The organism is Williamsia sp. Y712, from assembly GCF_059445525.1.
In genome coordinates this window covers 2,155,789-2,213,459 of record NZ_JCAIUN010000001.1, presented here as the reverse complement: position 1 = coordinate 2,213,459, position 57,671 = coordinate 2,155,789, and the positions used below count along the sequence as shown (strand labels likewise).

General features: G+C 64.9%; 48 protein-coding genes and 2 tRNA genes (2 of these 50 only partly in view). 19 read left to right on the top strand and 31 right to left on the bottom strand.

Features of this window, described 5'->3' with window-relative positions; translation table 11 throughout:
• Positions 1-125 carry the 3' portion of an MBL fold metallo-hydrolase gene (locus tag AC1D75_RS10050; RefSeq protein WP_495515090.1) on the top strand. 538 nt of this gene lie to the left of the window's left edge, so the window shows 125 of its 663 coding nt (coding positions 539-663); its start codon lies off the left edge, out of view; its stop codon occupies positions 123-125.
• 56 nt (positions 126-181) lie between these two features.
• A complete protein-coding gene (locus tag AC1D75_RS10045; RefSeq protein WP_495515089.1) occupies positions 182-841 on the top strand; it encodes an MBL fold metallo-hydrolase in 660 nt (219 codons plus the stop codon).
• Between the two features lie 10 nt (positions 842-851).
• Here the strand turns inward: AC1D75_RS10045 and AC1D75_RS10040 are convergent, their stop codons facing one another.
• From AC1D75_RS10040 to AC1D75_RS10030, 3 genes are all read right to left on the bottom strand, one after another.
• Positions 852-1,298 carry a DUF2752 domain-containing protein gene (locus AC1D75_RS10040; protein ID WP_495515088.1) on the bottom strand — a complete coding sequence of 149 codons (447 nt, stop codon included), beginning with the start codon at positions 1,296-1,298 and terminating at the stop codon, positions 852-854.
• A complete protein-coding gene (locus tag AC1D75_RS10035) occupies positions 1,295-1,714 on the bottom strand; it encodes an NINE protein (protein WP_495515087.1) in 420 nt (139 codons plus the stop codon). Before AC1D75_RS10035 ends, AC1D75_RS10040 begins: the two co-directional genes overlap by 4 nt.
• Positions 1,715-1,860: 146 nt before the next feature.
• Entirely contained in the window at positions 1,861-2,280 is a 420-nt protein-coding gene (locus AC1D75_RS10030; protein ID WP_495515086.1) for a nuclear transport factor 2 family protein, read from the bottom strand.
• Positions 2,281-2,544: 264 nt separating this feature from the next.
• Here AC1D75_RS10030 and AC1D75_RS10025 point away from each other — a divergent pair, with 264 nt between their 5' ends.
• From AC1D75_RS10025 to AC1D75_RS10010, 4 genes are all read left to right on the top strand, one after another.
• Entirely contained in the window at positions 2,545-3,912 is a 1,368-nt protein-coding gene (locus AC1D75_RS10025; protein WP_495515085.1) for an acyl-CoA dehydrogenase family protein, read from the top strand.
• 62 nt (positions 3,913-3,974) lie between these two features.
• On the top strand, positions 3,975-5,198 hold the full coding sequence (locus AC1D75_RS10020) for an acyl-CoA dehydrogenase family protein (RefSeq protein WP_495515084.1): 1,224 nt from the start codon (positions 3,975-3,977) through the stop codon (positions 5,196-5,198).
• A gap of 190 nt (positions 5,199-5,388) precedes the next feature.
• Positions 5,389-6,522 carry a lipid II:glycine glycyltransferase FemX gene (locus AC1D75_RS10015; RefSeq protein WP_495515083.1) on the top strand — a complete coding sequence of 378 codons (1,134 nt, stop codon included), beginning with the start codon at positions 5,389-5,391 and terminating at the stop codon, positions 6,520-6,522.
• Between the two features lie 337 nt (positions 6,523-6,859).
• On the top strand, positions 6,860-7,192 hold the full coding sequence (locus AC1D75_RS10010) for a transglycosylase family protein (RefSeq protein ID WP_495515082.1): 333 nt from the start codon (positions 6,860-6,862) through the stop codon (positions 7,190-7,192).
• Here the strand turns inward: AC1D75_RS10010 and AC1D75_RS10005 are convergent.
• The 5 genes from AC1D75_RS10005 to AC1D75_RS09985 form a co-directional block, all read right to left on the bottom strand.
• Positions 7,183-8,262, bottom strand: coding sequence for a zinc-binding metallopeptidase family protein (locus AC1D75_RS10005; RefSeq protein WP_495515081.1), 1,080 nt, complete (start codon positions 8,260-8,262; stop codon positions 7,183-7,185). The genes AC1D75_RS10010 and AC1D75_RS10005 overlap by 10 nt on opposite strands.
• A gap of 306 nt (positions 8,263-8,568) precedes the next feature.
• Positions 8,569-9,048 carry a DUF5709 domain-containing protein gene (locus tag AC1D75_RS10000; RefSeq protein WP_495515080.1) on the bottom strand — a complete coding sequence of 160 codons (480 nt, stop codon included), beginning with the start codon at positions 9,046-9,048 and terminating at the stop codon, positions 8,569-8,571.
• Positions 9,049-9,195: 147 nt separating this feature from the next.
• Positions 9,196-9,269: transfer RNA gene (locus tag AC1D75_RS09995), tRNA-Met, on the bottom strand.
• A gap of 218 nt (positions 9,270-9,487) precedes the next feature.
• Positions 9,488-9,561, bottom strand: a tRNA-Met gene (locus tag AC1D75_RS09990).
• 86 nt (positions 9,562-9,647) lie between these two features.
• Positions 9,648-12,635 (bottom strand): UPF0182 family protein, encoded by a 2,988-nt coding sequence (locus tag AC1D75_RS09985; RefSeq protein ID WP_495515079.1) that lies wholly within the window; start codon positions 12,633-12,635, stop codon positions 9,648-9,650.
• 284 nt (positions 12,636-12,919) lie between these two features.
• Between AC1D75_RS09985 and AC1D75_RS09980 the strand changes: the two genes are divergently transcribed.
• Positions 12,920-13,525 carry a PPA1309 family protein gene (locus AC1D75_RS09980; RefSeq protein WP_495515078.1) on the top strand — a complete coding sequence of 202 codons (606 nt, stop codon included), beginning with the start codon at positions 12,920-12,922 and terminating at the stop codon, positions 13,523-13,525.
• Positions 13,526-13,529: 4 nt separating this feature from the next.
• Here AC1D75_RS09980 and AC1D75_RS09975 read toward each other — a convergent pair whose 3' ends face one another.
• Positions 13,530-14,585, bottom strand: coding sequence for a YlbL family protein (locus AC1D75_RS09975; protein ID WP_495515077.1), 1,056 nt, complete (start codon positions 14,583-14,585; stop codon positions 13,530-13,532).
• A gap of 132 nt (positions 14,586-14,717) precedes the next feature.
• Between AC1D75_RS09975 and AC1D75_RS09970 the strand changes: the two genes are divergently transcribed.
• The 3 genes from AC1D75_RS09970 to AC1D75_RS09960 all read left to right on the top strand — a co-directional run bounded on the left by AC1D75_RS09970 (position 14,718) and on the right by AC1D75_RS09960 (position 18,467).
• On the top strand, positions 14,718-16,079 hold the full coding sequence (locus tag AC1D75_RS09970; RefSeq protein WP_495515076.1) for a zinc-dependent metalloprotease: 1,362 nt from the start codon (positions 14,718-14,720) through the stop codon (positions 16,077-16,079).
• Positions 16,080-16,202: 123 nt separating this feature from the next.
• Positions 16,203-17,102, top strand: coding sequence for a hypothetical protein (locus AC1D75_RS09965; RefSeq protein WP_495515075.1), 900 nt, complete (start codon positions 16,203-16,205; stop codon positions 17,100-17,102).
• Between the two features lie 48 nt (positions 17,103-17,150).
• Positions 17,151-18,467, top strand: a complete 1,317-nt coding sequence (locus AC1D75_RS09960; protein ID WP_495515074.1) for an ABC1 kinase family protein — start codon at positions 17,151-17,153, stop codon at positions 18,465-18,467.
• A 73-nt stretch (positions 18,468-18,540) separates the two neighbouring features.
• Here AC1D75_RS09960 and AC1D75_RS09955 read toward each other — a convergent pair whose 3' ends face one another.
• Together AC1D75_RS09955 and AC1D75_RS09950 are read right to left on the bottom strand one after the other, a co-directional pair.
• Positions 18,541-18,864 carry a WhiB family transcriptional regulator gene (locus AC1D75_RS09955; RefSeq protein ID WP_495515073.1) on the bottom strand — a complete coding sequence of 108 codons (324 nt, stop codon included), beginning with the start codon at positions 18,862-18,864 and terminating at the stop codon, positions 18,541-18,543.
• 498 nt (positions 18,865-19,362) lie between these two features.
• Positions 19,363-21,447 carry an ATP-dependent DNA helicase UvrD2 gene (locus AC1D75_RS09950; protein WP_495515072.1) on the bottom strand — a complete coding sequence of 695 codons (2,085 nt, stop codon included), beginning with the start codon at positions 21,445-21,447 and terminating at the stop codon, positions 19,363-19,365.
• 154 nt (positions 21,448-21,601) lie between these two features.
• Between AC1D75_RS09950 and AC1D75_RS09945 the strand changes: the two genes are divergently transcribed.
• On the top strand, positions 21,602-21,826 hold the full coding sequence (locus AC1D75_RS09945; RefSeq protein WP_495516034.1) for a mycoredoxin: 225 nt from the start codon (positions 21,602-21,604) through the stop codon (positions 21,824-21,826).
• A gap of 19 nt (positions 21,827-21,845) precedes the next feature.
• Here the strand turns inward: AC1D75_RS09945 and nudC are convergent, their stop codons facing one another.
• Together nudC and AC1D75_RS09935 are read right to left on the bottom strand one after the other, a co-directional pair.
• Positions 21,846-22,790, bottom strand: coding sequence for an NAD(+) diphosphatase (nudC, locus tag AC1D75_RS09940; protein ID WP_495515071.1), 945 nt, complete (start codon positions 22,788-22,790; stop codon positions 21,846-21,848).
• Positions 22,791-23,070: 280 nt separating this feature from the next.
• The gene (locus AC1D75_RS09935; protein ID WP_495515070.1) at positions 23,071-24,306 is read right to left on the bottom strand and encodes an amidohydrolase family protein; all 1,236 of its coding nucleotides are present in this window, start codon (positions 24,304-24,306) and stop codon (positions 23,071-23,073) included.
• A 223-nt stretch (positions 24,307-24,529) separates the two neighbouring features.
• Here AC1D75_RS09935 and AC1D75_RS09930 point away from each other — a divergent pair, with 223 nt between their 5' ends.
• Entirely contained in the window at positions 24,530-25,222 is a 693-nt protein-coding gene (locus AC1D75_RS09930; RefSeq protein ID WP_495515069.1) for a TetR/AcrR family transcriptional regulator, read from the top strand.
• Positions 25,223-25,334: 112 nt separating this feature from the next.
• Here the strand turns inward: AC1D75_RS09930 and AC1D75_RS09925 are convergent, their stop codons facing one another.
• Both AC1D75_RS09925 and AC1D75_RS09920 read right to left on the bottom strand, forming a co-directional pair.
• Complete coding sequence (locus tag AC1D75_RS09925; RefSeq protein WP_495515068.1) at positions 25,335-27,344, bottom strand: aconitate hydratase; 2,010 nt, start codon at positions 27,342-27,344, stop codon at positions 25,335-25,337.
• A gap of 244 nt (positions 27,345-27,588) precedes the next feature.
• A complete protein-coding gene (locus AC1D75_RS09920; protein ID WP_495515067.1) occupies positions 27,589-28,659 on the bottom strand; it encodes a potassium channel family protein in 1,071 nt (356 codons plus the stop codon).
• A gap of 158 nt (positions 28,660-28,817) precedes the next feature.
• Here AC1D75_RS09920 and AC1D75_RS09915 point away from each other — a divergent pair, with 158 nt between their 5' ends.
• Positions 28,818-29,231 carry a DoxX family protein gene (locus tag AC1D75_RS09915; RefSeq protein WP_495515066.1) on the top strand — a complete coding sequence of 138 codons (414 nt, stop codon included), beginning with the start codon at positions 28,818-28,820 and terminating at the stop codon, positions 29,229-29,231.
• A gap of 41 nt (positions 29,232-29,272) precedes the next feature.
• Here the strand turns inward: AC1D75_RS09915 and AC1D75_RS09910 are convergent, their stop codons facing one another.
• Complete coding sequence (locus tag AC1D75_RS09910) at positions 29,273-32,653, bottom strand: ATP-dependent helicase (protein WP_495515065.1); 3,381 nt, start codon at positions 32,651-32,653, stop codon at positions 29,273-29,275.
• Entirely contained in the window at positions 32,646-36,014 is a 3,369-nt protein-coding gene (locus AC1D75_RS09905; protein ID WP_495515064.1) for an ATP-dependent helicase, read from the bottom strand. Before AC1D75_RS09905 ends, AC1D75_RS09910 begins: the two co-directional genes overlap by 8 nt.
• 129 nt (positions 36,015-36,143) lie before the next feature.
• On the opposite strand from AC1D75_RS09905, the gene AC1D75_RS09900 reads away from it, so the two are divergent.
• Positions 36,144-36,923 carry an alpha/beta fold hydrolase gene (locus AC1D75_RS09900; RefSeq protein WP_495515063.1) on the top strand — a complete coding sequence of 260 codons (780 nt, stop codon included), beginning with the start codon at positions 36,144-36,146 and terminating at the stop codon, positions 36,921-36,923.
• Between the two features lies 1 nt (position 36,924).
• Positions 36,925-37,215 carry an MGMT family protein gene (locus AC1D75_RS09895; protein WP_495515062.1) on the top strand — a complete coding sequence of 97 codons (291 nt, stop codon included), beginning with the start codon at positions 36,925-36,927 and terminating at the stop codon, positions 37,213-37,215.
• A gap of 70 nt (positions 37,216-37,285) precedes the next feature.
• On the opposite strand, the gene AC1D75_RS09890 is transcribed toward AC1D75_RS09895, so the two are convergent.
• From AC1D75_RS09890 to AC1D75_RS09845, 10 genes are all read right to left on the bottom strand, one after another.
• Positions 37,286-37,984: a sirohydrochlorin chelatase gene (locus AC1D75_RS09890; protein ID WP_495515061.1), complete on the bottom strand. Its 699-nt coding sequence runs from the start codon at positions 37,982-37,984 to the stop codon at positions 37,286-37,288.
• Complete coding sequence (locus AC1D75_RS09885) at positions 37,981-39,147, bottom strand: uroporphyrinogen-III synthase (RefSeq protein WP_495515060.1); 1,167 nt, start codon at positions 39,145-39,147, stop codon at positions 37,981-37,983. Before AC1D75_RS09885 ends, AC1D75_RS09890 begins: the two co-directional genes overlap by 4 nt.
• 19 nt (positions 39,148-39,166) lie before the next feature.
• On the bottom strand, positions 39,167-39,532 hold the full coding sequence (gene nirD / locus AC1D75_RS09880; RefSeq protein ID WP_495515059.1) for a nitrite reductase small subunit NirD: 366 nt from the start codon (positions 39,530-39,532) through the stop codon (positions 39,167-39,169).
• Positions 39,516-42,101 (bottom strand): nitrite reductase large subunit NirB, encoded by a 2,586-nt coding sequence (nirB, locus tag AC1D75_RS09875; protein WP_495515058.1) that lies wholly within the window; start codon positions 42,099-42,101, stop codon positions 39,516-39,518. The genes nirD and nirB overlap by 17 nt, the downstream gene beginning before the upstream one ends.
• Complete coding sequence (locus AC1D75_RS09870; protein ID WP_495515057.1) at positions 42,098-43,564, bottom strand: FAD-dependent oxidoreductase; 1,467 nt, start codon at positions 43,562-43,564, stop codon at positions 42,098-42,100. The genes nirB and AC1D75_RS09870 overlap by 4 nt, the downstream gene beginning before the upstream one ends.
• Positions 43,561-45,699 carry a molybdopterin oxidoreductase family protein gene (locus AC1D75_RS09865; RefSeq protein WP_495515056.1) on the bottom strand — a complete coding sequence of 713 codons (2,139 nt, stop codon included), beginning with the start codon at positions 45,697-45,699 and terminating at the stop codon, positions 43,561-43,563. Before AC1D75_RS09865 ends, AC1D75_RS09870 begins: the two co-directional genes overlap by 4 nt.
• Positions 45,696-47,180: a nitrate/nitrite transporter gene (locus AC1D75_RS09860; RefSeq protein WP_495515055.1), complete on the bottom strand. Its 1,485-nt coding sequence runs from the start codon at positions 47,178-47,180 to the stop codon at positions 45,696-45,698. The genes AC1D75_RS09865 and AC1D75_RS09860 overlap by 4 nt, the downstream gene beginning before the upstream one ends.
• 199 nt (positions 47,181-47,379) lie before the next feature.
• Entirely contained in the window at positions 47,380-48,234 is an 855-nt protein-coding gene (locus AC1D75_RS09855; RefSeq protein WP_495516033.1) for a TIGR02569 family protein, read from the bottom strand.
• Positions 48,235-48,363: 129 nt separating this feature from the next.
• Positions 48,364-49,530 (bottom strand): adenylyltransferase/sulfurtransferase MoeZ, encoded by a 1,167-nt coding sequence (gene moeZ / locus AC1D75_RS09850; protein WP_495516032.1) that lies wholly within the window; start codon positions 49,528-49,530, stop codon positions 48,364-48,366.
• A 136-nt stretch (positions 49,531-49,666) separates the two neighbouring features.
• A complete protein-coding gene (locus AC1D75_RS09845) occupies positions 49,667-50,668 on the bottom strand; it encodes a DUF3152 domain-containing protein (RefSeq protein ID WP_495516031.1) in 1,002 nt (333 codons plus the stop codon).
• Positions 50,669-50,965: 297 nt separating this feature from the next.
• Here AC1D75_RS09845 and fasR point away from each other — a divergent pair, with 297 nt between their 5' ends.
• On the top strand, positions 50,966-51,646 hold the full coding sequence (gene fasR / locus AC1D75_RS09840; protein WP_482135332.1) for an HTH-type transcriptional activator FasR: 681 nt from the start codon (positions 50,966-50,968) through the stop codon (positions 51,644-51,646).
• An 11-nt stretch (positions 51,647-51,657) separates the two neighbouring features.
• Here fasR and AC1D75_RS09835 read toward each other — a convergent pair whose 3' ends face one another.
• Positions 51,658-51,891: a DUF3107 domain-containing protein gene (locus tag AC1D75_RS09835; RefSeq protein WP_495515054.1), complete on the bottom strand. Its 234-nt coding sequence runs from the start codon at positions 51,889-51,891 to the stop codon at positions 51,658-51,660.
• A 147-nt stretch (positions 51,892-52,038) separates the two neighbouring features.
• Complete coding sequence (locus AC1D75_RS09830; RefSeq protein ID WP_495515053.1) at positions 52,039-52,734, bottom strand: ferritin-like fold-containing protein; 696 nt, start codon at positions 52,732-52,734, stop codon at positions 52,039-52,041.
• A gap of 221 nt (positions 52,735-52,955) precedes the next feature.
• Here AC1D75_RS09830 and AC1D75_RS09825 point away from each other — a divergent pair, with 221 nt between their 5' ends.
• Together AC1D75_RS09825 and AC1D75_RS09820 are read left to right on the top strand one after the other, a co-directional pair.
• A complete protein-coding gene (locus tag AC1D75_RS09825) occupies positions 52,956-54,704 on the top strand; it encodes a DEAD/DEAH box helicase (protein ID WP_495516030.1) in 1,749 nt (582 codons plus the stop codon).
• A gap of 6 nt (positions 54,705-54,710) precedes the next feature.
• The gene (locus AC1D75_RS09820) at positions 54,711-55,937 is read left to right on the top strand and encodes an Rv3212 family protein (RefSeq protein ID WP_495515052.1); all 1,227 of its coding nucleotides are present in this window, start codon (positions 54,711-54,713) and stop codon (positions 55,935-55,937) included.
• Between the two features lie 41 nt (positions 55,938-55,978).
• Here the strand turns inward: AC1D75_RS09820 and AC1D75_RS09815 are convergent, their stop codons facing one another.
• A complete protein-coding gene (locus AC1D75_RS09815; RefSeq protein WP_495515051.1) occupies positions 55,979-56,770 on the bottom strand; it encodes a ParA family protein in 792 nt (263 codons plus the stop codon).
• A gap of 89 nt (positions 56,771-56,859) precedes the next feature.
• On the opposite strand from AC1D75_RS09815, the gene AC1D75_RS09810 reads away from it, so the two are divergent.
• A complete protein-coding gene (locus AC1D75_RS09810) occupies positions 56,860-57,513 on the top strand; it encodes an acid phosphatase (RefSeq protein ID WP_495515050.1) in 654 nt (217 codons plus the stop codon).
• A gap of 26 nt (positions 57,514-57,539) precedes the next feature.
• Here the strand turns inward: AC1D75_RS09810 and AC1D75_RS09805 are convergent, their stop codons facing one another.
• Positions 57,540-57,671, bottom strand: the end of a protein-coding gene (locus tag AC1D75_RS09805) for an imine reductase family protein (RefSeq protein WP_495515049.1). The gene runs 771 nt beyond the window's last position; 132 of the gene's 903 nt are visible here — the last part of the coding sequence; its start codon lies off the right edge, out of view — the gene reads right to left on this strand; the stop codon is at positions 57,540-57,542.

Here is a 57,671-nt window from a genome sequence, read left to right as displayed (position 1 = left end):
CGATCCACCAGGGCCTGCTGTCGAATGCCGGACTGAAGTTGCACTATGCACGACTGTCCGAAATGAGCGATCCGGCAACGGAATTCATCGTCCTCCCCGATGAGGACGCGCTCACACTCACCTGATCGATGTCGGCGATGAGGGCGCTGCCCACTCGATCCATCGGCGTACCCGTCATGAGATGCAGATCACACATTTTGGGCATTCCTGCATCGTCGCCGAGCTCGCCGGAAGCAAGGTTCTCTTCGATCCCGGCATCTACTCACACGGGTACACCGGCGTCACCGGTCTCGACGCCATCCTGATCACCCACCAGCACACCGATCATGTCGACGTCGATGCCCTGCCAGATCTGGTGGCGGGCAATCCCGACGCGGCCTTGTACGCCGACCCGCAGACGACAGCACAACTCAACCGCGACGACGTCGCGGGCACCTGGACCGCCGCCCACCCGGGTGACGAGGTCAGCATCGAAGCGCTCACCGCGCGTGTCGGCGGCGGCACCCATGCAGTGATCCATCCGGACATGCCCACCATCGACAACGTCGCATACCTGCTCGGCGACAGCAGCAATCCGGGGCAGCTCATGCACCCGGGTGATTCCCTGTTCGTCCCGGACGAGAAGGTCGACGTGCTGGCCGTGCCGCTGGCATTGTGGGCGAAGATCAGCGAGGTCGTGGACTACGTCCGCGCAGTGAACCCACGTCTGAGCTTTCCGATCCACCAGGGCATGCTGAACGACGCGGGAATGGGCCTGTACCGGAAACGGCTGACCGATCTGAAATATCCCACAACAGAATTCACCGTTCTACCGGACGAGGATGCACTGACGGTCACATAGGGACGCTCAGCTAAACCACATCAGGGAAGATGCCACTACCGGCGAGTTGATCGACCACGCGGGCGATTCCGTAGAGCACCCAGAGTGCTACGACGGCGATGAGGATGGGATTGCGCAGCACCCGAACGACCTGTGTCATCGGGCGCTTTCGCACTTGCAACACGGCAACCGCGATCACAAACGCGGCGACGGCGATCAAGCTGATCGGGCCGAAGAGGTTGTACGAGAAGGCGTCGGCGAAATGTCCGTGTGCCGCAGCGGTCCAGCTGCGGGTCAGACCACAACCGGGACAGGGCAGACCGGTCACCAGCCGCATCGGGCACATCGTGGGGCCGGAGGCACTCAGCGCCGGGGTGACGGCGAATGCCGTGACGATCGCCGCGGCACCGACGCCGGCCGCGACCCGAACAGCTCGTTCGGGTCGCCGTCGGGTCGGCAACGTCGGCAAGGCCGTCACTTCAGCGGCAGGCCGTCCGAGTCGGGAACCTTGCGCATCGCGATGAGCACGATGTCGATGAGCGTCCATATGCCCAGCCCACCACAGGTGAGGAGCTTGGCAACTCCCAGGCCGGTGTATCCGAGGTAGAAGCGGTCGATACCGAAACCACCCACGAATACCGAGATCAGCAGGGCGGTCAGCCACTCCTTCGAGGAGAACAGACCGGGTACCTGCGATACCGGGAACCAGCTGCTGTTCTGGGTACGAATCTGGGTCTCGGGCTTGACCTGACCGGACCGGACCAACCCGGCCAGATCCTGGTAGCCCATCGGGCCCTGTTCCTGACCGAACAGCGAAACGATGAATGTGTCGTTCTGAGGACCGCCCACTGGCTGGGGCGGGGGCGGCGGAAAGCCGGGAGGAGGTTGCGTCATGGGGGAACACTAAGCCACGGAAGGTGCAGTTGGACACCCTGAAACGAAAAATGTCATTGATTGAATGACGCCGTAGGATCACTAGCCTGACCAGCGACGATAGGAAGAACACTTCATTCTTGCGACGAGCCCTCCGGCCGCGGGACTCAGCGGGGCGCGATGACGCCCCGGTCGCCGATCTCGGCACGGACATCGATGACTCTCCCGGACAGCAACCAGCCGGACGGTCCGCGTCGCCACTCGTCCCGGTACTCGCCGAGACATTCGTACGTCACCCCGGCAAGATCTCCGAGGCCGCAGTGAAAGGCCCGAAAGTACGATCGCGTACTTGCCGCGTCACCGTCGATCTCGACCTCGATGTTGCCGAGCAGATGTTGAGTGGCACCGCAGACGTCGAGATGGGAGCGAACGCGGGCGACCACCTCGGTCGCCCCGGTCCGGCCGTAAGCCATGGCGTCCTCCGCGAGCGCCGCGGCGAACCCCGGCCAGTCTTTGCTGTCGAGCAAGGTGGCCACGTGGTGCAGACTGTCGATGATCTCGAAGCGATCGCGAAGAAAGTCGGGCATGGCTTCATCTTCCTCGGCGAGCCGGTGACGTCGGCCCTGCTGTCCCGCTCATCGAGACATTTCGGGAGCATCTGACGAGGTGGGCCCCTGCGCGTGCCGCAGCACCGCCGTCACCAGTGCCGGCGAACCAGGCGAAAACCGGGGGCGTGACAAACCTCCTTACTCCAGAGTAAGGTTGTTCTTACTGTTGAGTAAGATCAACTGTGTCCGGGCACCGTCCGGACAGCAGTCACGCCCACACACGCACGAGACAAGCTGGTGAGAATGAGCACTCATACCGAGCCCCGCGACACGTCCGCTGTTGGCAAGAACCCCCGTCGACGCTCCGCAATCGGTACCGCCATGCGCGTGCTGACCACGGTGACGGGCTCTGAGTTCGCCGACAAGTACAAGATTCGCGAGCCACTCAACCGAATTGCGTACGAGGGCACCAAGACCGGGTTCAAGACGATCGGCGCCGCGAACCGCGCGTTTGCGGCAGCCCAGGGTGGCGGCAAGGCCAAACGCCTGACCACCACCCCCAAGGATTACTTCAACCTGTATCCCGATGACGAACAGAAGATGATCGCGGACACCGTCAAGGAGTTCGCAATCGAGATCCTGCGGCCGGCCGCGTACGACGCCGATGCCGCCGCCGCCGCTCCTGCGGCAATCCTCACCCGCAGTGCCGAATTGGGCATCACCATGGTGAACGTCCCCGAGGAATTCGACGGCGCCGCCAGTGAGCGCGGCGTGGTCACCAATTCGTTGGTCGCCGAAGCGATGGCATACGGCGACATGGGCCTGGCGCTGCCGCTTCTCGCTCCGAGCGGTGTGGCGACCACATTGACCCAGTTCGGCAGCGATGCCCAGCAGAAGACCTATCTCCCCGCCTACGCCGGTGAGAACGTGCCCCAGTCGGCGGTTGTCATCGCCGAGCCGCGGCCACTGTTCGACGCCATGTCATTGCAGACCAAGGCAACTCGCGTACCGAGCGGATACCGACTCAACGGCGTCAAGTCTTTTGTCCCGGCCGCCGGTTCGTCGGAGCTGTTCATCATCGGCGCACAGCTCGATGGCCGCCCTTCGCTGTTCATCGTCGAGTCCGGCACCAAAGGCCTTGTCGTAGAGGCTGATCCGGGCATGGGCGTCCGCGCCGCCGGAATGGGCCGGCTTCTGCTGACCGACGTCACCGTGCCCACCGGCGCGCTGCTCGGTGAAGAAGAGGGCGAGGCCGCATACAACGCTTACCGCGACGTCGTCCGGCTCTCGCGTCTGGGTTGGTCATCACTGGCCGTCGGCACCGCACATGCGGTTCTCGACTACGTCATCCCGTACGTCAACGAGCGCGAGGCGTTCGGCGAACCGATCTCCAACCGCCAGGCCGTGGCATTCATGGTGGCCAACATGGCAACCGAGCTCGACTCGATACGTCTGGTGACCCTTCGCGGGGCCGCCCGCGCCGAGCAGGGCTTGTCGTTTGCGCGCGAGGCCGCCCTGGCCCGCAAACTCACCGCCGACAAGGGCATGCAGATCGGCTCGGACGGTGTGCAGCTGCTGGGCGGACATGGATTCACCAAGGAGCACCCGGTCGAACGCTGGTTCCGCGACCTACGCGGCGCCGCCATCGGCGAAGGCATCGTTGTCCTCTAGGGACATCGCCAACGCCTCCCCCTTCGTTCCCGACGTCACACTCTCTCTGAAAGACGACAGATATGGCTATCAATCTCGAGCTTCCCCGGAAGCTGAACGCGACGGTCGACCAGGCCCACCAGGCCGCTGCCCAGATCTTCCGGCCCATCTCCCGCAAGTACGACCTGCGTGAGCACGACTACCCGGTCGAACTCGACACCCTCGCCAGCCTCTACGACGGCCTGTCCGAGGCCGGCGCTGCCGGCGCGGGTGCGGACGGCGGCCGCAGCCAGAAGAAGAGCAACAAAGAACTCCCCGCCGGCGCCGTGGTCAACGGCGGCAACATGCAGTCGGTGCTCAATGCACTTGAAACCTGCTGGGGCGACGCCGGAATGATGTTGACGATCCCTTACCAGGGTCTGGGCAACGCAGCCATCGCCGCAGTGGCCACCGATGAGCAGATCGCCAAGTTCGGCAAGGTGTGGGCCGCGATGGCCATCACGGAACCCGGTTTCGGATCCGATTCGGCCGCCGTGTCGACCACGGCCACCCGCGACGGCGACGACTACCTCATCAACGGTGAAAAGATCTTTGTCACGGCCGGTTCACGCGCCAGCCACATCGTGGTCTGGGCAACGGTCGACAAGAGCCTGGGTCGCGCGGCCATCAAGAGCTTTGTGGTGCCGCGCGAGAGCGACGGCCTCACGGTGGTGCGCCTGGAACACAAGCTCGGCATCAAGGTTTCCGACACGGCCGTGTTGCGCTTCGACAACGTCCGGGTGCCGGCCGAAAACCTGCTCGGTTCACCGGAAGTCGACGTCAAGAAGGGCTTTGGCGGGGTCATGCAGACCTTCGACAACACCCGCCCGCTGGTGGCCGCGATGGCCGTCGGTGTCACCCGCGCCGCACTCGAAGAGCTGCGCAGGCTGCTCGAAGAAGCCGGCGTCGAGATCGACTACGACAAACCGGTCAACAACCAGCACGCCGCGGCCGCGGAGTTCATCCGCATGGAGTCGGATTACGAAGCCGCATACTTGCATTCGCTGCGAGCAGCCTGGATGGCCGACAACAAGGAGCCGAACTCCAAAGAGGCTTCGATGTCGAAGGCGAAGGCCGGTCGCACCGTCACCGACGTCACCACCAAAACGGTGGAACTCGCCGGCACCCTGGGCTATTCAGAGCGGCTCCTGCTCGAGAAGTGGGCCCGCGACTCGAAGATCCTCGACATCTTCGAAGGCACACAGCAGATCCAGAACCTGATCATCGCCCGCCGGGTTCTCGGCAAGAGCAGCGCCCAACTCAAGTAGGCACCACCGGCGAGCTCACCACTCCCACACCAGAGAGTCCCGCGGCATCGAGGGGTTGCCTGCGGGACTCTCTGCGTTCTGGCTCAGTCCAGAGATTCCGCCGTGTCGGTCCGAAGTGACCTTCATCGCGATAAAGTGTCGCTCATCACCTTAAGTGATCTGCATCACACTGAATGACCCGGGGGGAAACGTGCCGAACCCAGTTGCGCGCGGCGAACCACTGCGCGACCGCACCGATGACGTCGAGTTCGATCCGGAACCGGTCAGGTTTGCGACTCCGGCCGAGATCGATCGCTGGGACGACCTGATCATGGCCAATCCTGACGGCGGCGACCTGTGGCGCAGTCGCGCTTACGCCGAGCTGAAAAGACTTGGTCGCTACCATCCCATCTATCTTCTCGTCAATGGGATGGCCGTGACCGTCCACGAGAAGCGAGTGCCAGCACTCGGCAGGCTGTGGTTCCTACCCGGCGGCCCGGGTCGCGCCAATGTGGAGGGCGTGATCGAGACCGTGGACGCATTCGCCGGATTCGCCCGCACCCGAGGTGTTTTCGCGATCAAGATCGAGCCCAGAATCCGTTTCGACGAATCGGATCGCCGACAACTGATTGATCGAGGTTTCCGGCCGGCGAGGCCTATCGCTCCCAACGGGTCAACGGTTGTTCTCGACATTTCCGGCGAACTGGACGAGGTCCTTGCCCGATTCGGTAGGCGCGCCCGTCGCGCCATCCGGCGCGCCGAGCGAGACGGCGTGATCGTCGAGCGGGTCCGGGCGTCCGAGGCCAACTGCCGTATCCTCTACGACCTCCTGACAGCGACGGCCGGGAAGCGGTTCGGGATCCGAAGTTTCGAGTACTACGCCACCTGCTGGAAAATGTACGAATCGTCCGGTGATGGGCAGATGGCCTTTGTGCGCAGCGAGGACGAGGTCATCGCCGGGGCGTTCGCGATGAAGTTTGCGCAGACCAGCCTGTACAAAGAAGGCGCTTCTGTGCGGCGACAGGCCGACTCGTCCGCACAGTGCGGCCTGGGGGCCCATGGTGTCGGCCACGCGATGCAGTGGGGGATCATCCAGTGGGCCAAGGAGAACGGTTGCGTGCAACACGATATGTGCGGGGCTCCCCCATCGGCGCGCGCAGGCGACCCGACGCATCCCCTACACGGCGTCGGAGAGTTCAAGCTGGGCTTCACCACCGAGATCATCGACCATATCGGCGCCTACGACCTGCCCCTGCGCCGAAAGGCGTTCGCATTCTGGAGCACGGTGGGGGAACGCGAGGTCCGCAGGTTCTCGCGTCTCGTGCGGCGCGACTTTTACTACTGAGTGCAGGTTCCGAGACGTCGACGTGACCGATGGATCTGCATGTGGCCCAATGATTTTCGACGCCGAAAAAAGCCGACATAACCGGCACTCGGATTGTGTTCCCCGCCACAATCGGTGTTCAAGCACGCATTTGAAGTGACGTGCTTTCTCCCCACTGACCTGCATCGACCGAAAACCCAAGCAGCACTGGTCTTTAGCACTGAAACACCCTCGACGTGACCTTTCCGTGATCCACCCGTACCGTCGCCAACGTGCTCAGGGACCTGGGCATGTCAACGGAAGATCACCGATCCCCTGCTGCCCGAGATTCGGGAGCTGCGGTGCGAGGAGGAAACCAATGACCGATTTTCGTAAGCTTGCCGTCCGGACCGCTGTGACCGGCGCGCTGACCCTGGCACCGTTGGGTGCCTTCGCTGCCAACGCGTCCGCGGAGGGTGCGCACAACTGGGACGCTGTCGCCCAGTGCGAGAGTGGCGGCGACTGGTCGATCAACACCGGCAACGGCTACTACGGCGGACTGCAGTTCTCCCAGTCCACCTGGGAGGCCAACGGCGGTGTCGGCAGCGCCTCCGACAACAGTCGCGAAGAACAGATCCGCGTGGCCGAGAACGTCCTTGCCACGCAGGGTGTCGGCGCCTGGCCGGTCTGCGGCCAGAACCTCTACGCCTGACCAGCACCCTGAGTGGTCACCGCCGGAGCCGAACGCCTGGCTCCGGCGGTGGCCACCACGCGGTGCACGAACTCCAGCTTTGCCACGACCGGTTCCGAGATCGTGAACGGGTACAGGTCGCCCTTGCCCATCGACTGGTTGACCCGGTTGAACAGCTCGGAGAGCACGTGCCAGTCCCCGAGCAACGCGTCGATACCGGCGCCCGAATAGTCAGTGCGCGGTAGAACATCGGCCGCCAGTTTCCACTTGACCCGGTCGGCGTGCACGACCATCCCGGATTCGGACGCCGTCGCCAACGTGTCCGTGATGTGCAGGTAATGGGCAAAGCACTCGGCAAAGTCCTCCCACGGATGCATCGTGGCGTACTCGGAGATGTAGGAGCGCTCCCAGCCCTGCGGTGCCCCGAACCTGTAGTGCCGGTTCATCGCATCGGCATAACTCGCTCGCTCGTCCCCGAAGAGGGTCCGGCATTCGTCGATCATAGGACCGTTCTCCACCAAGATGCTCTGGTAGTAGTGGCCGACCTCGTGGCGGAAGTGGCCGAGCATCGTCCGATACGGTTCACCAAGGCGCACCCGCAACGATTCGCGGTGCGCGTCAAGCGATTCAGCGAGGTCGATGGTGATCACGCCACCGGCATGCCCGATCACCACCGGGGTACCCGACGTTCGGCTCGAGAGCAGATCGAAGGCCAGTCCACCGTCATGGCGATAGTAGGGCTCGACAGGCAGGCGCAGATCGATCAACTGAAAAAGTAACCGGCGCAACGACTTCGCGGTCTGCGCCAGTTTTTCCAGGGCCAGGGTGTCATCGGCGTCCGGCCGCGTGCGGATGAACGATCCGGCAAAACACTGTCCGCTGCCGGAATCGTCGGCAACGAGCCAGTTGCACTCCCATGCCCAGTTCGAACACCGCAACAGTCGGGTGCCGTCGATCGTGACCGCGTCACCGGGGATGGCAACAAGTCGCATCGAGGGCAGGTGGAACGCCAGCGGTACCTGGCAGGTGGGGCAGCTCTGTGCCTCGAACGGGGCTGGTCCGCCACATTCCGGGCAGTCGAAAGCGCGCATATCCACAGCCTGGCACAGAGTGTCCGGATTGGTACGGGACACCGACCATCAAATCGTGAACATCAACCAAACCACCGCAATCGGATGATCTGCGGTGCCGGCCGGCCGCAGCGAATCCGAACTCACCACTGCATCGGCAGGCGTGCGGGCGCTACTGGCCTTCTACGGCTCCACACCGGCCTATCGACCCGCCCTGGAGGTGGCCGGATGCCCGGACACTCCAAACGCATGCCAGGGCCCGGGGACTACCCGCGGATGTTCGCTCTCATCGACGATGATCTGCTCTCGCAGCTGTCGGTCTTTCGATCAGTCCTCGTCGTCGATCACGTGCACGGCGGCTTCTTCGGCCGAGGCCGCCCCGCCGTCGATACCGGCGTCGGTCGCCACCCGTTCCTGGATGTCGTGGACCGCGGTGCCTTCATCGGGTGCGACCAACCGTCCGGCGCGCCGATTGCCGACCTCATAGTCGACGGGAAACTCCGGATCCGAGTCGAACTCGTCACTGCGCCAGTCCTCTTTCGGATTCTCCGGCTGGTACGCCGTCGAGGCGGGATCAGGCTCTTCCTCGGCCAGATGTTGGGCCAGACTCTCACCGGCGGCCTGCTCGGCCGGCGTCAGACCGAACTTGTCGGTCCCCAGCGGTCGTTCCGGCGGCGAATAGCCCTCATCGAGGATGTCGTCGACGCCCCGGTAGTCAAGGGTGTCTTCGGGCTGGAGCTGATCGTCCTCGTCCAGGCTGTACTCGCCGGTCGAACCTTCCGGCGTGCCGTCAGGAATGTTGGTCATCTACCCACGATGCCACCAGGATCGGCGCCGCGCATCTTTCTCACAGATGGGCGCTCCGCGGGCCTCGCAGGCATGAGAAAAATGCGCGCTTGGAAACGCAACGCAAAAGGCCCCCGAGACATTGTCTCGAGGGCCTCTTGACCTTCGTAGCGGGGACAGGATTTGAACCTGCGACCTCTGGGTTATGAGCCCAGCGAGCTACCGAGCTGCTCCACCCCGCGGTGTAAAAACAACATTACAGGCGAGGGCATCTGAAACCAAATCGCCTTATCTACCAAGGCAAAAGAACCCTTGACCGCTGCGTCGCACCCATCGTCGGGCTTGGTGCCCCGACATCTGTAGCCGACTTCTGAACCCTCGACCCATCGCCCTCGACCCACAAAGTCCGGACAACGCAAAAGGCCCTCGAGACATTGTCTCGAGGGCCTCTTGACCTTCGTAGCGGGGACAGGATTTGAACCTGCGACCTCTGGGTTATGAGCCCAGCGAGCTACCGAGCTGCTCCACCCCGCGGTGTGAATACAACGTTACAGGCCGACACTTCCAGCTCCAAATCGCCGGCCTGTAACGCGCATCACCTGCCCTGAACTGCGCGAACGCTAATTCGTGGGCAATGCCTCATAGTCCGCGATGGCCGTCTGCAGATCAGACTGAGCCTTGCCGTAGGCGGTGAAGTCGCCCGACTTCATGGCCTCTTCCATCGCCCCGATCGCCGTATTCATCCGATCGATGACCGCATCGCGCTCCGGCGAGGCCGGAACGGCTCCCTGAGTGCTTTCCGGTGCCTGTGTCTGCTCCGGGGTTGCCGACGTCTGTCCCTGCGGCTGCGGAGTGGTCGGTTCGACGTCGGCCTCGGAAATCTCGGCCACCGACGAAGGATCGATCCCAACACCTCGAAGGGCGCCGGCAACCGTCGGTGCGTACCCGATCTTGTTGTTGTACCGAACGATCACCCTGAACAGTCGCGGGAAGGTACCCGCGGTGCTCTTTGCCTGGGCGTACATCGGGACCACACTCAAGATGCCGTTGTCGCCGACCGGCAACGTCAGCAGGTTGCCGAACGTGACATTCGCGGTGTTCTCGAGGTTCTTACGACTCTCGGCGACTCGACCGTCTGTCTCCATCGCACTGAAAACCTGTTTCGGTCCCTCGCGCTGAGTATTCGCAGGCAATGTCTTTATGGTCATCTGCCCGTAGTTCTTGGGATCAGACGAGACAGTCAGGTATGCAGACAGGAACTCCTGCTTCAAGACGTTGAACACCGAGGTCAACTGGAACGACGGCTCCTTCGACTCCGGATCCGCCGCGACGAAGTAATACGGCGGCTGATCGAGGCCCCGTGTGACGGCCGCACTGTCGGTGGGATCGGCAGGCACCGACCAGAATGCGTCGCCCTGGAAGAAGGTCTGTGGGCTGTCCACGTGGTACTTGGTCAGCAGCGACCGCTGGATCTTGAACAGATCCTCCGGGTACCGCACGTGCTCGCTCAAGCTGACGTTCTTGTCGAAATCGGCGCGCGACTCGACGGAGTCGGGGAAGACCTTCATCCAGGTCTTGAGTACCGGATCCTGTTCGTCGAACTGATACAGCTTGACCTCGCCCGAATACGCATCCACCGTCGCCTTGACCGAGTTGCGTACGTAGGACACCTGCTTGTTGACCTGTGATCGACCCGTCTGGCCTTGATTCAGTTCCTGCGCATCGGACGTCGCGTCGTCCAGCGACATCTTCTGTGCGTAGGGGTAGGCATCCAGGGTGGTGTATCCGTCCACGATCCACTTGACCGAACCGTCCGCCATCACGGCGGGATAGGTCTTGGAATCGACGGTGAGCCACGGCGCCGCCTTCTTCACCCGGTCGCGGGGGTCACGGTTGTAGATGATCTTCGAGTTCTCGTTGATCGCACCGGACAGCAGGATGTTGCGTTCGGTGTACTTGATCGAATACGCCATCCGGTTGAACCAATTCGACAGTGGCACACCGGCATCGCCCTGGTAGGTGTACGTCGAATCGGCGGTGTCGAACTCCCGCGACTGGCCGTTGTCCGAACCGACGATCGCGTAGTCGGGATTCACCTTGGCGATGAGCTCACCGAAGTAAATCCGCGGCTGGGCGACCTTGATCGGGGCGGTGTCCTTGTATTCCTCGGTCTCGTAGTTGCTCAGGTCGCTGACGTAGAACACCGGCTCGCCGCCACCGCTGGTGACATCGTTCTCGTTCGAAACCGCTTCGTTGACGGTGTTTGCCGGCGCAGCGATGAATCCGTTGCCGTGGGTGTACACGGTGTGCTTGTTGAGCCAGTTCTGCTGGTTGGCCTCGAACTTGCTCGGATCGAGCTCTCGCGCCGCGACCACGAAATCGCGCAACTGACCGTCGACGGTGTACCGGTCCAGCGCCAGTTGACTGGGGAATCCGTAGAAGTTCTGCTGGCGCTTGAGCTGGGTGAATGCCGGCGACACGATATTCGGATCAAGGATTCGAATGTTGGAAAGGGTCGGCTCGTCCGCATCGACCTGAGCCTGGTTGACCGGCTGGCCGGTCCAGTTCTCCTGATAATTGATCTTGTCCTCACCGATGCCGTACGCCTGCTCGGTGGCCGTGATGTTCCGGCTGATGAACTCGGCTTCTTTTTCTGCGGCGTTCGGCTTGACCGAGAACTGTTCCATCGCCGCGGGCCAACCGACACCGATGACCAGTGCCGAGAGCAGCATCATCGCGGTTGCCAGTGCCGGGATACGCAGATCCCGCAGCACGACACCGGCAAAGAAGGCCAGCGCACAGATGATCGCGATCGCCATCAGGATCAGCTTCGACGGCAGCACCGCGTTGATATCGGTGAAGCTGGCACCGGTGAAGATCTCTTGCTTTCGGGTGCTGCTGAGCAAGGTGTACCGGTCGAGCCAGTAGGCAACCGCCTTGAGCAGCAGGAAGGTTCCGGCGATGACCGCGAGCTGGATGCGGGCCGCATTGGTGAGCGATCCCCCACGTCCGGCCAAGCGGATTCCACCAAAGATGTAGTGGGTCACCAGGTTCACTATGAACGCGATCACCACGATGACGAACAGGAAGTTCAGGACAAACCGGTAGAACGGCAGATCGAACGCGTAGAAACCGACATCGAGGCCGAACTCCGGATCTTTGATCCCGAACGACTCACCGTGCAAGAACACCTGGATCGTTGCCCACGAGCCCTGTGCCACCAGACCGGCGAGAAGACCGACCAAGACCGACGGGATGATCGCGAACCAGCGGATCCGGCTCATCACGACCGTGCGGTAGCGCGCGATCGGATCTCCCGGCCCGCTGGTCGGCACGAAGACCGGCCGACTGCGGTACGCGAGCCAGAGCGCACCGAACACGAGCAGGCCGGCGATGACGGCACTGATCCCAAACACGGCCACGCGCGTCCAGATGATCTTGGAGAACACCGACTGATAGCCGATGTCGTCGAACCACAGCCAATCGGTGTAGATCGAGATGAACCTCGGACCCACCAACAAGATCAGCAGTACGGCTACTGCGACTGCGATGAGCGCCTTGCTACGTCGCGACAGCGATGGCATCGCTGCCGGACCCCGGATTCCCACGTGAACTACTCCCAGTCTTTTGCCGGACGCACCGCGGCCGGTCCTTGACGAACACTTTACTTAGCGAAAAGCCGCAGTCGGCAGGTGGTGAAAGCCGGGGCCTCGAGCGGGCGGCCCGCAAGTACTGTGCATTCGCTTAGAACACTACCCATCCCTGCGCAGACCGCCCTCTACGGCGAACTTCCGACGGTTTGTGTGGTTCTTGTCACTGCCAACGGTCGATCCAGCACACCGGTTCCCGAGGCATTGCATAAAAGCCCCGTCGGCAATGCGACTATGGAGTTGTGACCGACTCGCAGCCACCCATCCTCTCCCCTGATGCGCTGGGCAGCGCGATCCGCGAGGTGATCGAGTTCGTCGATGCCGCCGGCTGGGGACAACCTCCTCAGTTGTTCGCCCTCGTGCCCACCGCGCTGCTCGCCGACACCCAACCCGATTGGGTCGACGACCACGACACCTCGGAGTTGACGCTCATCGAGCAGGAGCCTCTGCCGGTCTCCCCGGAAAGCGGGATGGCCGAGCTCGAACACGTCCTCGCCACCACGAGCTGGCCTTCCGAGGTCGAAGGTTGTGCGCTGGTGCAGGAGATCATCGTGTTGCCGCCCGAGGCGCAGCACGACCTCGACGACGCCGTCGGGCCCTTGGTGTCCGACCCCGATTCGGGCGACCACGTCGCCCGGAGCGCCGCCGAAGCCCTCCCGGACAGCCGGACCGCCCGATTGGCTGCCGCGGTCCTTCGTGACGGCCGGTCTCTGTGTCTGCTGCAACTGGCACCGGACGACGACGAAGAATCCGACGGTCCGATAGAACTGCTGCAGCATCCGGAGCTGGCACCGAACCTGGTGGCCGCATTGGCCGCGACGCTCGAGAACGTCCCGTTCGACGACTGATCGATCAGCAGGTCGGTGGGGTCCTGCCTGCGTCGATGTCGGCCATCGCGCTGATCGCGTCGGGGAGGGTGTCGACCTTGACCAGGGTGAGTCCGTCCGGGGCGTCGGTTTTGGCTTCGGCACAGTTTCCGGACGGGACCAGGAACGCGGTGGCGCCTGCATCACGTGCGGCGCGCATCTTGTGCAGGATCCCGCCGATCTCCCCGACATCGCCCGACGAATCGATCGTGCCGGTGCCCGCGATGAATTCGCCGCCGTTGAGCTCACCCGGACTGAGCTTGTCGATGATGGCCAGGGTCAGCATCAGGCCGGCCGACGGTCCCCCGATGTCGCCGACATCGAAGTTGATGTCCAGGTTGGGATCACCGTTCTGTTCCGACAACGTGATCCCCAGAATCCCCTTTGACTCGTCTTTGGGATCCGGCTGCAGCGTCACCGTTTCGGTCACGGGCTGACCGTCGCGGATCAGGTCGAGGGTGACCGGGGTTCCCGGCGGGATCTCGGCGAGTGCCTCACGAAGTGCGACGGACGTGGCGATCGAGGTGCCGTTGAGCGCAACGATCTCGTCACCGGACTGCAGCTTGCCGACGGACGGGCCGTCATCGGCGACACCGGCGACCTCGAGGTCGATGGGACGATCGAGATAGTCCAATGCGGCGATGGTGGCCGAGTTCTCCGACCCCGTCATCTGCTGGCGGTTCTCTTTGTCGACCTCTTCGTTGGATCTGCCCGGCGGATAGACCCGATCACGCGGCTGCAGTTCGTCGTCGCCCGAGACCCACAAGCCGATCGCCTGGAAGAGGGTCAGGCCGTCGGTCACCGACACCGTCGTCAGGTTGAGGTTGCCGTTGGTCGGATCCAGGTCGGCACCGGTGATGTTCACCACCTCGCGGCCATCCACGGATCCCAGGGTGTTGACGGTCGGACCCGGGCCGAGCGCCACATAGGGCACCTTCACGAGAGTGCCGACCAGGACGAACACGATCAGGAACGCCAGCGCGACCAAGAGGGTGACAATCCGCCGGTATCCCGGACCGATTCTGAGGGACTGCAGTTTCACCAGCCCAGCGTAGAGGGTCGGCGCCCCGGGACCCCGCCCCACTCGGCCCCCGGTTCACCGGCTGCCCGGGTTTCGCGCAGAGCTGATCGATGACGTTCGGGGTACCGACCGATTCGCCGGTACCGTGGAGGCATGAATGACTTGCCCTTCGGTTTCTCCCCTTCGTCCGGCGACGACGGGGATGGTGATCCTGGCAAGAAGCCCGGAGACTTCGATCCGAACCAGCTCGGCCAGATGCTCTCGCAGCTCGGGCAGATGCTGTCGGGCATGGGCGCGGGCATGGGTTCGGGTGGCACCGGCGAACCGGTCAACTACCAGGTCGCGACGAGCCTTGCCCGCCAGCAGATCGGCAAACACTCTCCTGTCAGTCAGGGTGAGCTGTCGGCGATCACCGACTCGGTGCGCCTTGCCGAGGTGTGGCTCGACAACGTGACCACCCTTCCTGCCGGCGTCACCACCACCGAGGCGTGGACATCGGTCGACTGGCTCGAGAAGACGCTGCCGACGTGGAAGTCGCTGTGCAATCCGGTGGCCGAACAGATCGCGGGCAGCTGGTCGACGAATCTCCCGGACGAGGCGAAGCAGTTCGCCGGTCCGATGATGGGCATGGTCAGCCAGATGGGCAGCATGGCCTTCGGGACCCAGCTGGGCCAGGGCCTTGGCCAGCTCGCCCAGGAGGTGCTCACCTCCACCGACATCGGTCTTCCGTTGGCGCCCACCGGAACCGCGGTTCTGCTGCCGGAGGCGATCAATGCCTTCAGCGAGGGACTCGAACAGCCCAGTCAAGAGATCCTTGTCTTCCTCGCCGCCCGTGAAGCCGCGCACGTCCGGCTGTTCTCCCACGTGCCCTGGCTGCGCCAGCGACTTCTCGCAACGGTCGAGGAATACGCCCGCGGGATCAGCATCGACTTCTCCGGCATCCAGGACGCGGCCGCCGGTATCGATCCGGCCACCCTGCTGTCGGATCCGAGCAAGCTCGAAGAGTTGATGTCCGGTGGCGCGGCGTTCGAACCGAAGACCACCCCACAACAGCAACATGCGCTCACCCGCCTCGAAACGCTCCTCGCACTTATCGAGGGCTGGGTCGAAACGGTCGTGTCCCAGGCACTTTCCGATCGGATCCCGTCGGTGGCCGCACTGACCGAGACCATGCGTCGCAGGCGCGCCACCGGCGGCCCGGCCGAGGAGACCTTTGCCACACTGATCGGACTGGAGCTGCGACCGCGCAAGCTCCGTGAAGCCGCCGACCTGTGGCGCAAGCTCGCCGAGTCCTCGGATGTCGAGACCCGCGACGGTGTCTGGGCACATCCCGATCTGATGCCGGATGCCGACGATCTCGATCATCCGGCTGCGTTCATCGACCGGGTGATCGGCGGCGGCAGCGACCCGTTCGACGATCCGATGGCCCAGCTCGAGAAGACCCTCGCCGACGAGGCCCGCCAGCGCGAAGAAGAAGGCAAGGGACCCGCAGGCGACGACACCCCCACCGCCTGACCGACCGCAGATCCCGATCAAACATCAACAGGCCGCGTTCTCGCTGGTCAAGGCGTCGATGACCTGTGGATAACCCGCCGCTGACGGACACATCGGACGTCACTGGTCTGGTTCGGTGTTGCCATGACACTCGCGCCTTTGCCGCTGCTCCGGGCCGGAGCGGTGATCTTGCTCCGGCCCGGCGGCCGGATCCAGGTCGGATACGACCCCGACCGGGCAGTGATCATCGATCCGCCGGCACATGTTGTCCCGGACCGGCTTGCTGCGCTGTTGCGGTCGCTGACCGGTCCACAGACACCCGAGGACACCGCAGCTCGGGCAGCGGCGGCGGGTCTGACGGCCGACGAGGTCCGCGAGTTACTCGACGCGCTGGTCGACGCCGGTACCGCCCACCACAGCAGACCTTCGATCACCCCGATGCAGATCAGGATCCATGGTGCCGGTCCACTCGCCGACGCAACGGCGAGCGCCCTTGCCCAGCCGGAGTTCTCGATTGTGCAGTCGGTCCGGCGGCCACGACTGTTCGACGGCGAGGTCGATCCGATCACCCACGAGGACCGGATGGTCACCTGGGCCACGGATCTGGTGATCCTCACCGACTTCCTCAGTCACGATCCGTGGCTGGTGTCCTGTCTGATGCGGCACCGGATCCCACACCTGATGGTCCGTCTACGCGATGGAACCGGGGTGGTCGGTCCGATGGTGTTGCCCGGGTTGTCGAGCTGTCTGCACTGCGCCGACCATCACCGCCGCGATCGGGACCGGGACTGGCCGATCGTCAGTGCCCAGCTTCTGGGTCAGAGCGGCTGGGCCGGGTCGGCAACCATCGCCGGAACCGCCGCGATCGTGCAGGCCGAGGTCGAACACGTGGCAGCGGCAACCCGTCCCGATCGGCGCGGCGCCCGACCCCTTCCTGCGCCGACCAGCCTCGACGCCACCATCGAGTTCCGCGCGGACCCCTCATCGCTGGTCATCCGGGGCTGGTCACCACATCCATTGTGCGGCTGTCGGCTACCGCAATGAACCAACCGTCGTCCACTAAGCTCGGGTCCATCGGAAAGGGGAAACTCAATGGCTGAGATCACACGCGGAGGGGCGCGGCGCAACGCCAAGCTCGCCGCGCTTCCGCTAGGGGTGGCGGGACGAGCAGCATCGGGCTTCGGTAAGCGGCTCGCAGGTGGGGACAAAGACGAGATCACCGCGGACATGATGGAAAAGGCCGCGCAACAGCTGTTTGCAGTACTCGGCGAGCTCAAGGGCGGGGCGATGAAGGTCGGGCAGGCGCTCTCCATCATGGAGGCCGCGATTCCCGAGGAGTTCGGGGAGCCGTTCCGCGACGCGCTGACCAAGCTGCAGGCCGAGGCACCGCCCTTGCCGACCGCGAAGGTGCACGCGGTCCTGGACAACCAATTGGGCACCAAATGGCGTGAGCGGTTCAAGGATTTCTCCGATGAACCGGCCGCATCCGCGTCGATCGGCCAGGTACACAAGGCAATCTGGCACGACGGACGTGAAGTGGCCGTCAAGGTTCAGTACCCGGGAGCGGATCACGCGCTCAAGGCCGACCTGAAAACGCTGTCGCGCATGACCGGCCTGCTCAAACGACTCTCCCCCGGCACCGACGTCAAGTCGATGATGGATGAGCTGATCGAGCGCACCGAGGACGAACTCAACTACACCCTCGAGGCGAACAACCAGCGGGCCTTTGCCAAGGCCTTTGCAGGCGACCCGAACTTCGTGGTTCCGCGCGTGGTTGCCTCTGCACCGAAAGTGGTTGTCTCCGAGTGGATCGACGGCACACCGATGTCGAAGGTGATCAAGAACGGCACCGTGGACGAACGCAACGACGCCGCCGCCAAGATGACCGAGTTCGAGGTCAGTTCACCCACTCGCGTCGGTTTGGTCCACGGCGATCCACATCCGGGCAACTTCCAGTTCCTCGCGGACGGCCGCATGGCGATCCTCGATTTCGGCGCCGTTGGCCACTACCCGGACGGGCTGCCTGCGGCCACCGGGAAGATCCTTCGTCTGTGCCGCGACAAGAAATACGACGAACTCAAAGAAGAAATGGTGCGCGCGAACTTCATTCAGCGTTCCCACCAGGACAAGGTGACCCCGGCCGACCTCGAGGCGTATCTACGCCCGTACGTCGATCCGCTCTACAGCGAGTCGTTCCACTTCACCCGGAAATGGTTGCAGCGCGCCGCGGGTGCCGCCTCCGACCCGCGCGGTGACGTCTACAAGACCTCACGAAACCTGAACTGTCCCAAAGAGTATGTGATGGTGTTCCGGGTGCTCGGCGGATGCGTGGGCATCGCGGCACAACTCGACGCCGAAGCGCCTTACCGCGCCATCATGGAGAAGTGGGTTCCCGGCCTGGCCGAATAGGGCTTTCACATCAAAGAGCGGGCGGACACAAGAGTTGTTGTGTCCGCCCGCTTTTGGTTGCGAAAGGGAAATGTCATGCCGCTGTCTGGTTCTTGCGAGGTCGGCCACGCGGACGCTTGCGGGCGATGACGGCGCCCTGATCGAAGATCTCGCCACCCCAGACGCCCCACGGCTCAGCGCGTTCGAGCGCCTCGGCCAGGCATTCCTGCCGCAGCGGGCACTCGATGCACAGCGCCTTGGCCTGCTCGAGTTGACCCGGGTTCTCAGAGAACCACAGGTCGCTGTCCACCATCTGGCACGGAAGCTCCGTTTTGGATGCATCCAGTGCGAGTCCGCCGGCCCCGAAACTGTTGTCGCCGGACCTGTTGTCACGGTATGACTCGAGTAACTCGGTCATTGGGATTCCTCCACTGTCGAATGTGTGCTCGGATTGATCTGGGACCGGGCCTCGACTGTGGTGGAACAAGAATTGTTCTCAGATCACAAAAGAGGCCACGGTTTCGCTGTTGCGATTCGCCGTGGCCTCATCTGGAGTCTGAACTGTGTCAGATCCCTATTCGTTGAGAGAACACGGGAAACGCGTGGCGGGCTCGGCGACGGACTGCTACCACCGTCGGCGGCATGAACGCCGGAATTGCTGCTGTCATAGCCAGGAATTCCGGCTTGATGGCGGCGGCGTGCGCAGTATGAACGGCCTTCGGACGGGCAGCGAGGGGCGGCTGCCGATGCCATGAGGCACATGCCGTGACGGCATGATCGACTGCGCTCTCGGCGTTGTACAAATCAATCATCGAACCTCTCCTCTCCTGCTCCTCTGCGCAACCGCGCATGATTTTGTCCTCTGTGTCACACAATGTTGTTGTCCACAGTAGGGGCTGCCCAGAAAACGCACAACCTATTTTTGACCTGCGGTTTTCCCGCCCCGGACAAGCGTGAGGATGTCCTCCCCGTACTGATCGAGCTTCTTCTGCCCGATCCCCTGAATGCCGACCAAAGCCGAGACATCGCCAGGTTGCTGTTCGGCAATCGCGATCAGCGTGTTGTCGGTGAACACCACGTAGGCGGGAACCTTCTGTTCCTTCGCCCGTCCGCTGCGCCACTCCTTGAGCGCGAGCAGCAATCCCTCGTCGAGGTCGGAGGGGCATCGCTCGCAGCGGCCCAGCAGCGTTGCGGTCTTGCCCAACAACGGCTTTCCACAGACACGACACTTGGGTCCGGACCGCGTTCGTTTGGGTTCGGCGATCTTCGAGGCCGGAGAGTCGTCGGGAACGAGATTGATCACAAAGCGAGAGCGACGCCGCGAGGCCCGGCCACCCTCGTTCCGCGACAACGCCCACGACAGCTGCAGGTGCTCCCGCGCACGGGTGACACCCACGTACAGCAGCCGGCGTTCTTCTTCGATGGCGTCTTCGCCTGCCTTGATGGCCTGACTGATCGGCATCGAACCGTCGACGAGGCCAACCAGGAAAACCGCATCCCACTCCAGGCCCTTGGCGGCGTGCAGCGACGACAGCGTCACACCCTGAACCGTCGGTGGATGCCTCGCCTCGGCTCGCGCGGCGAGTTCGCGGGACAACTCGGTGAGGGTCAGGTCGGCGTTCTCGGCCAGCATGTCCTCGGTCATCGTCACCAGCGCCCGCAGGGACTCCCAGCGTTCGCGGGCCTGCGCACCGGCGGGCGCCTCTTCGGTCAGGCCCAGCGGGACCAGGATCGCCCGAAGGAGCGTGAGAGTCTCGGCTTCGGCGGGCAGATCGTCGCGCTGCGCGGTCTGGCTGACCGCGCGCATCGCCTGCCTGATCTCCGACCGCGAGAAGAACGCCTCGCCGCCTCGCACCTGGTACGGGATCCCGGCGGCGGTCAGCGCCTGCTCATGGGCCTCGGACTGGGCGTTGATCCGGTAGAGGATCGCGATCTCCGAGCCGGGCACACCGGACTTCATCAACCTTTTGATCGAACGGGCGACGGCTTTCGCCTCGGCCGGTTCGTCGTCGTATTCGGCGAAGTCGGGCTGCGGACCGGGGTCTCGCTGCCCGATCAACTGCAGACGTGTGCCGGCGATTCGCCCGCGGGCGGCCCCGATGACGCTGTTGGCCAGCTCCACCACCTGCGGAGTGGACCGGTAGTCGCGCTCGAGGCGGACCACGGTCGCGTCGGGGAACCGCCGCGAGAAATCCAGCAGATAGCGGGGCGTGGCCCCGGTGAACGAGTAGATGGTCTGGTTGGCGTCACCGACCACGGTCAGATCGTCGCGTGGCCCGAGCCAGGCGTTGAGCAGCGACTGCTGCGCCGGGGTGACGTCCTGGTACTCGTCGACGACAAAGCAGCGATAGCGATCCCGGAACTCCTCGGCGATCACCGGATGATCGTCGAGGATGGCCCGTGTCATCAGCAGCAGATCGTCGAAGTCGAGGAGCTGATCCCCCGCCGGAGAGACCTTCGCCTGCTCGTAGCGCTCGTACACCAGTGCCACCTGCTCGGCCGGGATAGGTGACTCGCGACGGCTTTTGGCCACCGCCGCCGGGTAATCCGACGGCCCGATCAGTGAACCCTTGGCCCATTCGATCTCCGAGATGAGATCGCGCAACGATTCGGTGGTGGTCGGCGCTCCGACGGCCCGCGCCGCGCGGGAGACAACGGGGAACTTGTTGTCGAGCAGCTCCCACTGGTTTTCGCCGATTGCCTGCGGCCAGAAGTACCGCAGCTGACGCATCGCGGCGGCGTGGAACGTCAACGCCTGCACCGCATTTCCCTGACCGGAGATCCCCAGCGAACGGAGTCGGGTGCGCATCTCACCGGCGGCGCGTGAGGTGAAGGTGACCGCCAGGACCTGACTGGCCCGCACATGTCCGTCGCCGACCAGATGCGCGATCCGGCGCGTGATGGTGCGGGTCTTGCCTGTGCCTGCGCCGGCCAGGACACAGACGGGCCCGCGGGGTGCGAGCACAGCGGCCTGCTGCTGCGGGTCAAGTGAGGCATCCATGGCGATCAGTATCCCAACGGCCACCGACAGAGGTTCGGCCGGACGGTCCCGCACCGACTCGACCGGGCTCGGCGAGGACATCGAGGTGGTACGGGAACACCGTCGGCCCTCGTGATGTTATGTATGCGTGACTACCGACAACGCTGCTCTGACCATGTACTCCACCACCTGGTGTGGATACTGCAAACGCCTCAAGATGGGCCTGAAGTCCGCCGGTATCGAGTGGGTGGAGATCGACATCGAGCAAGATCCCTCGGCCGCCGAGTTCGTCGGCAGCGTCAACGGCGGCAACCACATCGTTCCCACCGTCAAGTTCGCCGACGGCAGCACCGCCACCAACCCGACGGTGGCCGACGTCCGCAAGAAGCTGGGCGTCTGAAGAAACCAGACGCAGTGGTTCAGCGCACCCCGGTTGCCGGCGTGTAGGCCCAGGCCCGGATCAGTGCGCTGGCGATCGAGATCGATCCCGGCAACCGCAACCGCGCGTTGTCGACGATCGGGTCACCGTCCGGACTCATCCAGTCCTGCTGCGCCTCAATCGCTTCGATCACCTCTGCCCGACCGAACCACTCGGCTGCCGCGATCTCACCGTCGATGAAGTCGAGTGGTTGGTCCGGGTCTGCGGTGACCTCGAAGCCCACCATCAACGAGCGCGGGAACGGCCAGGGCTGCGACCCGATGTACTGCGGATTCCAGCTGTCGAGGCCGACTTCTTCGTGGACCTCGCGAAGCACACACTGCTCGAGTGATTCCCCGGGTTCGACGAATCCGGCGAGTGTCGAGAACCACCGGTCGGGCCATTGCTTCTGCCTGCCGAGCAGGATCTGATCGCCGCCGTCGTGGACAACCGTGATGATCGCGGGATCGGTTCGAGGGAACTCCTCCCGGCCGCTGATGATGTTGCGACGGGCCCAACCACCTTTGATCGGTTCCGTGTGCGCACCGTCGACCGGTGAGAACCGGGCCGTGTCATGCCAATTGAGGACACCGAGTGCGGTCGAGAGAATCCCGGCCTCGTTCGGTCCGAGTAGCTGGGCGCCGCGCCGGGGATCGTCCTTCGGGCCGTCGATGACATCGAACCGCATCGCCCACATGTCGTGACCCTCTTCGGGGTGCAGTCCGAGGAACACCGCTTCCGGCGGCGGTTCGTCGCCGACGTCGACCGCCATGATCCAGCCGAGGCCGTCCTCACCCACCGGATAGCGCCCCGAGGGGTCGATCTGCAGCAGAAGTGCCCGCGCCCACCCGTCTTTCAGACGCTGATGGTCCTCGCGGATCTCGTCGGCACGGTTGTATACCGCCCGCGACAACATCGGGGGCTGTTCGAACTCAAAGCGCCGCACTGGTTTCCCTTCTCGAATCCCACTGTTCGGTCATCACCGCGCCCACCTGGGTGACCAGCGACGTGGCGAACCGGTCGGCACCGGTCGCCGGCGAGGACCACCCCCCACCCTAAGCCCGGATCCGCTTCTCGAGGGCACCACCGGCGAACGGCGACTGCGGTGCATATTCGACGGCCGGCTGAACCCGCCGCGCCGACTACTTGTCGCCGATGCCAACACCGACGACTGCGAGCAGCAAGGCGCCGATCACCGGAAAGATCTGGCATCGGCAGGCAGTGGATCAGGAGCCCAACCGGTTTCCCCTGCGCCAGACGGCGCGCGTATTGAGCGTGTCGCTGATGGTGATGGTGGGATCGCCGTCGACCAGCAACAGGTCGGCTCGCATACCTTCGGCAATATGGCCTCGGTCGGTGAGGCCGAATCGCTTGGCGGTGGTCGCGGTGGCGGCGGTGAGCGCCTGGGCCGGGGTGAGGCCGGCGCGCACCAGGTACTGGAGCTCGTGATGAACACTGGCGCCGTGCGCGAGTCCGCCCAGAAACGGCAGTGGCACAGACACATCCGTGCCGGCCAGGATGTCGACACCGGCATCGTGCAGTACCTTGACCGAGTTCAGGACATCGTCGATATTGCCTCGGGGGTAGGTGTTGAAACTCGAGCGCAACGTGGCGTCCCATGCTGTATCGAGACGCGAGCCCACCCGGGGGTCGTCGGCGAGTTCCTGTCCGGTGATACCGATCAGCGAGGCGTTCAGAACAACGCAGGGGACGACAAACGCGCCACTGTCCTTGATCGCGCTGATGATCTCGTCGGTATGGGGCCGGTCCATGAACAGATGCGCAAAACCGTCGATGCCGGCATCGATGGCCATCCGGGTGGCATCGATGGTGAGGGCGTGAGCGATGGTGAGCATGCCACGCTCGTGTGCCGCCGCGACACCGGCGTTCAGTGTTTCCTGATCGAGCATCGGGATGCCCGGGTGTCCTTCCATGGACCCGTCATCGACCATGAATTTGATGTAGTCCGAACCGTCGGCGATCAGTTTGGGCACGACCGCCCGAGCTTCCTCCGGGGTGCTGACGTTGGCATGTACCGGCCGCGGACCGCTCGGCACCGGCGCCCCGGGAGGCGGACCATGGTGGAAGTCCTCGGGGAACAGCTCGTCGGGGTGTCCGCCGGGAGGGGTGAGCGCGAATCCGGACGAGCGGACGTCGGCCACCGAGTCGTCGTCGGAGATCTCGGCGCGGCGAACGGCAGTATTGGCGCCCTGCATCTCGAGTTCGGTTGTGATGCCGAATTGCAGCGCCAACCCGAGCGCTTCCCTGCTGGTGTGTACGTGGGCGTCGATGAGGCCGGGGATCAGTGTCGCTCCGTCGCCGGATATAACATCCGCTCCGGCCGGGACGTCGATGCCGATGCCGACGGCCGTGATCAGGCCATCTTCGATCAGCACCGTGCGGGCATCGAGTATCCGTTCCCCGTCGAAGATCTTCGCGTTGGTGATTGCTGTGACAGTCATGGTCTGGGTCCTTCTGATGAAGTCGGGTATTCGTCAATTCCCCCAAAGAAGGCAACAACGAACATGTTCGTCAACGACTGTATACGATCACGAACATGTTCGCCACGAATGTGTTCGTCCATACGCGCCACGTGAATGACACGTGGCTCGTCCTGTTCGCCTCGGGCCGGCTGCGTACTTACCCATTAGCGGCCTACGAACGTGTTCGTTACTGTTGTCTGTCATGAGCAACTCGCCCCGTAGCCGTAGGGAACGCCCCGCCAAGCCTCCGTTGTCGAAGGAAGCCATCGTCGCCGCGACCATCGCGATCATTCGCGATGAGGGACTGGAGAAAGCGACGATGCGCCGGGTCGCGCAGGCCCTCGATACCGGGCCGGCGTCCCTGTACGTCTATGTGGCCAACACGGCCGAATTGCGCTCGGTGGTGTTGGACGAACTCACCGGAACGCTGCCAGAGGATCAACCGGGTCGGTGGGATCAACGTCTGGAATCGCTTCTGCAGGCATACGGCGAGGTGCTCTTCAGCTATCCCGGCCTGGCACGTTCAGCGATGGTGTTGCGCCCCATGGGCAGCAACACCATCGCGTTGGTGGATCGGTTGTTGGGACTTATGCTCGAGGGCGGAATCGCTGCCGAACGGGCCGCCTGGGGAGTTGACCTGTTGATGCAACTGGTCACTGCGGCCGCTGCCGAACACGGCCCACCCACCGCTGAGGACATCGATTCGCGCTCCAGCGCGGAGAAGCTGGTGGTGTTGGAATCCCTTCTGCGGGAGGCTGATCCCCGCGAGGCGCCTAATGTCACGGCGAATGTCGATGCCCTGATGTCGGGGACCCCGTCGGGCCGGATGGCTTGGGCGATCCGGGCTCTTGTCGCCGGTATCGCGGTGACCCCCACCACCGCGGTTCCGTCCTGATGTCCAGCCTCCGGCGCCCCGGTTTCGTAAGCCGCGGGGCGGGATGGGATCTCCCTTCCGGCCCGCACGGCTGACCCCGCTGACGGCCACCGTCATGAAGAAACTGTCCGGGCTAGCTGATCTCGCCGCTGTCCTGCAGGACGGTCTCCTTCGCCTCCTGCACATCCGACTCCCCTTCGCGGCCCAGTCGCGGGATCAGGCCGCCTGCGAGGACATCGGCGACCTGTCGCTCGGACAACCGGTGCCGCACCGTGATCGGGGCACCTTTGGTGACGTTGTCGATGGTGAACGTATCGCGGGTTTCCAGCGTCTTCCGCAGGTCACCGACGCGCAGGACATCGGCCTGGTCGATCTTCTCGTAGTCGGCCGGATCGTCGAATTCAACTGCCAGGACACCGAAGTTGGCCAGATTCTGCCAGTGGATGCGGGCGAATGACTTGGCGATGACCATCCGCACACCAAGGTAGCGAGGGGCGATGGCGGCATGCTCGCGGGACGATCCCTGCCCGTAGTTCTCGCCACCGACGATGATGTGCCCGGCCTCACCGGCTTGCTGCGCACGCTCGGGATAGGTCTCGTCGATGCGGGTGAAGGTGAACATCGCCAGCTTGGGGATATTGGAGCGGTACGGGAGGGCTTTTGCCCCGGCAGGCGAGATCTCGTCCGTCGATATGTTGTCGCCGACCTTCAACAGGACGGGAGCCTCGAGTTCGTCGGGAAGATCATCGAGTTCGGGCAGACTCGAGATGTTGGGACCCTTCACCGGTTCGACCCGTACCGCCTCGTCGGCGTCGAGCGGCGGCACCAGCATGTCGACGTTGATCGAATGTTGTTGGGGCAGATCCAATGCCGGATAGTCCATGCCGACATCGGCGGCCCAGTCGCGCGGGTCGGTGATGGTGCCGGTCAACGCGGAGGCAGCCGCCGTTTCGGGCGAACACAACCACACCGCATCTTCCTTGGTGCCCGAGCGTCCGGGAAAGTTGCGGGGCATCGTCCGCAGGGAGTTGCTTCCGGTCGCCGGCGCCTGTCCCATCCCGATGCAGCCCATACAGCCGGCCTGATGGATGCGGGCGCCGGCGATGATCAGTTCGGTGGTCGCGCCCATCTTCGTCAGATCGGTGAGGATCTCCCGGGATGTCGGGTTGATGTCGAAGCTGACCTGGGGCACGGTCTGCCTGCCTGCGACCATCGCGGCGGCGATCGCGAAATCCCGAAGACCCGGGTTCGCGCTCGACCCGATCACCACCTGCGAAATATCCTCACCCGCGACCTCACGGACCGGCACCACGTTCCCCGGGGAGGACGGCTTCGCGATCAACGGCACGATCTGCGAGAGATCAATGGTCTCCTCCACGTCGTACCCGGCGTTCTCGTCGGCGACCAGTTCAACCCAGTCATCGGCTCTGCCCTCTGCGCGCAAGAACTCCCGAACAGCATCGTCGCTCGGAAAAACACTGGTGGTGGCGCCGAGTTCGGCACCCATGTTCGCGATGACGTGGCGATCCATCGCGGTCAGACTCTCCAGCCCCGGCCCGTGGTACTCGATGATCTTGTTCACGCCACCATTGACGTCGTGGCGCCGAAGGATCTCCAGGATGACATCCTTCGCCGAGCACCACGGCGGCAGTTCACCGTCGAGCCGCACACCCCAGATCTGCGGCATCCGAATGTTGAGGGGATGGCCGGCAATCGCCAACGCGACCTCCAGACCACCGACACCGATGGCGAGCATCCCCAGCGAACCCGCGGCAGGCGTGTGCGAATCAGATCCCACCATCGTCTTGCCCGGCGCCCCGAACCGTTGCATGTGTGTCGGGTGGGAAACACCGTTGCCGGGCTTGGAGAACCACAGACCGAATCGTTCGCACGCTGTCCGCAGGTATTCGTGGTCCTCGGCGTTCTTCTCGTCGGTCTGCAGCAGATTGTGATCGACGTACTGCACGCTGACCTCGGTGCGCGCACGATCGAGACCAAGTGCCTCGAGTTCTTGCATCACCAGGGTTCCGGTGGCGTCCTGGGTCAGTGTCTGGTCGATGCGCAGTGCGATCTCTTCACCGGGCTTCGTGGACCCCGACACCAGATGCGACTCGATCAACTTCTGAGCGACATTTGCCGGCATGCGCAAACTCCCTACGATGCGGACCACATCTGGACGAACGCCGGCGTCAGAGCCCGAGCGGATGGGTTACATACCGACACCGGTAGGCCGCTGGGCTCGACCCGGGTTCGCCAGAGGGGATCACAGTGCACTCGGAAGTCCCAAGTCTTCCAGCCGATATCGAATATCGCCCGGGTATGGCAAACCGCGCGGACACGAGTTTCGTTGTCCCGGGCAGCCCAGGCAGCCGGCCCTGAACGAACAGCTAGTCCGCGTTGCCCTGCCGGACATACAGCAATCTGTCGCCCTGCTCGATCGCATCGACCTTGCTGTCGTCGACGCGATGCAATTTACCGTCACGCACGACACCGAGCACGATCTGCGGCAGGTGCCTCGGCGATCCGCCGTATTCGTCGGGCTCCACATCGCGTTCGGCGATGGCAAATCCCTGGTCGGGTGTGAGCAGATCTTCGATCACTTCCACGACGGTCGGGGTGATCGTCGCCAGCCCCAGCAGGCGGCCCGCGGTCTCCGAACTCACCACCACCGAATCGGCGCCCGACTGTTTCATCAGGTGGGTGTTCTCCGCTTCCCTGATGGAGGCGACGATCTTCGCCTTCGGGGCCAGTTCTCGTGCGGTCAACGTCGCCAATACCGCGGTGTCATCACGGTTCGTGGCGACGATGATCGCCGACGCATGCTGGGCGCCGGCCAGCCGGAGGACATCCGATCGGGTGGCATCACCGCGCACGGTCACCAATCCCTTGGCCGCGGCGTTGTCGAGCACGGCCTGATCACCGTCGACAACGACGATCTCGGCGGGCTTCTGTCCGTCCGCGATCATCGCCTTCACAGCGGTCTTGCCTTTGGTTCCGTAGCCGATGACCACGGTATGGTTCCGCACCTTGTTCCTCCATCGCTGGATCTTGAGCGCCTGCCGCGACCGTTCGGTCAAGACCTCGAGGGTGGTACCGACCAACACGATCAGGAACATCACCCGCAGCGGCGTGATGACGAGCACGTTGATCAGCCTGGCCGACGGTGTGTACGGCGTGATGTCACCGTATCCCGTCGTGGACAGGGACACCGTCGCGTAGTAGAGGCAGTCCAGGAACGACAGTGGGCTGTCCTGCACATCCCGGTAGCCGTCCCGGTCGAGATAGACGATGAACACCGCGGCAAACAATGCGGCCAGAGCAAAGATGACGCGGCGACTGATCGCCCGGCCCGGGCTCGACTGCATCTCCGGGATGCGGACCACACCGACCAGGGCGTGGTCGGGCATATCTGTCAGCTCATCGTCCTTGAACCGCCGGCGTAGCCGACCCGCAGCCATCTATCCGACCCCTGTCTCGCCGCGACCTACCGGTTGCAGAGTTTGCGTACGCACAAACTGGGACTGTAGTCCTATCGGCCACCGGGCGGTCATGGCGACGGACACGACGGGACATCATCAGGCCGTCGCCCTGCGACATCATGAGGCATGGTGGAGGGATGACAGCAACCAAACAGAGCTTGCCGCAGTTGGCGTTTCCGGACGAGCAGAAGCTGGCCACTCGCATGGGTGTCGCACTGCTGGGCATGGGGACCCTGCATTTCGCCGCCCCGAAACCCTTCGACCAGCTGATTCCCGCCGAGTTGCCGGGCAGCGCACGCGCTTACACCTACGGCTCCGGGGTGGTCGAGCTCGCGGTGGGTGCGGCATTGCTCGCCCCCAAGACGCGCCGGTACGGCGGACTGGCAGCCGTGGCGCTGTTCGTCGGCGTGTATCCGGGCAACATCAACATGGTCCGTCTGTACAAGAACAAGCCGTTGCCGCAGCGCGCCGTCGCGTGGGGCCGGTTGCCACTTCAGCTTCCGATGATATGGGCCGGGTGGCGGGTCTGGAAGTCCGCGCCGAAACGTTGAGGCGCGCAGGGCCGAGGCCCTCTCTCTGCGGAGCCGCCTGCTCAGGATGCGCCCTTCTCCCTGCGGATCAGGGCGGCCAGGCGGGCCCGGTCCGGTAGGTCACGCGGGCGCAGGGTCGAGTTCGACCGCACATAGTGGAACGCCGCCCGAACCTTCTCGAGGTCGGTGCCGGTCAGCTCCGCCCACGCCACCCGATAAGCGGCCAGCTGGACAAAGACCGAATGTTCTTGTGCCGGGGTCGGTTTCGCACCGGTTTTCCAGTCGACCACCGTGTATCCGCCGTCGGGTTCGGCAAAGACCGCATCGATGCGTCCACGAATGATGGTGTCGGCGATGACGGTCTCGAACGGCACCTCGACCTCGATCGGGTTGCGGGCCGCCCAATCCGATCGCAGGAACGCCTCTCGCAAGACCTCGAGGTCGGCATCAGAGCCGCCCTCGGCATCCGCCGCACCCGGCAACTCGTCGATGTCGAGGAGCCGGGTGGCACCGTATCGGCGTTCCACCCAGGCGTGGAATGCCGTGCCCCGGCGCGCCAGCGGGTTCGGCTTGAACGGCAGCGGCCGGCGAAGGCGTCGGGCGAACGCATCTTCGTCCTTGTCGAGTTCGACCAATTGACTCACCGAAAGGTGCTGCGGCATGGTCACTTCGATGTCGGAGCCCAGGCCTTCGGATCGCTCGGTCAGGAGTACCGCGAGATCGTTGGCCCATTCCCGGATCTGCGGATCGCCGTCCTCGACCTCGCAGCCGGATTCGGGGTCGGTCTCCTCCCCCATGTCGAACAACGCGGGTTCACCGCGCGCACGCAACGCCGCCCGGACGAGGTCGGCGCCGCGCTCGGTTCCGGGACGCCGCGACCCCAGCGGATCGGCAGGCCAGGACGCCCCGGCCGCCAGCATCGCCAGCGGATTCTCGGCCCCCTCTTCGGGTTCGGCAGCCCACTGCGCAATGGTCAACCCCGGTGCGCCGTCCGGCGAGGTCTCGATCAACTCCTGTGCGATCTCGTGTAGTTCGGTCAGGAACACCGACGGGCCCTTGGGTTTGTCACCGGCGGCGGACCAATGGTGACCACTGATGATCAGCGCGCGTTTGGTTCTGGTCAGCGCCACATAGAGGAGCCGGCGGTCTTCTTCGAGCTTGCGCCCCCGCAGCGCTTCCTGGTGCGCTTCGATCGACTCCTCGAGCTCCTTGCGGTTCTCCAGACCATCGAGCACCAGCGGTGGAAAGCCTTCGCCTTCAGCCGAGTCCGCGAGATCGCCGCGCAATTCCGCAGGCAACTCCCTGGCGCTCTTGAGCCAGGTGCCCTCGGCCTTGCCGCCCGGGAAGATGTTGGTGCACAGGTGCGCGATCACCACGACGTCCCACTCGAGCCCCTTGGCCGCGTGCACCGTCAGGATCTGCACCCGGTCTTCGGCGATCTCGACCTTGCCGGGCTCGAGGCCCTTCTCGATGTCGGCGGCCGATGCGAGGAACGCCAGCAACCCGGGCAGGGTGGCCGCGGAACGCTCCGCGTAGTTCGCCACATATTCGGCGAAGGCATCGAGATGTTCACGCCCGGTGATGTTTCCGCGCAGTCCACGTGCCCGGATCTGCGCCTCGACATCGACACCGGTGACGCGCTCGACCTCGGCCACCAATTCGGGCAGCGGCCCACCCATACGCGCCCGCAGCACGGACAGCTGGTGCCCGAGCAATTTGATCCGGCGGTAGCCATCCGGTGAATACCGGGCTGCCGGACCGGGATCGGCCAGCGCATCGCCGAGCCCCGCCTGATCCACCGTCTCCGAGGGCACCGCCGAATCGAGTGCGCTGTCGAGTTCTTCGAGACTGGTCATGGTGCCCGAGACCGCGTTGGCGCCTGCCGCCAGATCTCGCGCCCGCGCCCACAGCGCAGCGAGATCCCTGGCACCGATCCGCCAGCGGGGACCGGTGAGCAACCGGACCGCGGCGGTGCCCGCCATCGGGTCCGACATCAGTCGCATCATCGCGACGACGTCCTGGACCTCGGGCACGCCGAGCAACCCACCGATACCCACGACCTCGGCAGCGATTCCACGATCGGCGAGCTGCGCGGCCAGTGGCGCCGAATCCTGGTTGCGCCGCACCAGGATCGCCACGGTGGGCGGCTTGCCGTCGGCCTGGTTGTACTCGCGCTCGATCTGATCGACGATCCACGTGCGTTCATCGGCAACCGTGTCGGTGAGCGCCATGTCGATGGTGCCGCGAGGGGCGTCGTCACGAGGTCGCAGAATGCTCACCGGAACTCCCCTGCGGCGCAGTTCCTCGGAGGCAGCGTTGGCCATGTCGAGGGCGTAGCGCGCGTTGCGCCAGCTGGTGAGCAGTTCCAGGCGCGGCGCCTGGGTGCCGTCGCTGCGCCGGAAGTCGGTGGTGAACCGCGGCAGGTTGGCCGCCGAGGCACCACGCCAACCGTAGATGGACTGGATCGGGTCGCCGACGGCGGTGACCGCGATCCCGGCACCGGCCAGAACGCCCCGTGGCGTCCCGAACAGTTGCGAGAGCAACACCCGCTGTGAATGTCCGGTGTCCTGGTATTCGTCGAGGAGCACCGCCCCGATGGCGGCCCGCTCCGCCTGCGCCACTTCCGGGTGCGCGGTGACAAGCTTTGCCGCCAGCGACATCTGGCTACCGAAATCGAGCACGTTCGCGTCCATCATCGCCTGACCGAGCGCTGCCACCAGGGGTACCAGCGCACGACGCTCGTCGATCGCGGCCTGGATGTCCCGCAGCTTCGCGGGCGGTGTCGGCTTCTGCCGCCCGACCGGGGGCAGTGTGTCGATCAGCCGATAGAGGTCGTCGCCCGCTGCGGCGAGCTGCTCGAGGCTCACCAGGTGTTCGGCCAACTCTCCGTACAGTTTGAGAACCGATTCCGTCACTCCCCCTGGCGTTTTGGGGGTATCGAGATCCTCGGACCAGCCGCCGACCACAGAGAACGCGAGTTGCCACAGTTCCGTCTCGCTGAGCAATCTCGCCGACGGCTCCACCGGCAGGAGCAATCCATAGTCGGCGATCAACCGGCCCGCATAGGCGTGGTAGGTGCTGACCTGCGGATCTGCCGAACGCAACTTGACGCGCAGCTCGCCGTCGGGATCCCAGCGCGACATCGCCGACGAGCCGGCCAGCATCGACAGTCGTCGCCGGATCCGCGCGGCCAATTCCTGTGCGGCTTTGCGCGTGAAGGTCAGACCCAGGACCGCGTCGGGTTCGACCAGGCGGTTGGCGACCAGCCAGACCACGCGCGAAGCCATCGTCTCGGTCTTGCCTGCGCCGGCCCCCGCCACCACCAGCACCGGTTCCAGCGGCGCCTCGATGACCTCGACCTGCTCATCGGTCGGTGGCGGCTGATCAAGCGCGCCGGCCAGCACCCGCGCGGAAATCCTTGTCTGAACCGCAGATTCAGCCATCGGTGACCATCCGTCCGTCGAGTTGGGCGGGGCAGCTCGACGTCAGCGGGCAATGCCCGCAGCCGTCGTTGATCGTCGCCTCGAACGTCGGCCCGATACTGCGATAGGCCGCCGACCGGACCACGGCCAGCCACTGATCGACCTGCTCCTCATCCAGCGGGTCCTGATTGCGTTGGGCCGCACCGGTCTTGCCGTTGGCGTTGTTCACGTACACCAGCGCGCCGCCACCCGGTTCGACGTTGCCGAGTTCCGGCACCCCGCCCAGGGTCAGCGCCAGCTGGTAGGTGGCGAGCTGGGCGTGGTCTTGGCCGGCTGCCACCGAGATCGTGTTCTTGCCGGTTTTGACGTCGACGACCACGGGCCGGCCCTTGCTGTCGGATTCGAGGCGGTCGATGCGGCCACGCAGCCGTACCTCGGGGATGTCGAGGATCTCGCCATCGGCGCCGGTCATCTGCGCCGGTTCCACCCGGGCATTGACGTCGATCTCGACTGCGACCTCGCTCAAACCCTCGCGAGACATCTTGAGCCACTGCCGGAAGTTGGTCAGCATCTCCTCGGTGCGCTCGAGTTCACGGCGTGAGAACCATGGTGCACCGACATCGACCTGGTCCCAGACGCGGCGAAGTGACGCCGTGACGTCCTCCGGCGGGATCTTGCCCGCAACGGCCTGCACAAGGGTGTGCACCAGCGTTCCGGCCACTGCCGGACGCGAGTCCCCGTCCCGGCCGCCATAGCGTTCCAGCATCCAGCGCAACGAACAGGTACCCAGCGATTCGACGCTCGACGGCGACAAGGTCAACGGGCCCGATGCCTCGGACCAGAGCGGCTCGGTGGTGCTCGGCCCGGCCAGCCCGTACCACTCGTCGGGGTGCGCTCCGGGCACTCCGGCATCGGCCAGTTCGGCCAGCATGTCGGCTGCCGCCCGCGTCCGCGGATCGTCCTGCCCGGTGCTGTCGCAGACCTGAGCCCGGAGTTCGGCAACCAGCGACGACAGCGAAAGCACCCGGCGCAGACCGGGTTCGACGGGCAATTCCAGTTCGGGTTCGCCCTCCTCGTCGGCGCCGGAGACCACCGCGGCCAGTTCACCGACGAACCGCGACGGCGCAGCATCGCCACTGCCGTCGTCCACAGCGCTGATCATCAACCGCCGGCGGGCCCGGCTGCAGGCGACCAGCAGTAGCCGCCGCTCCTCGGCCAGTGCGACCGCGGCCCGCGAGATGGTGTCGATCGCGTCGGCCGACATACCGTCGAGCAGGTCGACGAGCTGACCGGTGCCGAGGATGCTGCCGCGACTGCGCAGACTGGGCCACAGCCCGTCCTGCACCCCGGCCACCGCGACCACATCCCATTCCCGACCGGCGGCGGCGTGCGCCGAGAGCACCGTCACCGAATCGGACGAGGTCTGGGCCATCCTCGATTCGGTGGGGATCTGCAGGGCGCTGAGGTAGTCGATGAATCCGCCAAGGGTGGCCGCGGGCAGGCTGTCCGCGAAGTTGGCGGCCGCGTCGAACAGCGCCACCATCGCGTCGAGATCTCTGTCCGCCTGGGCCCCGCCGGGACCGTGGTCGCGGCGCATCACCTGATTGGACCAGCGTGGCCCCAATCCGCTCGCCTGCCAGGCCTCCCACAGGATCTCCTCGATACTGCGACGGCTCGCCGCAGCAGTACGCGCCGCCCGGATGACCGTCAGCACCCGCACCAGCGGCTGCTTTTCGGCGTCGGTCAGCCCGCCGAGGTAGTGCTCGACGTCGATGGCGGGCTCGCTGCCCTCGGGTTCGAGTCCCTCCGCTGCGGGCCGGGCACTGACCAGTTCGGCGATCACGGTGGCCGAATCGCGGTCGCGGGACGACTCGGTCTCGACCCGTCGCACGCCACGCCGCAGGCGCCGCAACGCCGCCGGATCGGCGCCGCCGATCGGACCGGACAGCAACTCCAGCGCCGAATCGGGCTCCAGCGGCATCTCCACCGCACGCAACGCCAGCAACATCGCCGACACCGACCGCGCCAGCGCCAGCGGTATCTCGCTGGCCGGGGTCATGACCGGGACACCGGCCGATCGCAGGGCCCGGCGCAGTGGCGCCATCGCCCGGGGAACCGACCTGACGATCACCGCCATCTGTGACCACGGCACGTCGTCGTAGAGGTGGGCGCGACGCATCATGTCGGCGATCGCGGTGGCCTCTTTGGCGGCCGAGCCGTAGATGCGGACCACCGGGGCCGGGGCATCCGGGTGATCGGCCTCCGATTTTCGGCGACGACGGCCCGGTAGCCGGGCCGCGATGGAGCCACCGAGATTGCTGATCGGCAAAGTCGATCGAAAGTTGTTGTCCAGCAGAATATCCCGCTCCGGATCGTCGAGTTCGTCAAGGAACCGCGCACTGGCACCGCGAAAACCGTAGATCGACTGATCGCCGTCACCGGCGACCACGGCCTGCCGCGTCCCGGCGCCCACGAGCTCGATCAGCGTGGCGGCCTGCGGATCGAGGTGCTGGGCGTCGTCGACCAACAGGTACCGCACCCGGGCCCGCTCGCTGCGCAGGAGTTCGGGATCGGTCGCAAACGCGGTCAGGGCCGAGCCGACCAGCTCTGCCGCGTCCACCGCCGGGGCCGTGGCCTGCGGGGCCTCCAGACCGACCGCCCCGCGCAGCAGGCCGCTCTGCTCGTACTGGCGGTAGGCCTTGCCCGCTGCCTGCCATTCCGGGCGCCGATGGGTGCGGCCGAGCGCGATCAGGTCTTCGGGACCGACGCCGCGTTCGGCGGCGCGCATCATCATGTCGCGCAGGGCCTGGGCAAAACCGTTGGTACCCAAGGCCGGCCGCAGGCGCTCCGGCCAATACTCGGCACCGTCTTCGATGTCGCCTGCCAGTAGTTCACGCAGAACCGCATCCTGCTCGGCCCCGGTGATCAGACGTGGTGGCGGGTTGTCGTGGGCCGCGGCCTGCAAACGCAGGACCGCAAACGCGTAGGAGTGCAATGTGCGGACGATCGGCTCGCGCGTGGCCCGCGGCGTGCGCGCAGGCCCCACCCCCGTCGAGAGCAGACGGGAAGTGATCTGTTCACGCAGTTCGGTGGCCGCCCGACGACTGGAGGCGAGCACCAGGATCGATTCGGGGTCGGTGTCCGGATCGGACAGTCGCGCGACCGCGATGTCGACGATCAGGGACGTCTTCCCGGTGCCCGGTCCACCATGGACCCGGTAGGGGCGAAACCGCCCGGTCGCGGTGAAGTCGCCGTCGATGAGTGCCTGTACGTGCGCCGGCCAGGTGCGCGGGTGCGCTGCGGCGATCGGCGCGGATACCAATCGCGTGGTCAATGCGGGCACACACACATCCTTTCTCTCGACTGTGTTCGATGGTGTCATGTGCGTCCGACAGGTCCGGACCGGTGCACCCCCCGTCGCCGGGTTCACGCCCAACCACGTCGCGGTCGCCCCGGAATGTCGCTGTGACACCGCAGGCAGAACACCGGGGCGTCAGGCAAGATTGCGGCTATGTCTGCACTCAATGTGGAACTGTTCGGACCCGTCGACGGTCCGCCGGTTCTGGCCCTGCACGGCCTGACCGGACACGGCAAACGCTGGATCGATCTCGCAGACGCGCTGCCCCATGCCCGGATCGTGGCACCGGACCTCCTCGGCCACGGGTTCTCACCGTGGACACCGCCGTGGTCGATCGAGGCACAGACCTCGGCGCTGCGCGAGGTCGCCGACGAGTACATCGACGGACCGATGGTGGTGGTCGCCCATTCCTACGGAGGAGCCCTGGCGCTGCATCTGTCGCAGTCGCTCGGTGAGCGCATCCGGTCGCTGGTGTTGCTGGATCCGGCCATCGGGCTCGATCCGCAGTGGCTCGAGGAGGTGGCCGCAAGTTACATGTCGCACTACGACTACCCAGACGAGGCCGCGGCCCGCGAAGAAAAGCTCGGTGGGTCCTGGTCCGAACTCACGCCCGAGATCCTCGACCGAGAGATCGCCGACCATCTGATCCCGGTCGGCGATCGGGTGAACTGGCGCATCAATCCGGCGATGGTGGTCACCACCTGGGGTGAGCTGAGCCTCCCATTCGTGCTCCCTCCCAGCGGCATACCCGTCGATCTGGTGCAGGCGATGCGTGTGCAGCCGCCCTATGTCACCGACGCCTTCCGCACCGCGCTCGCCGAGCATCAGGGCGATCTGCTGAGGGTGTTCGAGGAAGACTGCGACCACATGGTCCCGTTTGCCAGAGCCGAACTGACAGCCACCCTGGTCGCGAAAGCGCTGGCCCGCAACTGATATGGCACCGGTGACGGAAGACCAGGTCGAGCGGGTGCGCGAGATCGTCGCAGCGATACCGACCGGCAAGGTGACCACATACGGCGATGTGGCCGCGGCGGCCGGACTGTCCAGCGCCCGGATCGTCGGCTGGATCATGCGGACCGATTCGGCCGACCTGCCGTGGCATCGCGTCATCGCGGTCAGTGGTCGGCCGGCACCCCATCTACGGACCAGTCAACTCGAACGCCTTCAGGCCGAAGGCGTCCCGGTCTTCGACGGCCGCGTCGACATGAAACTCGCCCGCCTCTGACCCCGATCGTGGTGGGTTCTGGCGAGGCCGACCTGCGGAAACGTCCACCAAAACCCACCAAAATGGGGGGTTACCGGGCGACGGGGACGCGGACCGAGCGCATGCGGCGGACCACCAGGTCGACGACGCGAGGGTCGGCACCAAGTGGGGCACTCACACCATCTGCCCCGGCCTCAAACAGTCGATTGTGAAAAAGGCCATGGGCCAACAGGTATGACGCGATGAAGACCCGGCGTCCGGTCTTGGCCCGGGCCTCGGCGACAACGTCGGCGATCGACGGCTGCGCAGTGGCGATATAGCCCACCGGCACCCGCTCACCGAGCATCGAACCGAGCAGGTTGGCCTCTCGACGCACCTGGCCGAGCGCATAGGCATCCGACGATCCCGCGGCCGCGAGCACCACCGAATCCCCACGCTTCCAGCCACATTCGGTCAGGCGCTGGGCCAGCACCCGGGCGAGTTCGGGATCGGGACCCAAGGCCCGCGACACCGAGGTGGCCCGATGACCGCTGGCCACAATGTGTTCGGGAAGATCCTGCCGGACGTGGTAGCCCTCGGCCAGGAATGCCGGGACAACCACTGCCGGACCATCGACGGCGGACAGCACTTCCGAGGGCGACGGCCCGAGGACGTCGACGAATGCGACCCGCGTTCGTCCGATCTGCGCCGAGACCTTGTCGGCCAGATCCGCGATCATCGCCACACCATGTTCGGAACGTGTTCCGTGGGCAACCAGGATGGGCTGCGCACCAAGATGATTGAATGTCATGCGTTCTCGCCCTCCTCGTATTCGAGATCGACCGACAGTCGGTATCCGCGTTTCACCACGGTTTGGATCATGCGCGAATCGCCAAGACCTGCCCGCAGCCTGGCCATCGCGGTCTCGACCGCATGCGTGTCACCACCCCCGCCGGGCAACTGGGCCAGCAGCGCCTGCCGCGACACCACACGGCCCGGATTCTGCGCCAGCGCCTTGAGCAATGTCAGCCCGGCAGGCGACAGTTGCCGCAACTCACCGTCGACCATCACCGCACGACTGCGAATGCTCATGTCGTGCCCCGCGACCCGCATGTTCGGAACCCGTCGCGGCATTTCTTCGGCGATGTGGCGGGCCAACGCGCCCAACCGGAATCGACCCGGCCGTGAAGTCGGAACCTTCAGTGCGGCAAGTGGTCCCGCTGTAACGGGTCCGACGCACATCACCGCGACATCGGTCCGCAACGATTCGAGCAGCGCATCGAGACGGCCGGTGTCGTGTGCCCGGCCGAGCATCGAGGCGACCGCGGGCGCACTGGTGAACGAGACGGCATCGATGTCGAAGTTGATGATCTGCGAGATCATCTGGTCCAACTCCGTCGGGTCGTGCGGTGGCAGCCACCGATACACCGGAATCGGGAGCACCAGCGCCCCCGCCTCCCTGAGCACCTCGCAGAAGTCCGGCAACGGCTCCCACTCGGTGGTCGCGCCATGCAGTTGAACACCCACCCGGACTCCGTCGACACCTTCGGCGAGCAGGTGCTCGAGCACCTCGCTCGACGATTCACTCGGAGGCGACCATTCCTCCCGCAGGCCACCGGCCCGGATCGCACCCTTGGCCTTCGGACCACGGGCCAGGACCCGGGACCGACCCAATGCCTCGACCAGCGACTCGGCCATCCCCCAGTCCTCCGCGGCCTCCAACCAGCCACGAAACCCGATACCTGTTGTGGCAACGACGATCTCAGGCGGATCGGCGACGACATCCTCCGTCGCCTTCCGCAATTCCGCATCGTCGGCGAGTGGGATGATCTGAATCGCCGGTGCCCGCTCGGTCACCGCGCCGCGACGCTCCAGCAGAGCAGCGAACTCATCGGCCCGGCGCGCCGCCGTGATCCCGATGGTGAAGCCGGTCAACGGGCCTGCTTCACCCTGCGTACGACCACCCGAACTCACTACGCCTCCATGTGTCACGCTATCGCGGCCGAACCTGTACCAGGCCGGCTCGTTGCCGTACTTCGTAGACGGGCAACCATACATTCTCATCACTGAGGCAGCGTCCGTCCACCAGGGAGAACACCTGCTTTAGCAGGGGTGAGGCGACGGTTGGTTCACCGTCGCGGTCACCGACCAGTCCGCGCGACATGACTGCCGCATTGCCGAACGGGTCGATGTTGCCAACGGCGTAGAGCGCGCCGTCGACCAACCGGAACAGCGCCACTTGCGCACCTCCCGGAAGGAGGACCGCGACCCCGAAACCCGGGACAAGTCGGTCAAAGGGGCAGGCTGCGGTCCAGGTCGCGTTGAGTGCTTCAACGCGGGTGTCATCGACGAGACTCATCGTGCGTTTCCTCCGTTCCCCGGCGCGCTGCACCGGGCTGCGGTGTCCCCAAGAGTACCGGCACCTTGCGTCCGCCACTCTCTGAGAAATCAATGGTGGGATCGGGCTGTTCGGGCGCATTCACAAAGGACACGAAGCGGGCGAGTTTGTCCTCGTCCTCGAGCACACCTGCCCACTCGTCCTTGTATCCGGCGACATGGGCACTCATCGCCGCCTCCAGCTCGGCGGCGATGCCGAGACTGTCTTCACACACAACATCTTTGAGATGCTCGAGTCCACCTTCGAGTGACGCGAGCCACGGCGCGGTTCGTTGCAGCCGGTCGGCGGTACGGATGTAGAACATCAGGTATCGATCGATGTACTTGACCAGTGTCTCGTCATCGATGCCCGCGGCCAGCAACTGTGCATGCACCGGACTCTGCCCGCCGTTGCCGCCGACATAGAGGTTCCAGCCGTGCTCGGTGGCGATGATGCCGACATCTTTGCCACGGGCTTCGGCGCATTCCCGGGCGCAGCCGGAGACACCGAACTTCAGTTTGTGCGGGGATCGCAGTCCCCGATAACGGTTTTCGAGGTCGACGGCCATCCCCACCGAATCCTGCACACCGTATCGGCACCAGCTGGTGCCGACACAACTCTTCACCGTCCGCAGGCTCTTCCCGTAGGCATGACCGGATTCCATGCCGGCATCGACCAGCCGCTTCCAGATCAGTGGCAGCTGCTCGACCCGGGCTCCGAACAGATCGATCCGCTGACCACCGGTGACCTTGGTGTAGAGGTCGAACTCCTTGGCGACCTGGCCGATCACGATCAGCTGATCGGCGCTCACCTCGCCCCCCGGCATCCGCGGGACCACCGAGTAGGTGCCGTTTTTCTGCATGTTCGCCAGGAACCGGTCGTTGGTATCCTGCAGTGCCACTTGCTGATCCGAGAGGATGTGATCACTCGAGGTCGATGCCAGGATCGATGCGACCGTCGGCTTGCAGATCTCACAACCCAGGCCGGTTCCGTGCTTGGCGACGAGTTCGCTGAACGTGCGGATACCGGTCGCCTGCACGATCTCGAAGAGTTCGGCACGGGAATGCGAGAAGTGCGCACACAGCGATTTCGAGATCGCGACGCCCGATTCGGCAAGCAACCGGGTGATCGACGGCACACAACCACCACAGGTCGTACCCGCCTTGGTGCAGGCCTTGACCGCTTCGACGTCTTGCGCCCCATGGGCGATCGCACCGCAGATGGCGCCCTTGTCGACACCGTTGCACGAGCAGATCTCGGCGCTGTCGGGCAAGGCGGACAGCCCCACACCTTCGCCGGCGGCCGGAGCGATCAGCGCCGCGGGATCACCCGGAACCGGACCACCGACCATCGGTTTGAGCAAGGCGTACTGGGTCGCATCACCGACGAGCACACCACCGAGCAAGGTCTTCGCATCATCGCTGACAACAACTTTGGAGTAGGTTCCGGCCACCGGGTCGTTGAAGACGACCTCAAGGCAACCCGGCGTGGCGCCCATCGCGTCACCGAAGCTGGCGACGTCCACCCCGAGTAGCTTGAGCTTGGTCGACAGGTCCGCACCGGCGAACTCCGACTTGCCACCGAGCAGCCGATCCGCGACCACCTCGGCCGTGCTGTAGCCCGGAGCGACCAGGCCGTAGCAACGACCGTCCACCGCCGCGACCTCACCGATCGCGTAGATATCCGGATCGTGGGTGCGGCAACTGCTGTCGACGAGGACACCGCCACGCTCCCCGACCGCGAGATCGGCGTCCCGGGCGAGCTGATCGCGCGGTCGCACCCCGGCGGAAAAGACCAGCAGCGCAGCATCATCGATGGTGCTCTCATCGGAGAGCGTGATGGTCAGGGAACCACTCTCGGTCTGCTCGATGGCGGAAGTCCCCACACCCGTGTGCACGGTGACCCCGAGTTCTTCGACCAGGTTCGCCAGCAGCGCACCGCCACCGGTATCAACCTGCAGCGGCATCAACCGCGGTGCGAACTCGACGACGTGAGGCTTGAGACCGAGGAGTTTGAGAGCGTTCGCCGCTTCCAGACCGAGCAGTCCACCACCGACCACAACCGCCGTCGCACCGGCCGGGGCGGCCTCGGCGGCGGCCCGGATCTGATCCAGGTCGGTGAGCGTGCGGTAGACAAAACAGTTCTCCGAATCCGACCCGGGCACCGGTGGCACAAACGGATACGAACCCGTTGCCATGACGAGCGCGTCGAAGACAACGCTCGAATCGTCGTCCAGGACAGCGGTCCGCGCGACCCGATCGATCCGTTTCACCGACCGGCCCAGGAGCAGGGAGACCAGCGGGTCACCCGGGTAGGTGTTCCCGTCCAGGGCCAACGCCTGCCGGTCCCACTTGTTCACGTAGGACGACAACCCCACCCGGTCGTAAGCCGCGGTCGGTTCTTCACACACGACCACGACCCGCCACTGATTTGTGACGTCACGCTGACGCAGTTCCTGCACAAAACGATGGCCGACCATCCCATGACCAACCACCACAACGGTTTTAGCGGACACGTAGGCCCTCCCTCTCAAGTCTTCTGTCTTTGTCATGCGTCTGCCGTCTTGAGCCATTCGCACAGCCCTTCGACAACGGATTCGCAACTCCCACAACCGGTTGTCGCGCGGGTTGCTTCTGCCATCGCACCCGTACTCCGGGCACCTTTTCGCCAGGCGTCGGTCAGGTTCTTCTTCGACACCGTGTTGCACCGGCAGATGATCGCGTCGCCCGGCATCTGCGCGGGGCTCGCCGATTCGGTGGCGCCTCCGGTGAGGTGACCGAGCAGCAGACGCATCCGGTCGGTCGGCACCGGAGCCCCCGAGTCGAACAGTTGTGAGATGGTTCCGACCACCTCCGGGTTGCCCAGGAGAACCGCCCCCGCTACTCGGTCCTTGCGCACCACCACCTTGGCGTACCGACCCCGATGGGGATCGGACAGTGTCAACACCTCCGCCTCGAGATCGTTCGGGTCGGTGTCGACCTCACCCATGGACGCCAGATCGATGTCGTGCGCTTTGAGGCGCAGGATCTGCTGTGTGCCTTCATATCCGATCTGGGTGTCGTCGATCAGGTTCTGGGCCACGGTCTCTGCCATCTCCCAGCCCGGCTGGACCAGTCCGTAGACGATGTCGCGGTGTTGGGCGCATTCCCCGATCGCGTACACCGACCGGTCGCTGGTGCGGAGTTCGTCATCGACCACGATCCCGCGATCCACAGACAGCCCGGCGTCGGCGGCGACGTCGACGTTGGGGGCGATACCGGCGGTCACGATGACCAGGTCGGCGCCAAGGGTGGAACCGTCGGTCAGGACCACCTCGCGGCCGGTCCGTGGATCGTCGCGGACGGCGCTGACCCGACCGCCGAGCACCACGTCCATCCCGATCTCACGCAGGATCCGGGTCAGAACCGCCCCACCCGCGCTGTCGAGCTGCTTTTCCATCGGGTGCGAGCGCGGATGCACAACCGTCACGGAGGCTCCCTGCAGGAGTGCACCGCGGGCCGCCTCGAGGCCGAGTAGGCCGCCTCCGACCACCACCACCCGAATGCTCTTGCCGGAGACCGATTCACCGAGCGCAGAGACGATCGCCTCACAGTCGCGCAGGTTGCGGAAGGTGACCACTCCGGGCAGCGTTTTGCCTTCGTCGTCGAGGGCACCGGCGATCGGGGGGATGAATGCCCGGCTACCGGTGGCGAATACGAGCTTGTCGTAGTGGTGAACGGTCCCGTCGCTGCAATGCACCGACTGACCGGCACGGTCGACACGCTCGACGCGCACACCGACGTGGGTCTGCAGATTCCGTTCGCTGTACCAGTTCGCGGAGCGAATCATGGTGTCGGTCGGGCTGATCCGGCCGGCCACCACATTCGACATCAGGATCCGGTTGTATGCCGCGTTCGGTTCCTCGCCGATGACGACACTGGTGACATGATCGCCGCCCGGGTCGCGCCGGTGTAGTTCCTCCTGCAGGCGCGCACCGGCCATGCCGTTGCCGATTATCACCACACGCTTGGTCATATGGACTCCGTCGGTTCCATCCGCACTGCGCAGATCTTGAACTCGGGCATCCGGCTCGTGGGGTCGAGGGCGGGGTTTGTCAGCAGATTCGCGCGGCCGTCGCCGGCATAGTGGAAGGGCAGGAACACGGTGTCGGGCCGCAGCGAGTCGATGCACCGGGCCGCGGCAACCACGGAACCGCGGCGCGAGGTCAGTCGCACCTGATCCCCGTGCGCAATTCCCAGCCGCTCGGCGGTGTCGGAGTTCACCTCCACGAACATGGGGCCGGCGGCATCGGCCAGCGCCTTCACATGGCGGGTCTGGGCTCCCGACTGGTAGTGGCTCAGAACCCGGCCGGTGGTGCAGATCAGTGGGTAGTCCGGACTCACCGGTTCGGTGGGGCCGTGATGGTCCACAGCCACGAACTTGGCCCGCCCATCGTCGGTGGCGAAACGCTCCAGGAACATCCGCGGAGTCCCGGGGTGACCGAGTTCCGGGCATGGCCAGTGGATGGCCTCATCGTTGTCGAGTCGCTCGTAGGTGATGCCCGTGTAGTCGGCCGGTCCACCGGCAGAGGCCCGTCGCAGCTCATCGAAAACCTCGCGCGCATCGGTTTTGAACCGTTCGGCGGGCTGGCCGAGGCGGATTGCCAACTCCGACAGCACTTCCAGTTCACTGCGCGGACCGTCCGGAGCCGGGACCGCCTGGCGCCTGCGCAGCAGCCGCCCTTCCAGGGAGGTCATCGTTCCCTCTTCTTCCGCCCACTGCAGCACGGGCAGAACAACATCGGCCATCGCCGCGGTCTCCGACATCAGGAAGTCGTTGACCACCAGCATGTCCAGCGACTGCAACCGCTCCACGACATGCCCGGCCCGCGGCGCCGACACCGCCAGGTTCGCCCCATGGACCATCAGCATCTTCGGACCATCGGGCTGACCAAGGGATTCGAGCAGCTCGTATGCGCTGCGGCCGGGTCCGGGCAGGTCGTCGGGATCGATCCCCCACACTGCGGCAACGTGCGCGCGTGCTGCCGGGTCGGCGATTTTCCGGTATCCCGGCAGTTGGTCGGCCTTCTGGCCGTGCTCGCGACCACCCTGGCCGTTGCCCTGTCCCGTGATGCAGCCATAGCCACTGCCGCGGCGCCCACACAGCCCGAGGACCAGGGACAACCCGATCACCGCACTGACGGTGTCGGTACCGGTCGAATGCTGTTCGGCACCACGGGCGGTGAGCACATACGCGCCGGTACCGCGGTCGCGGGACGCTGCCAACAGCGCGACCGTACGTCGCATCGCGCTCACCGGAACGCCGCTGGTCCGCTCGGCGCGCTCGGGCCACCACTGCCCGGCGATCCGCCAGAACTCGTCGAAACCGTTGGTGCGGTCCGCGATGTAGTCCAGATCGGCGTACCCCTCGGTCACCGCGATATGAACCATGCCCAAGACCAGCGGGAGGTCTGTTCCGGGCGAGAGCTGCAGGTGTACACCGCCGTCGGCCACCGCGCGTTCCACCGTTGCCGTCCGGCGCGGATCGGCGACGACCAGGCCGCCGGCTCGGGCGGCCGTCATGAGGTGGCTGACCATCGGCGGCATCGTCTCGGCCACGTTGCCGCCGAGCATCACGATGCACTCCGCAGAACCGATGTCGGCCAACGGGAACGGAAGTCCCCGATCAAGTCCGAACGACTTGATCCCGGCAGCGGCCGCCGAACTCATGCAGAACCGGCCGTTGTAGTCGATGTTCGAGGTCTGCAATGCCACCCGCGCGAACTTGCCGAGCTGGTATGCCTTTTCGTTCGTCAGACCGCCGCCACCGAAGATCCCCACCGCATCGGCGCCGTGCTCACGTCGGGTCCGGGCAAAACCATTGGCGACGATGTCCAGCGCGTTGTCCCACGTTGTCGGTATCAGTTCCCCGTCGACCCGGACGAGTGGCTCGGTGAGCCGGTTCGGGTTGCGCAGGACTTCTGCAGCCGTCCAACCCTTTTGGCACAGCCCGCCCTTGTTGGTCGGAAACTGCCGCGGGGCGATCTCGGCGTCGGAGGCGTCGTTTCCGGTGATGGCCATCGCGCACTGCAGTCCGCAGTACGGGCAATGGGTCCGGGTTCCGACCGACCCGTCGGCGTTGCGGTGCAGCGGGATTGTCTGCGTGCTCACGGCTGCACCACCGGCGCGACCGGCGCCGGTCCGGGCTGCGGTTGCGCCACCTGCTCGGATGGGGCAGGCGCAGCGGCTGTTTCGTCGACGATCGACCCGGCGGCAACGGCTCCCGGGACCTCGATCGAACGCCGTACGTAGAACCAGTACGTCATGATGCCGGCGATGACGTAGAACGCCAGGAAGATCACGAAGGCCTGCGTCGCGGACTGGTTGGACTTGTAGCTGTCCCGCAAGACCAGGTTGATGGCCACACCACCGAGACCACCGAAGGCACCGGCGATACCGATCAGCGCGCCCGACATCGACCGCGACCAGTTCGCCTGGCCCATCTCGTTGAGTCCCGGGTTGATCTTGGACTTGTGCTCCCAGATCGCCGGAATGATCTTGTAGACAGAACCATTCGCGATACCCGAGATGATGAACAGCAGCACGAATCCGACCACGAACGCGGTCAGGGTTCCGCCGGTGATCTTCTTGTCGTTGGCGTCCGACAGCGCACTCGCGGCGACCAGGATCGACGACGCGGCAACCATCGCGGCGAAGCAGTACATGGTGATCTTGCCGCCACCGATCTTGTCGGCGAGCTTTCCCCCGTAGGGCCGGCTGATCGAACCCAGCAGCGGACCGATCCAGGCGATCTGGGCTGCGGCGAGCGCGGGCTTGGCAGCACCTGAGGAGGTGAACGAGATGTTGAGGATCTGGCTGAAAGCGAATCCGAAGCCGATGAACGAGCCGAAGGTGCCGACGTACAGGATCGAAATGATCCACGTATCACGGTATTTCAGGGTTTCCAGCATCGCCTTGCCGCTGGAGGTCTGGTGGTCGAGGTTGTCCATGTAGATCGCGGCACCGATACCGGCGACCGCCAGCAGCACCAGGTAGATCGCACAGACGATCTCGGGATTGTCCGCGGCGAGCCAGATCACCAAGAGACCGACGAGTTGGATGGCAGGCACACCGATGTTGCCGCCACCTGCGTTGAGGCCGAGCGCCCAGCCCTTGAGTCGTTGCGGGTAGAAGGCGTTGATGTTGGTCATGGAGGACGCGAAGTTACCGCCACCGAAGCCGGTGAGTGCGGCCACGAAGAGGAACCAGCCGAATCCGAAGTCACCGGGGTTCATCATCAACATCAATGTGAGGCCGGTGGGGATCATCAGGACGAACGCCGAGAAGATCGCCCAGTTACGGCCGCCGAAGATGGCGGTTGCCTGGGTGTACGGGATGCGCAGGCACGAACCGACAAACGTGGCGGTGGCGCCGATGACGAACTTCTGGTCGAGGGAGATGCCGTACTCGGGACCCATCAGCAGGGCGAGGGCGGAGAACATCGACCAGATCGAGAAGCCGACGTGCTCACAGATGATGGACCAGACAAGGTTCCGTTTGGCGATGGCGGCGTTGCCTTTGTCCCACGCCTGCACGTCCTCTGGATCCCAGTCGGTGATGTAGTGCTTTCGTTTGGTGGCCTTGGCAGTCACGTCGAGCCCCTCCTCGTATGTCCGGGTGAGTTACCGGATGACTTGAAGAGACCGTAGAAAATTGGTGTTGCCGCAGGTTTGCCACCAGTGACCGAACAGTCACAGTGTTCTCACAACTCACCCCACCAGCACGTGAGAAGTGTTCAACGGCAGAACAGAAAAGGGCCTTTGACTATGTCGAAAAGCCTGATCAGCGGTACTAAACGAGGAATCTGACCATGTCGGAGACCCGCTTCAGACCCGGCAGTGCGCCAGAGGTCGACCGTGGGTGCAGTGCGTGAACGGCCAGTCTGAACATGACCGCACGCAACATCATCTGCGGCCATTCGGGCGTATCCGCCCAGCGTTCGACGAGGCCGTCATCGGCGCCACCCCATGCCAGGGCGTCGACCACAACGACTGCCGAAGCCCATGCCGCAGGTCGCCAGTACGGAGTGATGTCGGTGATACCCGGTGCGGCGGCGCCTGCGAACAGGACCGTGCCGAACAGGTCGCCGTGCACGAGTTGCGACGGCGATTCCACTCTCTTGCGAAGTGTGGACAGGGTCTGGAGCATCGCGAGGCTGGTCACGCCATCGGGCGAGGTCGGATCCCCCATCCCGGCGGCCCGGGCCGAACGCATCGGGACGTCATCCCAGGCAGCCCGATCGGCGGCGGTGAACACGTCGACGTCGCTGAACGGCGGCGCAGGCGGCTGCATGAGGAAGCGGGGACGCTCCAATTCTGCGGTGGCCTCGTGAAGACGGTCGGCCAGCGAGACGACCTCGTCGAAGCGGGGCTCGGGTGTTCCGGCGATATAGGTATCGGCCCGCCACCCCGAGACGACATAGCGACCGTCGGATGAACGAACCGGTCGGGCTATCCGAACACCATCGACGTAGAGGGTCTCCCGGACCTTCGCGGACCAGGCGGCCCTGGCGTGATCGGGCACCAGCGACAGGACCGTCTCACCGATCCGCCAGCCACCTTCCCAACCGTCGCCCAATGCCACCACGGGCTGCTCCGTCAACCCGAAGGTCTTGAGGACATGCTCGGGCGGCTCGACGGAGGTCAAGTCAGAGATCACGGTGCCAACGTTACCGGCGTGACCGCGAGAATCACCGTAGGACGCCCGGGTGTCGTCGCGCCCGAGCGCGACGACACCTCGGCAGACGGTCTGAACTCAGCAGATGAGTTCCAGAGGTCAATAAACGGGCAGGGCCGTGTCGACCTGCTTGGCCCAGGCGGTGATCCCACCCTGCAAATGTGTGGCGTCGGCGAAACCGGCCTTCTTGACCGCGGCCAGCGCCTCGGCGGACCGGATCCCGGTTTTGCAGTACAGGACCGCGGGCCGATCCTGCGGCAGCTTGGCCAGGCCCTCACCAGATTCGATGTCGCCCTTCGGGATCAGGGTGGCCCCTTCGATCTTGACGATCTCCCACTCCACCGGTTCACGGACATCGATCAGGGCGATCTTCTCGCCCGAATCCAGACGCTGCTTGAGTTCGACAGCGGTCAGGGTCGAGCCCTTGGCCGCCGAAACCCCATCGTCCGAGACCACACCGCAGAACGCGTCGTAGTCGATCAGCTCGGTGATCTTCGGCGCCTCGGGATCTTTGCGCAGATTGATGGTGCGATAACGCATGTCGAGTGCGTCGTAGACCATCAGTCGGCCGAGCAGGGTTTCGCCGATACCGGTGATCAACTTGATCGCCTCGGTACCCATGATCGAACCGATCGAGGCACAGAGGATGCCCAACACACCACCTTCGGCGCACGAGGGCACCATCCCCGGCGGCGGTGGCTCCGGGTACAGGTCGCGATAGTTGAGGCCGAGCCCGTCGGGCGCGTCCTCCCAGAACACCGATGCCTGGCCTTCGAAGCGATAGATCGAGCCCCAGACGTACGGCTTGTGCGCGAGCACCGCGGCGTCGTTGACGAGGTAGCGGGTGGCGAAGTTGTCGGTGCCGTCGAGGATCAGGTCGTACTGCTCGAAGAGTTCCACGGCGTTGCTGTTGTCGAGCCGGAACTTGTGGGTGTGCACCGTGACGTAGGGATTGATCTCGAGGATCGAGTCCTTTGCCGAATCGGCCTTGGGCCGACCCACATCGGACTGCCCGTGGATGACCTGACGCTGCAGGTTGGATTCGTCGACCTCATCGAACTCGACGATCCCGATGGTGCCGACTCCGGCGGCCGCCAGATACAGCAATGTGGGCGATCCCAGACCACCGGCTCCGATGACCAGCACCTTCGCGTTCTTGAGGCGTTTCTGTCCATCGACACCGATATCGGGAATGATCAGGTGCCTGCTGTAGCGGGCCACCTCTTCGCGGGTCAGCTCTGCGGCGGGCTCAACCAACGGTGGCAACTGTGACACGAGCTCTCCTCACGATCAACGCAACACGCGATGGCCTCGCAGCGGCCACCTGCCCTGTTGCTCTATCTGTAACGAGCGAACGGGGGCGAAGATTCCACCGCGGCCCATTCACCGCGGATCACTCGGGTCACCGCCCGGGGAAGGGCCAGGGGTTGGGCCGACAGACGTAGCTCCGGTCGGCCTTCATCTCCGGGTCCAGGGCCATGATCTCGCTGTTGGCCGTTCCGAAGGTCTGCTGCATCATCACCGGGGCAAGTCCGCCGTTGACCTTGCACGGCTCGTGGCCGACGAACCCGATCGCGTGGCCGATCTCGTGGTTGATCAGGTACTGCCGGTAACCGAGATCATCGCCCTGATACGACAACGCACCACGAACCCAGCGGGCCTCGTTGAGGGTCACCCGGCCCTCCGGTGGGTAGTAGCAGGACGATTCGAGTTTGATCTCGTAGCCGCACAGCTCTCGTGTGGTCGCAGGCGAGGTCAGCGTGACCCGGAAGTCCGGCGTGCCCTCGTCGATCCGCCGGAACGTGAACTGCCCGTCGCCGATCCAGCTCTTCGGATTGGCCAGCGTGGCGTCGACCAATTTGGCGTACGTCGGGTCGCCCCCGTAGTCGCTGGAGTTGAGTCCGTTCTCCACCTCGATGGTGTACGTGTACTCCTGGCCGCCGGTACCGATCAGCGGCGTGGTCCCACGGACGATTCGATAGGTGCGGTCGCCGCTCTCGGTGAAGGGGCCGCCTTCCGGGAGCGTGCCTGCGGGGAGTTGGTCGGCCTGGACCTCGGCCGGTGGCGCGCCGATGGCGGTGGTCACGCTCTTGACGTCGGTGTTGCGGGCCGCATCGGGATCGGAATCGGCTGCGGTGGTGACCGGCGAGTCGCCCTGCTCCGACTGCACGGTGAGCACGATCATCACAATCGTGAGCACCACCAGAACCGGGATCGCGTACGCGCGCCAGCCGTATGTGGTGACAAAGCGTCCCACCGCGCTCTGCTTCTTACGATCTGTGTCACGTTCGGCGCGCTGCCGGCCGGGATCACCGGTCGGATCCCAGCGGGCCCGGAGCGGCTGATCCGGGGCGGGACGTCCCGATGACACCGGAGGATGGATGTCTGTGCGCTGGTTCGCCAGCCGCGCGTCTGCCTCGGCCTCTGCGCGGGCAAGCCGGCGGGCCCTCTCGGCAGCGCGTCGCGCCTGATCGGAGTGGTCGTCTCCGTCCGAGACTGCCGTGCGACGGCCGGACGATCGACGACCCGCGGCCTCGTCACCCCGGCCGGAGCGGTCCGAGGTCACCCGCGGCGAACGCCGCGTCCCTCTGGTCCCCGAGCCTCCCGCATCAGTCACCGCTCAACCTTCTCATAAGCATCCCCGAATCAGCTGTAGGCAACCACCGGTGGCGGCCTGCCAAGACAGATATACCCTCGATCCATGGATGAATCGGTCGCAGCGGGCACAGGAGTGAAGGCGAGCTCCGCCAATGCTGGACGCCGGAGCGTCCGCATGCCACGCAGCGCACGCAGACTGCAGTTGATGGATGCCGCCAGCGAGATCTTTGTCGAACGCGGCTACCACTCGGCAGGCATGGACGAGATCGCAGTACACGCCGGGGTCAGCAAACCCGTTCTCTACCAACACTTCCCGAGCAAACTGGACCTCTATCTCGCGGTCCTGGATCTGCACGCCGAGTCCATGGTCAACCGGGTCACCGCAGCACTGCTGACCTCCACGAACAACCGGCATCGTGTCCGATCCGCAGTGGAGGCATTTTTCGACTTCATCGACGAGGACAACCAGGGATATCGGCTGATCTTCCAGTCGGATGCGCTTGATCCGGCCGCGATCCGTCGCGTCGAAGGTGCGACCGAGGCCTGCGTCGACGCCGTATACGGACTGGTGATGCACGATTCGGGACTCGATCCGCACCGATCCCGGATGCTCGCGGCGGGACTGGTGGGCCTGAGTCAGGTCAATGCCCGCCACTGGCTCGATGCCAAGCGGCCGATGACCAAAGAAGAAGCCATCGACATCACCGTCACCATGTTGTGGGGCGGACTCGCCCGCGTGCCGATGCAGCACGCGAACGACTCCGAACTGGACCCAGAGGCCTGAAACAGGCCTGACTAGATGGCGCCGAACCCGACCTTGCGGGATTCGGAGGTGCCGACCTCGATATAGGCGATCTTGGTGACCGGGATCAGGTACCGCGCACCCTTGTCGTCCTGCAGGCGCAGGAGCTGATCGCTTCCCGACAGTGCGGCCTCGACCGCGGCATGGGCTTCGTCGCTGCTCTGGTCGATGTGCACAACCAGCTCTCGCGCGCTGTCGGTGATACCGATCTTCACATCAACGGCCACAGATATCCTCCATAGATCTCAGGCGGTGTACTTCCTACAGGTGTGAATCTATCCCGCAACCCGGCCGGACCGGCATTCAGGCCGACGACCGCGAGGCGAGCTACGTCCAGCCCAAGCCACGGGTCCGGCCGAAGCCGGGTCCGATTCTCATGCCAGGCCCATGTCCGCCATCCGGCGCGCATGACGCTCCTGGATCGAGTCGAAGAAGCCGGCGATTCCGTTGAGGTCGGTCTCGACGGAGAAGAGCAGCTCTGTCAGGTCCTCTTGCCCGGCGAGAACGTACTGCGTCTGGGTGATCGCTTCACCGAGCAGCCGGCGTCCCCACAACGTGAGCGGCGATTTCAGATTCGGGTCGGCGGCAACGGCGTCGCGGATCGCGTCCACGGCAAAGTCCGAATGCCCGGTCTCCGCCATCACCGCCCGGACGACAGCCTCGGCCTCGGGCGGCAACGTACCGGCGATCTCGAGGTAGAAATCAGCCGCCAACCCGTCGCCGACATAGACCTTGACCAGCGATTCCTCCCACGTACTCGGCACCGTCGAGGCGTGATAGCGGTCGAGCACCTCCTCGTACGCGGCGATCAATCGATAGACGTCGGCCCCGCGGCGCTCGAGCTCGGCCTGGAGCGTTTCGAAGTGCGACATCTCCGCCGCGGCCATACTCGCCATGGCCACCCGGCCCCGGGCACCCGGAGCCATCAGGGCCTCGGACGTGAGGCGATAGAACGCGGCCAATTCGCCGCACGCCAGCACCCCGAAGAGCTCGGTGATTCCGGGATGATCGACCGAAACCGAGGTCGAGACCGCGGCCGCGGTCGGTTCGGTTTGTGAACCAGAAGACATGCGGTCGAGTGTAGTGCGCGCGCCCACCGGCGTTTCGCCGGAGCATTCCCCGAGAGAGTCGATTCTTCGAGACTGTCAAACGACACGTACACTGCCAGAGGTGAGTCATGCTCAACGCTGACTTGCACCGAATTTGTGCGCGCACCGACGGCGGCCCGATGTCGATCGGGCCCGATTTAGCCAGATACCGGTTGCAGAGTCCTCGGTTGTTCGAGGCCGGAATGCTGACCTGTTTGGTTGAACCCTTGCAGTGCGCGCGAGAGCACATTGCGAAAGGCAATCAACTGAACATCGAAAATGACACCCAGAACCCCGTACTCGACGTCGCTGAAGAAGAGCACGTCATCGTCGCGGAGGACCACATCTCCCCCACGTTCGCCGAACTCGGCGTCCGCAAGGAGATCGTCGACGCACTTGCCGCCGACGGAAAAGTAAACACGTTCGCGATCCAGGAACTGACCTTGCCGCTGGCGATGGCCGGCGACGATCTGATCGGCCAGGCCCGAACCGGCATGGGCAAGACCCTCGGCTTCGGCGTACCGCTGCTGCAGCGCGTCTCGCAGGCCAAGGCAGAGGTCGGCGAACCCGGGATCTGGAAGCTCGACGGCACCCCCCGGGCACTGATCATCGTGCCGACACGCGAACTCTGCATCCAGGTCACCGATGACCTCGAAATCGCGGCCAAAGGTCTGCACGTCGACACCGTCGACGGTCAGAACCGGCCGATCCGACTTCTCTCGATCTTCGGTGGGCGCCCGTTCGAACATCAGATCAGCGAGCTGAAGATCGGCATCGACGTCGTTGTCGGCACCCCCGGCCGCCTGCTCGACCTCGCCCGCCAGGGCCATCTGATCCTGGGCAAGGTGCAGATACTCGTCCTCGACGAAGCCGACGAGATGCTCGACCTCGGCTTCTTGCCCGACATCGAACGCCTCATGAGTTCGCTGCCCGATGCCCGCCAGACCATGCTGTTCTCGGCAACCATGCCCGGACCGATCGTCACCCTGGCCCGCACGTTCCTCACGAAGCCGACCCACATCCGGGCCGAGCACGCGAACGACTCGGCCATCCACGATCGCACCGCCCAGTACGTCTACCGGGCCCACGCGATGGACAAGGCCGAACTTGTCGCCCGCATCCTGCAGGCCGAAGGTCGCGGCGCCACAATGATTTTCACGCGGACCAAGCGGACCGCACAGAAGGTCGCCGACGATCTCGCCGAGCGCGGATTCGCCGTCGGCGCCGTCCACGGTGATCTCGGCCAGGTGGCCCGCGAGAAGGCCTTGACCGCGTTCCGTGAAGGCCGCGTCGACGTCCTGGTCGCCACCGATGTCGCCGCCCGCGGCATCGACATCGATGACGTCACCCACGTCATCAACTACCAGTGCCCCGATGACGAGAAGACCTACGTGCACCGGATCGGACGTACCGGCCGCGCCGGACGCACCGGCATCGCGATCACCCTGGTCGATTGGGACGAGCTCCATCGCTGGGAGATGATCAGCAAGGCGCTCGATCTCGGCATGGACGAGCCGGCCGAAACCTACTCCAGCTCACCGCATCTGCGCGAGCAGCTGGGCATCTCTGAGTCAAAGACCGGACGTGTCGGTTCGGCCAAACCCGCCCGTGAAGAACGCGCGCCGCGTTCGGGTGGACGTTCATCTGACGACGAGAAGCGTGAGGTCGCAGGACGACGGGACGCGCCCAAGCGCCCGTCTCGCCAGCGTCGTCGCACCCGCGCGGGAGAGGGCGACGGCGCGGCTGTCGACTCGACCGGAGCCGTTGCCGCCGACGCGACCACGACTGTTGCCGCCGACGCGACCGCGACTGTTGCTGCAGAGTCCTCCCCGGCGGCCACGCCTGCCGGTGGTGCAGAGACCAGCGATCGTCCCCGTCGTCGACGTCGTCGCCGGTCGGGTGCGGGCAGCGGCGCCGACGCAGGCGACACCGCGGGTACCGCTTCGGAGTAGCTGGCGGTGCTCAGGCCTGAGCGGCGAACACCGCTCGACATCGTGGTGGTTGTTGTGCTGGTTGTGGTGGTCGCGGTTTCGGCCGTGGCCATCTGGGCAACCAGTTCGGCAAAGAACACCGAATCGGATCCGGCCGCGGTGGCCGCGCCTCCGGTTGCGGAGGCCACCGCGGTACCGAGCCAGTTCACCGAGGCCTGGCGCGCCACCAGTTCGGCCACCCCCACGCCGGTTGCGATCGGCGGGGTGGTGGTGACCGGAGACGGCGGAGCTGTGGTCGGTCACGACCCTTCCACCGGCTCTGCGCTCTGGTCCTATACCCGCGACCTCCCGCTGTGCACGGTCGTCGGGTGGGACGCGGGGGGCCGCAACTACGCCCTCGCGATCTATCGCAACGACCGCGGCTGCAGCGAGGTGACCGCACTCGATGCGGCCACCGGCAAGCGCGCCTCGGCGCGGAGCAGCGACGCGGACAGTTCCGTCGACGTCAGCGTCGACCGCGATTATGTTGTCGCACAAGGTGATACGCGCCTGGAGGTTTGGCGCACCGACCTTGTCCGCACAATCGAGTACGGCCGTGTCGACGCCCCGGTGAACCCCGAAACGCAACCCCGATCAGGTTGCGAGTTCGTCTCCAGCGGGATCGGCGCCTCACGCCTGGCGGTCATCGAACGCTGCGGCATCGAACCCGGCTATCGCCTGACCATTCTCGGCGCAACCCTCGACAGCGAGGAGAAGCTCGAGGAGTTCGCGTCGACGATCATCACGGGCGAACTCGGCACTCCGCCACGAATTGTCGCCGTGAATCAGACCGGCGTGGCCATCTATTTGTCGTCACCGAGTCCCATGCTCGAAACCTATGGAATCGACGGGACGATCAAGAACCGCACCACCGTGCTCGGCGATGCGGTCGGCATCGAGAGCAAGCCCATCGTCAGCGGTGACGTGATCACATTCTGGACGGGCAAGGCGACGGTGGTGATCGATCCCGACACCCTCGCAGCGCGGTTCCAGGTACCCGAAACACTGGGCCCCGGCGTTGTCATGGCCGGGTCGCTGTTGCTACCTAGCGTCACCGGCATCAGCGAACACAACCTCACCGACGGCCAGCCGATCGGTTCGATTCCGGTGCAGCGCAACGGATACACCGGCGGGATCATCACGCTCGCCGAAATCGGCGATCACCTCGTGCAGCAATGGGGCTCGACCGTGTCCGTGCTCGCACCGACAGCCTGACCCGCGGCATCATCCCGACTTAGGCGTGACGACGCCCGCGCTCAGATCGCTTCGAAGGTCTTCAGCTCTATGTCTTCGCTCCAGTGATTCCAGAGATTGTCGGCCAGATCTCGATATGCCTGCGCACCCTTGCTCTTTCGCCCGGCGAGCAGACTGACACCCGAAGCCGATGCCTCCGCGAAACGGACCGTGCGTGGGATCGGAGGTGCCAGAACGGGCAGATCGTAGCGGTCCGAAACATCGGCGATGACGTCGCGACTATGGGTTGTCCTGGCGTCGTAGAGGGTGGGCAGGGCGCCGAGCAACTTCAGATCGGGGTTGGTGATCTGCTGCACCTCCGTGACCGTGCGCAGCAACTGCCCCACACCTCGATGGGCCAGCGTTTCGCACTGCAACGGCACGATCACCTCGTCAGCAGCAGTCAGCCCGTTGAGCGTGAGAACCCCGAGCGAGGGCGGGCAGTCGATGATGATGACGTCGTAGTCCTCTTCAACAGTCTTGAGAGCGCGTTTGAGCGCGTACTCGCGGCCCGGACGCATGAGTAGCAACGCCTCGGCGCCTGCGAGGTCGATGGTGGCCGGAAGCAGCGTCACATTGTCATCGGTGTCGAGCAGGACTTCGGCGAGGGTTCCCTCCCCCAGCAGTACATCGTGTATCGAGATCGTGAGCTTGTCCGGGTCGTGACCCATCGAAAAGGTAAGGCAGCCTTGCGGATCGAGATCCACAACCAGAACCGACAACCCCTTGTTTGCCAACGCCGCGCCCAGCGAGACGACCGTCGTCGTCTTCGCGACGCCCCCCTTTTGATTGGCCACTGCAAGAACTTTGCTCATTGCTGACTCCCTCCAGGTCGAGCATGTCGAACGCTCAGCCGCAGTTTGCTTGCCTTGACCCTATGCGCAGGCAGTGCAGAATGTCTGGGGTGAGCACCACGAACTCGGCAATCCACCGATTTATTCTCATCCGTCACGGCGAAACCGAGTGGTCGAAGGTGGGAATGCACACCGGAACCAGCGATATCCCGCTTACGCCCTTCGGCGAGAAGCAGGCGGCGAGCCTGCGCGAACCGCTCGACGACCTGCTGCTGACCGATCCCCTGGTGCTGTCGTCACCGCGAATACGGGCCATCCACACGGCCGAACTGGCCGGATTACGCATCTCGCACACCGACGAGAAGTTCGCCGAATGGGACTACGGCATCTACGAGGGCCTGACCACGCCGCAGATCCGCGAGACCGAACCGGGCTGGACGGTGTGGTCCCGCGGCGGGCGCGGCGGCGAATCACCCGAGCAGATGAGCGACCGGATCGACGCGGTGATCGCCGATCTACTCGATGATCTGCGCACCCGATCGGTTGTCCTCATCGGGCACGGGCACCTGTCGAGGTCGTTGCTGGCGCGCTGGATCGGCGCACCCATACATGTCGGCGCTCATTTTGCGATGTTGCCGGCCTCGATCGCCGTCCTCGGTTTCGACGGCGAGACCCGGCAGATCCAATCTCTGGGCATCACCGGATATCGCAGCGCCGACTACGTCGACGCCGGCCGGCCCGCCCACGTACGCACGGGGCACTGATACCGGCGTCGGTTCTGCGTCCTGGGTTACGAGATCGGCGCCTCGGCCGAAGCCAGGAAGTCCTCGGCGACGACATCCCAGTCGGTGTCAGGTGACCGATGTTCCATCGCCCGTGCGGAGGCATCGCGCACCAATTCGCTTATCCCCGGGTTGATTCC

What these genes read in the sequence shown, in the direction of transcription:
- AC1D75_RS09905 (WP_495515064.1), bottom strand. Translation starts at nt 36,014, where the DNA reads ATGACACCATCGAACACAGTCGAGAGAAAGGATGTGTGTGTGCCCGCA.
- AC1D75_RS10000 (WP_495515080.1), bottom strand. Translation starts at nt 9,048, where the DNA reads ATGACCAACATTCCTGACGGCACGCCGGAAGGTTCGACCGGCGAGTAC.
- AC1D75_RS09930 (WP_495515069.1), top strand. Translation starts at nt 24,530, where the DNA reads ATGAGCAACTCGCCCCGTAGCCGTAGGGAACGCCCCGCCAAGCCTCCG.
- AC1D75_RS09895 (WP_495515062.1), top strand. Translation starts at nt 36,925, where the DNA reads ATGGCACCGGTGACGGAAGACCAGGTCGAGCGGGTGCGCGAGATCGTC.
- fasR (WP_482135332.1), top strand. Translation starts at nt 50,966, where the DNA reads ATGGATGAATCGGTCGCAGCGGGCACAGGAGTGAAGGCGAGCTCCGCC.
- AC1D75_RS09910 (WP_495515065.1), bottom strand. Translation starts at nt 32,653, where the DNA reads ATGGCTGAATCTGCGGTTCAGACAAGGATTTCCGCGCGGGTGCTGGCC.
- AC1D75_RS09830 (WP_495515053.1), bottom strand. Translation starts at nt 52,734, where the DNA reads ATGTCTTCTGGTTCACAAACCGAACCGACCGCGGCCGCGGTCTCGACC.
- AC1D75_RS09935 (WP_495515070.1), bottom strand. Translation starts at nt 24,306, where the DNA reads ATGACTGTCACAGCAATCACCAACGCGAAGATCTTCGACGGGGAACGG.
- AC1D75_RS10025 (WP_495515085.1), top strand. Translation starts at nt 2,545, where the DNA reads ATGAGCACTCATACCGAGCCCCGCGACACGTCCGCTGTTGGCAAGAAC.
- nirD (WP_495515059.1), bottom strand. Translation starts at nt 39,532, where the DNA reads ATGAGTCTCGTCGATGACACCCGCGTTGAAGCACTCAACGCGACCTGG.
- AC1D75_RS09815 (WP_495515051.1), bottom strand. Translation starts at nt 56,770, where the DNA reads ATGAGCAAAGTTCTTGCAGTGGCCAATCAAAAGGGGGGCGTCGCGAAG.
- AC1D75_RS10020 (WP_495515084.1), top strand. Translation starts at nt 3,975, where the DNA reads ATGGCTATCAATCTCGAGCTTCCCCGGAAGCTGAACGCGACGGTCGAC.
- AC1D75_RS09920 (WP_495515067.1), bottom strand. Translation starts at nt 28,659, where the DNA reads ATGGCTGCGGGTCGGCTACGCCGGCGGTTCAAGGACGATGAGCTGACA.
- AC1D75_RS09915 (WP_495515066.1), top strand. Translation starts at nt 28,818, where the DNA reads ATGACAGCAACCAAACAGAGCTTGCCGCAGTTGGCGTTTCCGGACGAG.
- AC1D75_RS10010 (WP_495515082.1), top strand. Translation starts at nt 6,860, where the DNA reads ATGACCGATTTTCGTAAGCTTGCCGTCCGGACCGCTGTGACCGGCGCG.
- AC1D75_RS10030 (WP_495515086.1), bottom strand. Translation starts at nt 2,280, where the DNA reads ATGCCCGACTTTCTTCGCGATCGCTTCGAGATCATCGACAGTCTGCAC.
- AC1D75_RS09950 (WP_495515072.1), bottom strand. Translation starts at nt 21,447, where the DNA reads ATGGATGCCTCACTTGACCCGCAGCAGCAGGCCGCTGTGCTCGCACCC.
- AC1D75_RS09955 (WP_495515073.1), bottom strand. Translation starts at nt 18,864, where the DNA reads ATGACCGAGTTACTCGAGTCATACCGTGACAACAGGTCCGGCGACAAC.
- AC1D75_RS09900 (WP_495515063.1), top strand. Translation starts at nt 36,144, where the DNA reads ATGTCTGCACTCAATGTGGAACTGTTCGGACCCGTCGACGGTCCGCCG.
- AC1D75_RS09970 (WP_495515076.1), top strand. Translation starts at nt 14,718, where the DNA reads ATGAATGACTTGCCCTTCGGTTTCTCCCCTTCGTCCGGCGACGACGGG.
- AC1D75_RS09945 (WP_495516034.1), top strand. Translation starts at nt 21,602, where the DNA reads ATGTACTCCACCACCTGGTGTGGATACTGCAAACGCCTCAAGATGGGC.
- AC1D75_RS09960 (WP_495515074.1), top strand. Translation starts at nt 17,151, where the DNA reads ATGGCTGAGATCACACGCGGAGGGGCGCGGCGCAACGCCAAGCTCGCC.
- AC1D75_RS09925 (WP_495515068.1), bottom strand. Translation starts at nt 27,344, where the DNA reads ATGCCGGCAAATGTCGCTCAGAAGTTGATCGAGTCGCATCTGGTGTCG.
- AC1D75_RS09870 (WP_495515057.1), bottom strand. Translation starts at nt 43,564, where the DNA reads ATGACCAAGCGTGTGGTGATAATCGGCAACGGCATGGCCGGTGCGCGC.
- AC1D75_RS09965 (WP_495515075.1), top strand. Translation starts at nt 16,203, where the DNA reads ATGACACTCGCGCCTTTGCCGCTGCTCCGGGCCGGAGCGGTGATCTTG.
- AC1D75_RS09890 (WP_495515061.1), bottom strand. Translation starts at nt 37,984, where the DNA reads ATGACATTCAATCATCTTGGTGCGCAGCCCATCCTGGTTGCCCACGGA.
- nirB (WP_495515058.1), bottom strand. Translation starts at nt 42,101, where the DNA reads ATGACAAAGACAGAAGACTTGAGAGGGAGGGCCTACGTGTCCGCTAAA.
- AC1D75_RS09825 (WP_495516030.1), top strand. Translation starts at nt 52,956, where the DNA reads ATGCTGACCTGTTTGGTTGAACCCTTGCAGTGCGCGCGAGAGCACATT.
- AC1D75_RS10005 (WP_495515081.1), bottom strand. Translation starts at nt 8,262, where the DNA reads ATGCGCGCTTTCGACTGCCCGGAATGTGGCGGACCAGCCCCGTTCGAG.
- AC1D75_RS10045 (WP_495515089.1), top strand. Translation starts at nt 182, where the DNA reads ATGCAGATCACACATTTTGGGCATTCCTGCATCGTCGCCGAGCTCGCC.
- AC1D75_RS10035 (WP_495515087.1), bottom strand. Translation starts at nt 1,714, where the DNA reads ATGACGCAACCTCCTCCCGGCTTTCCGCCGCCCCCGCCCCAGCCAGTG.